Below are 53286 nucleotides of genomic sequence, written 5' to 3'. Positions count from 1 at the left end.
TCTGCGGCGGCGGCGCGCTCGCCACCCGCGCCTCGCCGCGCATTTGCGCCCGCGCCAGCGCGCCGGCAGCAGCGGCAGGCCCCGCCGCGCCGACGAACTGGCCGAGCCCGGCGCCATAGGAAAGCTGCCAGACATACCCGCCGGGATTGGTCAGCAGCCGCCGCAGCACCCGCTGCTCGGTCAGCGCCGCCGCCTCGGCCAGAGCAAGGTCGCCGCCATTGCCGAAGGCAAGGTCGCCGCCGAAGGTCAATGCGAGATCCGCCATCACACCACCGTCGAGGGCGTGCCGGTCGAACCGCCCTGCGGATCGGGATGGGTGTGCCCGTCATGGGCCCGCCGCAGCGTATCGAGACTGCCATGCGTCCCGCTCAGGTCCGAAATCTCTCCGCTCACCATCAGATCCCCCTCGATCGAAACCGTCCCGGCTTTCATCGCGATCGTCCCGTCATTGCGCAGCCGCAGGAACGATCCGCTCTGATGCACGAGCCACAACTCGCCCACCGCCGCCTGCGGCGCCGGATCGCGGTCCGACCACAGCCGGCCGAGGACCACCGCCTGTTCGGCGTCGCCCTCCTGCCCGAGCACCAGAACCTGGTCGCCCGGTGACAACGGCGCCGCCATGCCCCAGCCTGCGCCGACCCATCCGGCCAGCACCGGCAGCCAGCCCGAGAGCACGCCCTCCGGCTGCAACGTCACCCGCGCCGCGTAGGCGGCCGGATCGAAACTCGCGACCACGGCGAACCGCGCCTGCGCCGAAAGCCCGTCGAGCGCCGCCGCCCGGCCTTTCACCGCGTTCCAGAAATGCTCCATCATGCCGCCCGCATCGCCTCGAAATGCTGCAGGAACCCGATCCGCCCGCCGATCACCCGCTCCACGCTCCGCACCACATACGCGCCATCGAGCGCGGTCTGCGTGCCCTGGAGCAAAATCGGGGTTCCCGGCATCATCGACGTCTCGCCCGGCATGCTCGCCTGCAGCCGCACCGCCTGCGCGGCCAGCGCCGCCTGCGCCGCCGCCGCAACGCGCTCTGCCTCGCCCTGGGTCAGGTTCGGGCGGATCAGCGTCGTCCCGCCGGAACTGCCGGCGCTCGAACTGAACGCCGCCTTGCTCTTCGGGTTCCAGCTCCGCACCGTCACCTTCGGGCTTGCCAGCGCCACCGCGCGGTCGCAGCCCAGCGTCATCAGATCCCGCCCATAGGTCAGCAGCATCGGCGCGCCGGCCGGCGGCGCCGTGAAATTCAGCGTCGTCCCGGTCACCGAAAGGCTGAACCGCTCACGCACCGCGAGCGCGGCCAGCAGGTCCCACCGCGTCGCGTGCCGCGAATGCAGACCGAGCCCGGTCTGCGCATGCGCCAGCTCGTAATACTGGCCGATCCGCGTCCTCGTCGCGTCCACATTCGCGGCAAGCCCGGCCTCGCCGGCAAATCCCGTCGCCACCTCACTCGCCGTGAGGTTCGAGAAGGTCTGGTCCACCTCGGCATCGATCAGCCGCGCGGCGAGATCCCGCCCGCTCAGGATCGCGGCACCGAGATCGAACCGGATCGCGACATTGTCGACCTGGCCCACGACCAGCGCCGGCCCGGTCCCGATGCCCGCCGTCACCACCCCGCCCTGCAATCCCGCGAACCAGGCCGCGCCGCCCGGCACCGCGCCGATCGCGAATTCGAGGACGAAGCACGCCGCCTCGAACGCGCCCGGCTGGCGGATTTCCAGCCGCTCCAGCCCCGGCAGCGGCGCTCCGTCGAGCGTCGCGAACGGAGCGATCGCCCGCACCGTCACCGCCTCAGACACGCGGCACCCCGCCACCCGCATTCGGGTCCACCGGCGGCAGCACCAGCGTCACCAGCCCGACCAGCACAGGGTCGGACAGCCCGTTGAGCTGCGCGATGCGAATCCACTGCGTCGCATCGCCCAGATGCCGCGCGGCGATCTCGTAGAGATTGCCGCCCGCGACCGTGATCGTCGTCGTCCCGCTCATGCCGCCCCCAATGAAGCGTTGCCGGCGGCGCGGCCGAGATAGGCGGCGGCCCCGCCAAGCGCCGCGAGCGACAGGCTCGCCGTGCCCATCGCCTGCAGCGCCCGCGTCGCCGCCGAGGCGCCGGCGCTCGCGCCGAACGCGCCCTGCGCCGCCGCCAGCCCGTTCTCCGCCGCGCTCAGCGCGCCGCCCACAACCCCCTGCGCCGCGGCAATGCTCCCGGGCGCCGTCACCGTTACGGAGCCGAGCGAAAGTCCCGCCAGCCCGGCCAGGCCACCGGCGCTGACGAGATCGAGCCCCGCCTGCGCCAGCGCGTCCGGCACCGCCGTCACCAGGTTCTGCGCCTCGACCAGCTCGATCGAGAACGGAATCCACCAGGGTTTCTCGTAAACCGCGACGAAATCCGCGATCACCACCTCAAAGGCGAAGCCGCTCCAGGCCAGCGGCAGGGTCGCCCCCGCCGCCCGCGCCACATCGAGCAGTTGCGCCCGCGCCTCGGCATCGGGGCCGGAGAAAGTGCCCGCGAAACGGATGATCCCCGCCGCCGCGCCGAGCGTGTCGATCACGCGGCCGCCGCCCGGCAACTCATGCACCGCCAGCCGCTGGCAGCCGCCGAACTCGATCGCCTGCGGCACCTCGAAATCCCGGAAGGCAACGCCGCCCAGCGTCACCATGATCGCCGCCATCTTCCGCCTCCCGCTTTCAGAATCCCGGCTTGCGGCCCGGGAACACCGGCGACATGCGCGTGTCGTATCCGGTCACGCCCGAAGGCGGCCGCCGCGCCTCGTCGCCGAACAACCCGCCGAGCCAGCGGCCGAGATCCATCCGCTCCGGCGCCGCGAACCGCGTCTCCGGCCGCACCGCCGCCGCCGCCAGCCCCGTTGCCTCCGCACCGACCGCCCGCCCCGGCACGACCGGCGCCACCGGTCGCGCCGACGCTGCGGACGAAACATGAGCCCCATTCCAGGCATGCGGCCCGGAGCGACCTGACGCCACATGCGGGGCCACCACGCGGCGCGAAGCCGCCATCGCCGGAGCCCCGGCGCGCAGGGCGGTGTGGATCAGCGGCACGTCCCGCGCCACCACCCGCCTCGACCGTTCCATCGGGGTCCGCCGCGCCGGCAAATGCGCGCCCGCCAGCCGGATCTCCGGCCCGAAGCCGTGCGCCACGCGCCGCCCCGTCACAGCCGCAACCCGCAGGCTGGCGCGCGGCGACGGATGATGCCGCACGTGCCATGCGTGCCGCATCCGTTCCGTTGAAAGCCGCACGGCATGATGCCATCCACCCCGCAACATCACGGCCGCACCGTCCCGAGGACGACTTGTCGGAAACGCCCCAGGCGCCGCCTGCATGGCGGACGTCACCGCCCGCCGCATTCTCCGCGCCACCGAGCGCAGCCGGCGGGGCGCGATCCGCCCGAACCCGCCCCGCGCCAGCCCGGCGAACCGCGCCCCCGCACCGTCGCGCCATCTCACACCTGCACCCACGCCATCGCCTTCCAGTCGAATGTCAGCCCGTCCAGCTCCCCGCACGCGACGACGAACGCGATCCGCTCCGCCTCGCCGAGCGTGAAGGCCACCTCGAACGGCACCCCGCGCCCGACCAGGTAGAGACAGTCGATCAGCGCGGGGTGCCGGCTCAGTTTCCCGCGAGCGCCTTCACCGTATCGGCATCCTCCGGCTGCAACGCCGCCGCCGCCGCCTCGATGCCCGCCTCGCCGAGCCGCTCGACGGCGTTTTCCACCGCCGCCTCGCTCGCCGGAAACGGCAGCGGCACGCCATCGATCGCGCTGACCGACGCCGCCAGCGAGGCGACGCCGAGATACGCCTCGTTCATCGACAGCTCCGGCCCGAGCGCCTTGAACAGGCGCAGCCGGTCGAGCATCGTCAGCGGCCGCAACGCGAGCACCCGCCCGCGCGCGTCCTCCACCGCGCCGCCGCTCATACGCGCCTGCGCGTCGAGGCGAAGAAGTCGAGCTTCTGCGCCACCGGCATGTCGCCGCGATACACGCCCGCCGAGCTGAGCTTGAACACGACCCCATCGAACTGGTAGGTCGAGGTCGATCCGTCAGTTTCATTCACATATTGATAGAGCGTTCCCGGCGGGATCGCCTGCCCCGACAGATAGGCCTGCTCGATCTGCGCCATGAAATCGTCGGCCGCCGAGGTGCCGCGGTCGAGCAGGAAACTTCCCTGCCATCCCCTCGGCAGTTCGGCGCCGAGCTGCACCCCGTCGAGCCGGTCGACGCGCACGCTCTGCGTCACCTGGCTCACCTCGAATCCGGTCACATGGGCAAGATCGACCCGGCCGAACGGCCCCATGACGACGAGCTGGCAATCATTGCCAACGGTAAACGTGTTGTATGGCATCTGCTACCTCACACCGTGCCCTGGGGCAGGGTCTGCTGGCTGACCTGCACGGTCTGCCCGCCCTCGACATTGACGATGAACCGCTCGTTGATCGCCTGGTACTGCACCTGCACATCGGCCTGCACATAGCCAAGCCCGGTGCGCGAAGGCGGATTGTTCGAGGCATCGCACACCACCGCGAAGGGCAAAGCCCCGTTGGTGGTGCCGAGCATGCCCTGGCCGAGCATCGTGTTCAGGAAGGCCAGCAGCGTGCCGCGGATGCGGCGGAACAGCGTCTCGTTCACCAGCTGGCCGACATACTGCCCCATCCCCGCCGACAGGGTGGCGGCGATGTAGTTGGTCATGCGGGTGTAGTTGTCCCCGTTGGTCGCACTGTCGGACGAAGCGTTGAACCCGCCGCGCACGCCCCAGAACGCCCCGCCCGGCTGCGGATTGGCGATCACGTCGATCCCGGCCGACATCAGCGCCGACAGATCGGCCGACGAATAGGTGCTGGTGGTGCCGGATGCGGCGCGCCCCGATTTCTGGCTGCCGACGACGCCATAGAGCGGCTTGTTCAGCGAGCTCTGTTCCGGCGAGAGATTGGCGAGCCGCCCGGCCACGAAACCCTGCGGCGACACCAGCCGGGTCATCCCGTTCGCCTGGTCGTACCACCAGATCCAGTCGCCGAACATCACCTTGGCAGCATAGGAATCGATCCCCGCCGTCCGCTTCGCCGACACCGCATTGGCGATCGTGTCGCCCGGCGGCCCGGCCAGGATCATGTAGCAGCCTTCCTCGAGGCCGAAGGCGACGGTCGGGCTCCACTGCGTCGGATCGTCGAGATCGGCCAGCACCGCGATCCCGCAGCCCTGCCCGCGCAGCGCATACATCCCGCTCCGCGGCAGCGTGTCTTGGCCCACGAGCGAGGCGGCGGTCAGCCCGCCGGCGCCGTCGCTGCCCGGCGTGCCGGCCGCGAACGGATAGACCCCCGTCACCGGCGGGGTCGACAACGTGCCGGCACTCGCCACCACCAGCTCGGAGGCGCCGCGCAGCGGCCCCGTCCCGGCATTCACCGCATTCGCCGCCGCCTGCCAGAACGCGGCTCCGGTGCCGGCGATGTTGTCGAACACCTCCGGCGTGCGCCCCGGCAGCGCCACGGTCAGCCGCCAGCTGTTCGCCGCCGACCCGGCCGAAACCGTCACCGTGATCGCGTTGCCGAGCGATCCGGTATGGAGCGCCGTCAGCGTCAGCGCGCCGAGAATGGAAACCGAGGCCGCGGCATCGGTGCCGTCGCTCACCCGCACGCAGCGGAAATTCGACGCCCCCTGCTGCACCGCCACGGCCACCGCCGTGCCCATGTCGTATTGCCGCGCCATCACCGGCCCGAAGGATGCGGCATAGTCGCCCATCGAGCCGACGATCATCGGCTCGCCCACCGGCCCCCACGATGCCGAGCCGACCACGCCGAGCACATCGGTCGGCACGCCGTTGAGCAGCAGCGTCTGCGGCGGCACGATCTGCACATAGAGGTCGGGAACGATCAGCGCCGTCGTGTTCAGCGCGCCTGCCTGCGATATCGGCATGCCTCAGCCCTCCGCCACAACCCGCACGACCGACCCGGCCTGGGCGGACGCCAGCACGGCGTCGATCTTCGCCGCGTCGGTAATCGTGTCGCCCCGCCTGAAGCCCTCGAACGGCTTCACCACCACCAGTTTGATCTTCATCGTCTCTCCTTCAGCCGGTCATGCCGGCGATGAACGCGCCGCCCGCCGCGATCCCGCCGACCCCGAACAGCATGGCCGGCGTCGTCATCGCCTCGGTCGTCGGATATTCCGCGTCGTAAATGAGGTCCCGCCGGTACAGCCCGGCATCGATCGACCTGTCCGTGGTCTCGGTGCCCACAAAGCGCAGCCGCGCCGCCGCGCCATCGGCGAGGCCGATGAACTGCGGCGCCGCCAGCGCGGGGTCGATCACCGCCGTCGCCGCGTCCCGCGTCAGCGGGTCCGGGCACCACAGCGAAATCCGGAACGGCTGCACCTGGCGCTTGATCTCCCGCAGCGCGACACCCCCAGCCACGACGCGGGCGATCAGCCCGTGCGCCGCCGGCACGCTCAGCGTCGTCCCCGCGTAATTCACCAGCCACCCCGCCGCGCGCAGCAGAGCGGCGAGATTGCTCGCCACACTCGCCGGCGTGTCGCGCGCCTGCACCGCATAGGGAAAGATCGCGCCATCGACGGCGATGCCGGCGAGCTGCCCGGCCGCGCATTGCCCCGTGAACGTCGCCGCCATTCCCGCGACGCTGACCGACAGCGTCGCCGGCACCGGTGCCATCTCGATCCATTCGCGCGGATAGCGCGTCACGTTGCGCACACCGCCCGGCTCGGCGAACACGGTGGCGTGCATCACGCCCCGCGCGAGATCCGCCTCCAGCGCCGGCGCGTTCGGCATGCCGCGATAGACCCGGCACGTCACCATCCCGTCCGGCCCGGCGATCGCCGATGCCGCCGCCGTTCCCGCCGGATAGGAAGCCGTCGCGATCAGCGAGACGATCGCGTTCTCGACATCCTGCTGCCCCGCCATCAGACGATGCTCGCCGAAAGCGCGAGCCGCCAGATCCCGCCGAACAGCTCCGCCTGGTCGATCACGAACTGCCGCCCGCGCGCATCGCGCACCACATCCGCCACGTCCGGCGCCAGCCCCTCCACCGCCGCCACCGCGGCGATGTAGCCCGGCGCGCGCGTGTCGTCCGGCAGCCCGGCCTCGGCATGGGTCCCGCCCCGCGCCGGCAGCAGCGCCGCCGGAAATCCGGCCAGCACGCCGCGCGCCCCGGCGCCGAGAATCGCCCCATAGGGATTGATCCCCGGCACCGCCTGCGCCGCCGGCCGCCAGATCGACAGCGTCTCGTTGCAGCGCGCCCCCAGCACCGGCGCCGGCGGCTCGTTGTTCACCACGAGAAACGTCCCCGCCGGCCCTGCGACATAATCCCCGGCGCGCACATAGGCTTGGTCCAGCACGAGTTGCCGATAGGGCAGGCCGAGCGGCGCCGGCCCGCGCACCGAGCCCGAGACCGGCAACACCAGCACGCCCAGCCGCACCAGCCGGTTCGCCGCGACGATCGGGCACGCCCCGTCGCGCGGCCGGTAGGCGTCGCAGATCACGCCCGCCTTGCGCGCGGCCATGCCGCCGCCGAAGGCGATCCGGTCCGCCAGCCGCGTTCCATCCATGAAGACCTCAAACGATCAGGGTGATGCCATCCGAGGGGCCGAGCGCCGGCCCCGGCGGCAGGCCGAGAAACCCGCACAGTCGCCGCCGCCACTGGTCGAACAGGGCGGCACGGTCGCGCACCTCGTTGGCGTTGTGCTGCCAGCCGGCCGCCGCCTCGGTATCGAGATTGCCGCTCGCCTCCGGAATCGCGACCTCCAGCGCGGCGAGGGTGGCAAGGTAGTTCACCACCACCGCCACCTCTTCCGCCGCCAGGTTGTTCATCCGGTATTCAAGCGTGCCGTAGGCCTGGAAGAACCGCCAGGACTGGAATCCCGCCGCCCCGGCGCCATAGGCCGGATAGCCGCAGAACCGCCGCACATCGACCTTCTGCGCCTCGCTCAGCGTGCCGGGCGCGCTCGAAACACTGCCCGACATGTCAGTAGACCGAGCCGTCGCCGCGGGTGAAATAGACCGTGCCGGCGCCCGAGGCGAGCACGGCGCTCGCCTCGCTCACGAGCCGCCCGGAATCGATCAGCATGCGCCCGCCCGGCGGCACCGGCGTATCCGCCGCACTCGCCGGGCTCATCCCCGCGGTGCCCAGCCGCACGAACGCGACGGACGCCGCGGCGTTGTAGACGAGCAGGCTCGACCCGCCGCCGGAAAGCGCGGTCGAGGCCGCGCTGGTCGAGGCGGCGACGGACGCGGTGCCCGATGGCCTGAAGGGAAGCGAGGACCCGATTGACATGTTCGCCCCCTCCTCAGCCGATATGCTCGATCATCACCGCGCGCTTGAAGTTGGAATTGGTCGCGGTCGGGATGGTGTTCGGCGTCGTCGTGGTGTCGGACGGCGCGCAGAACCCGCCGATCCAGTACCAGGACTGGGCGATGATCTGCTGCAGCCGGTCGATCGGCTCGCGCGTGACCATGGCGACACCGTCGATGATGTGCACCAGCGCATCCTTCGGCGCGACGTCGTCCGCGCCGATGCCGGCGAAATCCGCCTCGATCAGCGCGCCCTTGCCGCAGACGATCGGCCGGCGGATGTACAGCCCCGCCAGTGTGGGATGCGACTGCACATAGGCCTCGGTCGTGGTGATGAAGCGCAGGCCGAGGAAGTCGTTGACCATGCCCTGGCGGAACACCGCGTTGCTCGACGTCGCGCCCTGGAACAGCTGCCGGAAATCCGGATCGGCGAAGAGCTGCCGGGCCGAGACCGGATCGAGATAGCAGTTGTAGACACCGTCGATTTCCGGCACCGCGTTCTGCCGCAGCGTCGCCACCGCATCGAGCAGGGCGGACATGGTCAGCGTGTCGGTCGCCTGCAGCGCGCTGGTCGTCCCGGCCCCCTGCGGCCGGACGATGGCACTCGCCGTCGCGGCGCGCACCGCATTGCCGGCGGTGCCGTCAGATACGCTGACGTCGTTGGAAAAGGTCAGGGTTCCCGAAATCCCGCCCGGCGCCGACGATGCGTTGTTGACATCCGGCGTCACGCCAATGAGCAGATACGTATTCGAACCAACCGTTACCGTCAGCGGATAGCTGGCCGAAACCGCCGTCTGCACGCCGTTGACGAAAACGGTGGTGAAACCGCGAATATCATCGACCTCGATGCTCGGCGCCGCGCTCGCCAGCGTGGCGCTCACGCGTGTGTTGCCGCCGAAATAGGGGGCGAACAGCGCGTTGCGCGCCAGCTCGTCAAGGCTGCGCGCCGCCTGCTCGCCATTGGTCGCGGCATTCTGCAGGAACTGCGAGGCGATGCCGACGCGGCTGGTCACCATGTTCAGGTCCTGCGTCGCCGCGTAGAAATTCAGCGTCACGGTATACTGCTCGACACCCCAGCCCTGCGGCGTCAGCCCGTTATCGAGATTGGTGTTGGTCGCGGCGGCCAGCGGCGTGGTGACCGAGGGCTTCAGCCCGGCGCGGGTCTTGGTCAGCGTCTCGCCGATGCCGACGGCGAAGCTCTCGCGATCCGCCACCATCCGGTAGCCGAGCCGCGAGCGCAGCGCCTGCTCGAATTCGCGCTCGAGGAAGCCCTGCTGGATGATCGGCTGCAGCGAGGCGGGAAAATTCGAAATACCCATGTCGTGTTCCTTCTGGATGACGCAATTCGCCGCACCCCGTCGCGCGGGGCACGGTTGTCTGACAACGCGTTAATTTGTTGAAAGCGGCCGGCGGCCGGCTCAGCCCCCGGCGCGCCGAAGCAGTTCGGCACGCGCCGCGCGCCACTCGGCCTCGCTCAGCTCGGTCGCATGGCGGGCGCGCGGCGGCTCCGCCCGCGGCACCGACGCCGTGGATGACGATGACGGCGCGCCGAACAGCCAGGGCTTGTCCCGCTTCAGCTGCGCCATCAGCGCCGCCGCGTCCGGCGCCGTGCCGTCCTCGGCCGGCGTCATCGCCGCCGGGTCGATCAGTCTCAGCCCGTCAAGATCGATCATGCCGGCCCTGACCGCCTCGATCCTGAGTTCGGCCCGCCGCAGCCGCTCGGCGTGTTCGCGCCGCAGCGCCTCCATCGCCTGCTCGGCCGCCATCGCCCTGGCCTGCCAGTCCTCAGGCGCCGCCTGCGGCTCGTCCGGCAGCCCCTCGTGCTCCGCGAATTCGTCGCTCATGCCCCGTTCCGTTCCAGTTGGTCCCCCTCATCGGCGATGCGCGCGAGTTCCGCCGCCGCATCCCCGATCACATGACTGGCGGCGAGACTCTTCACCGCCGTCTCGCGCGAGAGCTGGCCCGCATTGACCAGCGTCGCGATCGCCTGCGCCTCCTTCAGCCGGTCATCGGCCGAGGCGGCATACCAGCGCGGCCAGCGCAGGCTCAGCCGCAGGTCGGGATCGACCCGCGGCACCGTCCGGCCCATCACCTTCACGTCGAACCGCGCCGCCGCCCGCAGCGCCATCCGCAGCAGCGGCAGCAACCCGCCCTCGCCATAGGCAATCCGCAGATTGTCGGCGAGCCAGATCAACCCCTGGTTCATCAGCTCCAGCGCCCGGCCCGATTGCGGCGCCGCCAGCCGGTCGGCGCTGGCGCGGTTGCCATGCACGCTCTCCAGCGCGAACTCGCGCAGCGTCCGCACGTAGTCGATCACCGCGGCCGAGGCGGTGCCGCCAATCTCCAGCAGCTTGGCATCGCCCTTTTCCGAGACGATCAGCGCATTCCCCGCGCCCTTGACCATCTCGCGGTCGGTCGTCGCCGGCTCCTTGATCAACAGCGTCGGATCGGAGGCATATTTCAGCCCGCGCCCCACCTGCGACAGCTGGTAATCGATCTCGATCGATGTCTCGATCGCCGCGCGAAAGGTACAGGCGCCATCGGCGCCCTCGCCGCCCGGCAGGTTGCGGATCCACACGATCGGCACGAAGCCGAGGTCATGCCGCACGCTCCGCGCCCGATCCGGCGCGGCGGGCAGCCCTTCGCCCACCGGCACCGGCTCGAACCAGGTCTCCGCCTGCGCATCCCAGCGCCGCTGGAACCAGTAGGTCTGGCCGGGATCGATCCCCTGATAGCCCTGGCCGATCAGTTCCGCGCCCCGCACCTTGTAGAGCTCGGTCACCTGCTCCAGCGTGTCCGGCGCATCCTCCCGCCAGCGCGGCGTCAGGTATTGCGTCTCCATCACCGAACAGAAGAACCGCCCCTTCAGCACCCGGAGCAGGATCGCCACCGAGCCGACCGATCCGCGCAGCGCCGCGTCGATCATCACCTCGTTGAGCCGGCATTCGCCGAGGAGGTCGGCCAGCAGCGTCTCGATCTCCGGCTCCGCGCATTCGACGGCGGGGAAATGCCCCGCGCTGAACAGCAGCGAAACCGAATCCTCCACCACGATCCGGCACAGCCCGTAGCGCACCGAAGGCCGCCGCGCCCGCAGCGGCACATATTCGCCCGCCCCGTTGCGCTCCTCCTGGAACGCATAGGGCAGCGCGTCATAGATCGTCCCGTCCAGCACCCGGCGATAGATCTCCAGCCGCCGCGCCCGTGGCGCGAGGTGCGGATCGGCCGGGATCGTCTGGCAGATCGTGTCGAACATGAATTCAGCGCCCCATCAGAGAAAAATTCACCATCCGCGCCGCCACCGGCGCCTGGCCGAGCGTCGCCTCGGCGCGCGCCAGCGCGTCGACCTGGTCGTCCTTCTCGCCATCGGGAAAGGCCCGCAGCTCGGCGAGAAACGCGTCGGTCCAGCCGGCGCGCACCACGCGCGTCCCGCCGGCGCCGATCCGCGCCGCGGCCGGCATCGCCCGCGTCTGTTTCGATCCCGATTCCGGACTGGCGATCACCGTGAACCCGTCCAGCACCCGCCGCAGATGCGCGACCTGCGCGACGCCGGCCTGTCCCGGGTCCTGCGGCAGCGCGATCGCGGTGCCCCGCCCGTCCGCCTCGGCGGTCGCCCGCAGCAAGGCCTCGACCGCCGCCGGCCCCGCCCGCACCCGCACCACGTCGAGCACGACATGCGTGCCATCGGCGGTCAGCCCGAGCTTCAACCCCACGGTCCAGTCCGGATTCCGCCCGGCCGATGCCGCCGTCGCCGCCAGGTCCCAGGCGCGCACGGTGCGCACCACCGCCGGCGGCGCGTCGACGAAGCCGAGCCTGTCGAGTTCGAACAGCGTCCCGCCATCGCGCATCGGCCGCTGCTGGTAGAGCGCGGCGAACACGCGCTCGCCCACCGTCGCCCGCCGCCGGGCGATCGCCCGCGCATCCTCCCATTCCGGCCAGAGCGCCTCGCCCGGCGCCCGTCCGAGCGGGTCGTCCGCCTCGGCGAGTGCCGGCAGCCGCAGCACCGTCCAGCCGCTCTCCCGGGCCATCAGCCGCCCGGCGAGATCGTCCTCATGCCAGCGCGTCATCACCAGCACGACGCGCCCGCCCGGCTTCAGCCGCGAGAGCAGTTCGGCGCGATACCAGTCATGCAGCGCGTCCCGCGCCGCCCGGCTGTCCGCCTCGGCCCAGGATTTCACCGGATCGTCGATCAGGATCAGATCCGCCCGCCGTCCGGTGATCGGCCCGCGCACCCCGGCGGCGAAATACTGGCCACCCCCCTGCAACGAAAACCGCCCCGCCGCCCGGTTGCCGGCGTCGAGAAGCAGGCCGAAATCCTCGCCCGCCTCGGCGATCAGCGCGCGCAACCGGCGGCCGAAATATTCGGCGAGCGAGGCCGTATGGCTCGCCGCGATCACCTCGCCCGCCGGATGGCGGGTGAACCAGAACGCCGGAAACAGCACCGAGGCATAGGTCGATTTCGCCGCCCCCGGCGGCATCTGCACCATCAGCCGGTCGACCTGGCCGGCCGCCACGCGCTCCAGCGCGTCGATCATCGCGAGCTGGTGCCGCGCCGGCCGCAAGCCCTGCGCCTCCAGCACCGCGGCGGCGAACCGGCGGAAATCGCGGGGCCGAACCGCCCCCCCTCTGGCTCCGTCGCAGCACATCATGCACCGCGCCGCGCACAGAACCTCATCATGACCGGAGGGATAGCCCAAAACGGGGCGGGTGGGAAAGCAGAAAAAACGCTATGTTAGATTTTTTCTTTCCCCCGAAGGCTCCACCCTCGGCTCAGGGGAAGCCGAACGCGACACCCATCTCGCCGCGCGCGGCGAAAGTGCTGCTCGTCGGCTCATAGAATCCGTTGGACGGTTTCGATCCGGCATAGTTGAAATGCCGCATCTCCAGCCCGGCGAAGACGTGCCAGACATTGTCGAGCCGCCAGTCGGCGCCGAGCCGCACGGCCTCCTCGCCGCTGGTGCCGAAGCTGCCGGAGAATCCGAGCGCCGGCGCCGAAACGCCGCCGCCCACCACTGCCAGTCCCTCCGCCGAGGCGGAGAGGACGAGCCGCCCCGTCGCCGCATAATCGAGCTTCGCGCCGAACCCGGCCAGCGCCGCGTGATAGAAACTGCCATAGCCGCCGCTACCGCCGATATTGCGCGACCAGCTCTGATAGCCGGCGGCAATGAAGGGCAGCACGCTGACCGCGTGGCTCAGCGGCACGGCAACGCCGAGCTGGACCTCGACATGGTTGAACCGCGCCGCTTCGGACTGGTCGTATGGCACGAGCCCCTGCGACGTTCCCTGCAGGTAGCCCTGATATCCCAGCGCGCCGCCCGAGAAATCGTAGACCACGCCGGTATAGACGTCCGGCAGGCCCAAGGCCGGGCCGAGCCGCGAGGCGCCGAGGCTGAACCCCGGCAGCACGCCGCTCTCCTGGTCGGAGGTGTTGTCGAACCCTTCGTGATAGCTGTACCCCGTCGCCGTGATGCCGAGCGAAACCCGGGTCTCGGCCGCGGCAATCGCCGGGTTCACGCCCTGCGCCCGCGCGCACGGCGCGAGCCGCGCCAGCGCGAGAGCCAGTCCGAGCGCACAAAGGATATTCCTCGTCACAGCCGCCATTCCAGATCAATCTTGCGTAACACAATTTATCGCAAGAAAACCTGAACGTCTGCTTAACTTTGAGATGCCGGCGCGAATTCCACACATGTCACCCATCCGCCACGCCATGGCCGCGCGGGTCAGTGAAGCTGGAACATATGCGGGCTGCGCATCTCCCCTGGCGTGATCAGCGCGGCCGTGCCCACCCGCACCGAATGCAGCTTGCCCTCGATCTGCCGGCTCCAGAAATCGAGGAACCGGTACAGCACCGGGTAGCGCGGCGCGATATCGAGGTCCTGCCACACGAAACTCTGCAGAACGCCCGGATGGTCGGGCAGATGGTAGAGAATCTCGGCGGTCGTCAGCCGGTATCCCTCGAGCTGTCGGCTCAGTGTCATGATCTGTCTCCGTCGCACTGTCATCGGCGGGCCGTGCGAGTCCGCTCCTCCTGACCATGACGATGCCATGACACCCCCGGGGGTTGGCAAGAAAAATCTTTCTTATCAACACTTTAGCACTCACCTCGGGCAATTGCTGCCGGACTTGACATCGGTTGCCCACAACACTATCCCTTTGGCACTCTCCCGGTGAGAGTGCTAGCAAGCATCCGGTGCCTATCGAGAGGGCCGGCGCTGCTGAGCCCGTCACTGTTGCAACAGACTTCTGAAGTCAGGAGCGAGCCACATGAAATTCCGTCCCCTGCACGACCGCGTGGTCGTTCGCCGGCTGAACGCCGAGGAGAAGACCGCCGGCGGCATCATCATCCCCGACACCGCCAAGGAAAAGCCGATGGAAGGCGAGGTCATCGCCGTTGGCCCGGGTGCCCGCAACGAGGCCGGCGCCGTCGTCGCGCTCGACGTCAAGGCCGGCGACCGCATCCTGTTCGGCAAGTGGTCGGGCACCGAGGTCAAGATCGACGGCGAAGAGCTGCTGATCATGAAGGAATCCGACATCATGGGCATCATCGAGGGTACGGCTTCGAAGAAGAAGGCCGCCTGATCACCCCCGGTTTCCCCTCCGATATCGCATAAAGGAAGTTACACATGGCTGCTAAAGACGTCCGCTTCTCGGCCGACGCCCGCGAACGCCTCATCCGCGGTGTCGACCTGCTCGCCAACGCGGTGAAGGTCACCCTCGGCCCCAAGGGCCGCAACGTCGTCATCGAGAAGAGCTTCGGTTCGCCCCGCATCACCAAAGACGGTGTGACGGTCGCGAAGGAAATCGAACTCGCCGACAAGTTCGAGAACATGGGCGCGCAGATGGTGCGCGAAGTGGCCTCGAAGACCAACGACCTCGCCGGTGACGGCACCACCACCGCGACCGTCCTTGCCCAGGCGATCGTCCGCGAGGGTGCGAAGGCGGTTGCCGCCGGCATGAACCCGATGGACCTGAAGCGCGGCATCGACAAGGCGGTGAACGCCATCGTCGACGAGCTGAAGAAGCGCACCAAGAAGATCACGACCCCGAGCGAGACCGCCCAGGTCGGCACCATCTCCGCCAACGGCGAGGCCGAGATCGGCAAGATGATCTCCGAGGCGATGCAGAAGGTCGGCAACGAGGGCGTCATCACGGTCGAGGAAGCCAAGGGCATCCAGACCGAGCTCGACGTCGTCGAGGGCATGCAGTTCGACCGCGGCTACGTCTCGCCCTACTTCATCACCAACCCGGAGAAGATGGTCGCGGATCTCGACAATCCGTACATCCTGATCCACGAGAAGAAGCTCTCCGGCCTGCAGCCGATGCTGCCGCTGCTCGAAAGCATCGTCCAGTCCGGCAAGCCGCTGCTGATCATCGCCGAGGACGTCGAGGGCGAGGCGCTGGCCACCCTGGTCGTCAACAAGCTGCGTGGCGGCCTCAAGATCGCCGCCGTCAAGGCGCCCGGCTTCGGTGACCGCCGCAAGGCCATGCTGGAAGACATCGCGATCCTCACCGGCGGCCAGGTCATCAGCGAAGATCTCGGCATCAAGCTCGAGACCGTGACGCTGAACATGCTCGGCCGCGCGAAGAAGGTGCTGATCGAGAAGGAAAACACCACGATCGTCGAAGGTGCCGGCAAGAAGGCCGACATCACCGGCCGCTGCAACCAGATCCGCGCGCAGATCGAGGAGACCACCTCGGACTACGACCGCGAGAAGCTGCAGGAGCGCCTGGCGAAGCTGGCCGGCGGCGTTGCCGTCATCCGCGTCGGCGGCGCCTCGGAGACCGAGGTGAAGGAGCGCAAGGACCGCGTGGACGACGCGCTGCACGCGACCCGCGCCGCCGTCGAGGAAGGCATCGTCCCGGGTGGCGGCGTGGCCCTCGCCCGCGCCTCGCTCGCGATCAACAAGCTCAAGGCCGATAACGACGACCAGCGCTTCGGCATCGACATCATCCGCAAGGCGGTGCTCGCGCCGATGCGCCAGATCGCCGAGAACGCCGGCGAAGACGGCGCCGTGATCTCCGGCAAGGTGCTCGACAACGACGACTACAGCTTCGGCTTCGATGCCCAGTCCGGCGAGTTCAAGGACATGGTCAAGGCCGGCATCATCGACCCGACCAAGGTCGTCCGCACCGCGCTGCAGGACGCCGCCTCGGTCGCCGGTCTGCTCATCACGACCGAAGCGATGGTCGCCGAGCGTCCGGAAAAGAAGGCCCCCGCCGGTGGCGACGCCGGAATGGGCGGCATGGGCGGCATGGGCGGCATGGATTTCTGATCCGCCGCTCCAGGCTCAGGCCCGGATACCGGAAAGCCGTGGGGGCAACCCCACGGCTTTTCTCTTGAGCCCCGCCTTTTTGCGCCGCGCCGCCGTTCAGCCCCGCCGCCGCTCCAGCCCGAACGCCCAGGCCGCCACCGCCAGCCCCGCCAGCGCGAGCGCAGCGCCCAGCAGCGGCAGGCTCCGATAGCCGATCCCGGCGCCCAGCGCCGCCCCGCCCAGCCACGCCCCGCCGGCATTGCCGAGATTGAACGCCCCCTGGTTGATCGTCGAGGCAAGGTTCGGCGCATCCCGCGCATGGTCGATCACCCGCGTCTGCAACGGCGAGACCAGGGTGAACACCGCCATCCCCCAGCCCGCCATCACCAGCACGGCCACCAGGCCGAACGGCAGCGCCGCCCGCAGCGCCACCAGCAGCACGGCGATCGCCGACAGCGTCGCGACGATCGTGCGCGCCGCATGCCGGTCCGCGAGCCGCCCGCCGAGCAGCCCGCCCGCCGTCAGCCCGGCGCCGAACACCAGCAGCGCCACGCTGACCCAGTGCGGCGACAGCCCGCCCACCCGTTCGAGCATCGGCGCGATATAGGTGAACACGCTGAACAGGCTCGCCGAGCTCAGCACCGCCATCAGCATGGCGAGCAGCACCTGCGACCGTCCGAGAATCCGCACCTCGTTGAGCAGCCTGGCCGATCCCGCCCGCAGGTCGCGCGGCAGCAGCAGCGCGATCGCCGCCATCGCGACAAGGCCGATCGCCGCCACCACCCAGAAGGTCGCCCGCCATCCCGCCGCCTGGCCGAGGATGGTGCCCGCCGGCACGCCGAGCACATTGGCGAGCGTGAGGCCGAGAAACACCAGCGCCACCGCCCGCGCCCGCTTCTCCCGCGGCGCCAGCTCCGCCGCGACGACCGAGCCGATCCCGAAGAACGCCCCGTGCGACAGCGAGGTGACCACCCGCGCCGCCAGCATCGTGTCATAGCCCGGCGCCAGCGCGCAGAGCGCGTTGCCCAGCACGAACACGCCCATCAGCCCGAGCAGCGCCGCCCTGCGCGGCCACCGCCCGACCAGCACCGCGAGGAACGGCGAGCCGAAGCTCACCCCCAGCGCATAGGCGCTGACCAGAAATCCCGCGCGCGGGATCGAGACCGAGAAATCGCGCGCGAGATCGGGCACCAGCCCGACGATGACGAACTCGCTCGTGCCGATGGCGAAGCTCGCGACGATGAGCGCGAGCAGGGGAAGTTTCATGCCGGAATTCCGCGAAAAGAGAACGGCAATGAACACGCCGCCGGCGCCGGCGGCAACGCCCGCCGGCGGAACTCAGCCCCGTGTCTGCGGATTGTCGAAGCGCGGCGAGCGCATCCGGTGGATCGCCGCCTTCAGCGCATCGGCGAAATCCCGCCGCTCCGCATCCCCCAGCGCCATGCCGACGATCTGCCGCGCCTCCCGGTTCGCCACCGAGACGATCGGATTGGTCCCCGCCTGTTCCTCGACATCGACGCGCAGCCACCCCGCCTCCAGCCGCACCTCGCTCCTGCGCCCGCCCGGCGTGGTGCGGGTGATGGTCAGCGCCTCGTCGGTCAGCACGATCACCTCGGACGCCTTCGCCCCGCGCATGTTCATCCCGTAGAGCGTGACGGCGAGGATGAGATCGGCCCCGTTGAACCCAATCACCGGCATCGCGCCCAGCCGCCACATCAGGCTGGTCACCAGCAACGAGCCGGTCGCCATCACCCCGAACACGACGAACATGCCGCGCCGGCTCATGCTCCGGTGCGGCGTCAGCACCGCCTGGAAAATCGGCCGTCCCTGTCCGGCCATACCCAACGCTTCCGCCATGACGTTATCTTCGCATCGAATGCGCATTCCGCAAGCATGGATGCTTGCCAAAATCCCCCCCGCCCCGCACAAATCGCGGATGCCGACCGCCACCGAACCGCCCCCCAAGCGCCGCCCCACCGTCCCGCAGGCCCGCGTGCGCAGGATGAAAACGGCGGATATCCGCCCCTTCCTCGAAGCCATCTCGGCCGGCAACCCCGAGCCGCGCACCGAGCTCCACTACGCCGACCCGTTCTCGCTGCTCGTCGCCGTCGTCCTTTCCGCGCAGACGACGGACGCCGCGGTGAACAAGGCGACCCCCGGCCTGTTCGCCGCCGCCCCCACCCCGGCGGCGATGGCGGCCCTCGGCGCCGAGGGCATCGGCCCGCATATCCGCTCGATCGGCCTCTGGCAGTCCAAGGCGAGGAACGTCGCCGCCCTCGCCGAGCTCCTCGTCGAGCGGCATGGCGGCGCGGTCCCCGCCGAGCGCGAGGCGCTCGAGGCCCTGCCCGGCGTCGGCCGCAAGACCGCGAATGTCGTGCTCAACGAAATCTTCGGCCAGCCCACCATGGCGGTGGACACCCACATCTTCCGCCTCGCCAACCGCACCGGCCTCGCCCCCGGCAAGACCGTGCGCGAGGTGGAGGACGGCCTGGTCAGGCGCATCCCGCCCGACCTGCTGCGCCGCGCCCATCACTGGCTGATCCTGCACGGGCGCTATGTCTGCAAGGCCCGCCAGCCCGAATGCTGGCGCTGCCCCGGCGCGCAATGGTGCGTCTTCACCCCCAAACCCGCGGCACCCGCGAGGGGCCGCCGGGCATGAGCGCGTCCTCCGGCTTCCGCCTCGCGAAGACCCTCGGCCTCGCCGCCGTCGTCGCCTCGGCCGTCACCCAGGAATACGGCGCCGGAATCAACTTCGTCGTCCCCCAGAGCCTCGGCGTCTATCCCGGCATCGGCGCGCTGGTGCCGCTGGCGATGTTCGCGACAGGCCTCGTCATCTTCCTGAAGGTCTTCCTCTACGCCCGGTTCTCCCGCGCCATGCCGCGCGCCGGCTCGTCCTATGTCTGGACGGTGCGCGCCCTCAACCTGCCGCTCGGCTTCATCCTGCATTTCGTCTGGTGGGCCAGCATCACCGCGGCGATGGGCTTCATCGCCTTCGCCTTCGGCAATTTCCTCGGCAACGCGATGGTCAATGCCGGCTTCGCCGCCGGCCACCTGCTGCTCTCGAAGCCCGGCCATCTCGTCCTCGGCCTCGCCGCACTCTGGATCATCTACGGCATCCATGTCGCCGGCATCCGCGATTACGGCCGCCTCGTCGTCATCCTGCTCGCGCTCGTCGTGGTCACCGCCCTCGCCGTCGGCGTCATCGGCTTCGCCGCCGACCCCGCCGCCCTGCTGCACACCGCCGCGGCGCGCACCGGCATCGCCTTCGCCCGCCCCGCCGCCGCCCCGCCCTTCGACGCGCACGCCTTCCTCGCCGTCTGCACCCTGTTCATCTTCGCCTATGGCGGGCTGTCCGGCGCGCCCGCCCTGTCGGGCGAGACCGAACACGCCGAAACCGTGATGCCGCGCGGCATCGTCATCGCCTGGCTCACCTCGGTCGTGCTGTTCTCGCTGGTCGCCGCGGCGCTGCTGCACGCCGTGCCCTGGTGGGCGGCGCTGGACCTCATCCGCCACAAGCACGCCTCCCTCGTCACCGCCCCCGGCATCATCGGCCTCGCCGCCCCGCGCCCGCTCGCCGCGGCGCTCGACCTCGTGATCGCGCTCATCGTCGGCAAGACGCTCGCGCCGCAGATGGTCGTCACCTCGCGCATGCTCTTCGCCTGGGCCGAGGACGGGCTGATCCCCGCCCGCTTCGCCGAAACCTCGCGCCGCCGCGCCCCGGTCGCCGCCCTCACCCTCACCGTCGTGCTCGCCTCGCTCTTCCTCGTGCAGGCGACCTATATCGGCTGGGCCTTCGGCATCGTCGCCCGCTCGGTCACCATCCTGCTGGTCTGGCTCGCCGTCGCCTGCGCCGCGCTCAACCTGCGCTACAACCCGCGCCATGCCAGCCATGGCTGGTCCGAGCCCTTCCGCCGCGGCGTCATGGTCGTGCCCGTCGCCCTGCTCTCCATCGTCGTCACCATCGCGCTGATCCGCTCGGTGCTGGTGCTGCCCCACGCGCCCTTCTACGTCCAGCCGCTGTTCCAGGGCGCGGTGATGGCGCTGATCGGCACGGCGCTCTATCTCCGCGCCCGCCGCGTCGCCCCCGGCCTCGCCGCCGTCACCGCAACGCTCCCCCTCGAATAGCGCCCCCTTCCGCGCCGCGCCGCGACGCCATATACGAACCGCATGGCAGCGGCCCGACCCTTTCTGAAAATGCACGGCGCCGGGAACGATTTCGTCGTTCTCGATGCCCGCGCGCACCCGCTTGACCTCGCCCCCGCCGCCGCCGCCCGCATCGCCGACCGTCACCGCGGCGTCGGCTGCGACCAGATCATCCTGATCGAGCCGGACGACGGCGCCGCCGCCTTCATGCGCATCCTCAACGCCGATGGCTCGGAATCCGGCGCCTGCGGCAACGCCACGCGCTGCGTCGCCGCCCTGCTCGCCGGCGAAACCGGCGCCCGCCGCCTCGCCATCCGCACCAATGCCGGCCTGCTGCCCGCCGAAATCAAGGGCCCCACCCTGGTCGAGGTCGACATGGGCGCGCCGAAACTCGGCTGGGAAGACATTCCCCTGGCCGAACCGGCGGACACGCTCTCGCTCCGCCTCGCCCTCGGCCCGGTGCAGAACCCCGCCGCCTGCTCGATGGGCAACCCCCACGCCACCTTCTTCGTCGACGACCTGACCCACCTGCAGATCGAGACGATCGGCCCCAAGCTCGAACACGCCCGCCTCTTCCCCGAGCGCGCCAATATCGGCTTCGCCCGGATCGACGCGCCGGACCGCATCCGCCTGCGCGTCTGGGAACGCGGCGCCGGCCTCACCCTCGCCTGCGGTTCCGGCGCCTGCGCCGCCCTGGTCAACGCCCATCGCCGCGGCCTCGCCGCCCGCCGCGCCGAGATCGAGATGGACGGCGGCACCCTCACCCTCACCTGGCGCGACGACGGCCACGTGCTGATGGAAGGCCCCGTCGCCCTGGTCTTCGAGGGCGAGCTGGACGCGGCCATGCTCGCGCCATGAGCCTCGACATCCTCACCTTCGGCTGCCGCCTCAACGCCTTCGAGAGCGAGGTGATGCGCGGCCATGCCGAGGCCGCCGGGCTCGGCGACGCCGTCATCGTCAACACCTGCGCCGTCACCGCCGAGGCCGAGCGCCAGGCCCGCCAGGCCATACGCCGCGCCCACCGCGCCGACCCCGGCGCGAAAATCATCGTCACCGGCTGCGCCGCCCAGATCGACCCGGCCGCCTGGTCGAGCATCGAGGGTGTCGCCCGCGTCCTCGGCAACGCCGAGAAGCTCACGCCCGAGGCCTGGCGGTCGGAAGCGCCGGTCCTCGTCGCCGACATCATGCAGCTCCGCCAGACCGCCGCCCACCTGATCGAGGGCTTCGGCACCCGCGCGCGCGCCTTCATCGAGGTGCAGCAGGGCTGCGATCACCGCTGCACCTTCTGCATCATCCCCTATGGCCGCGGCCCCTCGCGCTCGATCCCGCTCGGCGCCGTGGTCGAGCAGGTCCGCACCCTCGTCGCCAATGGCTACAACGAGGTGGTGCTCACCGGCGTCGACCTCACCTCCTACGGCGCCGACCTGCCCGGCGCGCCGAAACTCGGCCAGCTCTGCCGCCGCCTGCTCGCCGCCGTGCCGGACCTGCCGCGCCTGCGCCTCTCCTCGATCGACCCCGCCGAGATCGACGACGATCTCTGGCGCCTGCTCGAATCCGAGCCCCGGCTGATGCCGCATCTGCATCTCTCGGTGCAGGCCGGATCCGACCTCATCCTCAAGCGCATGAAGCGCCGCCATCTCCGCCACCACGTCATCGAGGCCGCCGTCCGCGCCCGCGCGCTCCGCCCCGACATCGCCCTCGGCGCCGACCTCATCGCCGGTTTCCCCACCGAAACCGAGGCGCATTTCGCCGAAACCCTCGCGCTGGTCGACGACGCCGGGCTCGACTATCTCCACGTCTTCCCCTTCTCCGCCCGCAAGGGCACGCCCGCCGCGCGCATCCCCGCTTTGCCGATGGCCGAACGCCGCGCCCGCGCCGCCCGCCTGCGCGAGGCCGGCGCCCGCCGCGCCGAAGCCCGCTTCCGCGCCATGACCGGCACCACCGTCACCGCCCTGGCCGAGACCGAAACCGCCGGCCACACCGAAACCTTCGCGCCGATCCGCTTTTCCGCACCCGTCACCCCGGGCGCGCTCGTCACGGCGAGGATCACCGGCGCGGATGCCACCGGCGTGACCGCAGGAGCAGAATGATGGCGCTCGGCTTTCTCTCGCGCCTCAAATCCGGCCTCACCCGCAGCACCCAGAAGCTCGCCGCCGGCATCACCGACACCTTCACCAAGCGCAAGCTCGACGACGCGGCGCTGGAAGAGCTCGAAGACCTGCTCATCACCGCCGATCTCGGCCCCGCCGCCGCCGCCCGCGTCATCCGCGCCTTCCGCCGCACCCGCTTCGGCCAGGACGTTTCCGCTCCCGAAATCCGCGCGTCGCTGGCCGAGGAGGTGGCGAAAATCCTCGCCCCCGTCGCGCAGCCGCTCGCGATCGACCGGAGCAAAAACCCGTTCGTGATCCTGATGGTCGGCGTCAACGGCACCGGCAAGACCACCACGATCGGCAAGCTCGCCCAGTCCTATGCCGAGGCCGGCGCCAGACCCCTGCTCGTCGCCGGCGACACGTTCCGCGCCGCCGCGGTCGAACAGCTCCAGGTCTGGGGCGAGCGGACCGGCGCGCCGGTGATGACCGGCCCCGCCAACGCCGACCCCGCCGGCCTCGCCTTCGACGCCATCGCCCGCGCCCGGCGCGACGGGCACGACATCGTGCTGATCGACACCGCCGGCCGCCTGCACAACAAGGCCGCGCTGATGGAGGAGCTGCGCAAGATCATCCGCGTCATCCGCAAGCAGGATGAAACCGCCCCCCACGCCGTGCTGCTGACGCTCGACGCCACCACCGGCCAGAACGCCATCGCCCAGGTCGCCACCTTCAAGGAGATGGTCGATCTCACCGGGCTGATCGTCACCAAGCTCGACGGCTCGGCCCGCGCCGGCGTCGTCGTCGCCCTGGCCGAAACCGCCGCCCTGCCGATCCATGCCGTGGGCGTCGGCGAACAGGCGGCCGATCTCCGCCCGTTCGACGCCACCGAATTCGCCCGCGCGCTGACCGGCGCCGATGCCGACCGCCCCGCCTGAAATCTTGCGCCGTCCCGGATCATCCGGAAACCCGACGATCCGCGCATTGCTGAATGTCAGCGGCGATTTGCAGACACCAAAAGGCGACCTGCCGTAGCGTGACGGCTCGCGCCGCCCCGCCTTACCAGTCCCGCCTCACCAGCTGCGCCTCACCAGTCGCGCCGATACCAGTGATGCCAGTGGTGATACGGCCGGTATCCGCCGTCATATCCCGCGCCGCGCCCATGCAACGGCGCATTGTCCGGCCGCGATCCGATGAAGCGCCGATAAGCAGAAATCCAGTCCCGCGCGATCATCCGCCGCGCCTCGTCCAGCCCCAGCCGATGCGCGCAGACCAGCCGCGCCATCCGCGCCTCCAGCCGGTCCTTCGCATAGGAGCCCCACTGCCCCCGCCCGAGATGCGGCTCCGGCCAGAGATTCGCCGGGCTGGTTGGCGAGCCGCCGAGCGCGAGCGGGATCAGGTGATCCTCCTCGTATTTCCAGGGCTGCGCATCGGCATAGCCATAGCGCCGGATCTGCGCCTTCTTCAGCGGCTCGGTATAGGACACCGGCGGCCGCACCGTCCGCGTCCAGCCGCGCCGGCAGATCGTGGCACCGATCGTCGCCTCGCGCACCGCGGGGTTGATCGCCCCCGGCGTCAGCGCCGGATCGGGCAGCGCCGAAGCCCCCCGCGCCGCCGCCACCCCGCCGGCCAGCATCCAGGCCGCCGCGACCAGACCGATCCATCTCCTGTTCGAAATCATCTCTGGAACATAACGTGAACATGTAAACATCAGGTTAACGCCGCCAGCCCCGCGCGCAATTTCGTCATCGCCCGCTCCAGCTTTTCCGGGCTCTGGGCGAAGCAGATCCGCAAATGCCCCTCGCCCGCCGCGCCGAACGCGATCCCCGGCGCCACCGCCACCTTGTGCGCGATGGCGAGGTGCCGCGCCAGTTCCAGGCTGTCCGCCACCCCCTCGATCCGCGCGAAGGCATAGAGCCCGGCCGGCGCCGCGCTGTAGCGCACGCGGTTGAGCCCGGCGAGCCCGGCGCCGACGATCGCCCGCCCCTCGGCGCAGAACGCCCGGAACCCGGCGACATAGTCCTCGCACTCCAGCGCCGCCCGCGCCGCCTCCTGCGCGAAGGGCGCCACGCCGGAATGCGTCGCCTCGATCAGCTCGCCCACCGCGTCCCGCTCGCCCTCCGGCAGCACCAGCCAGCCGACGCGGAATCCCGTCATCGCCCAGGTCTTCGACACCGAATTGGCGACGATCACCCGATCCTCCGGCCCCGCATGGTCCAGCGCCGAGGGCGCCGCCGCCCGCCCGTCGAAACTCAGCCGCGAATACACCTCGTCCGACAGCAGCCACACGCCCCGCCGCCGGCAGATCTCCAGGATGGCGACGATCTCCGCGTCGCTCGCCATCCACCCGGTCGGGTTGTTCGGCGAATTGAGGCAGAACACCCGCGCGCCGTCGAGGGCCGCGTCCAGCCGGTCGAGATCGAGGCGGAATCCGCCCGCCCCGTCCTCGTCCAGCGGCAGCCGCACCACCTCGGCCCGCCGCGCCAGCGCCGCCCCGGCGAGGTTCGGCCATTCCGGCTCGTGGATCACCACCTTGTCGCCCTGCCGCAAGATCGCGGTGAAGGCGACGCCGATCGCCGCCATGCCCGAGGCGGTCACCGCGATCCGCGTCTCCGCCACCGGTTTCGCGTGCACCCGGCTCAGATAATCCGCCAGCGCGAGGCGGAGCGACAGCCGCCCCCGGCTGTCCACGTAATGCGTGTCCCCGGCCTCGACGGCGCGGATCAGCGCCGCCCGCGCCGCGTCCGGCGGCGCCCGGTCGGACTCGCCGAACGCCAGGTTGTCCACCGCCGGGTCGGCAAAGGCCAGCCGCCCGATATCGCCGATCTTCGATCGCGGAATCCGAATGATATCCATTGACCACCCTGAAAGGCGGCGTCAGCCCGCGCGCACCACGCCGCGTTCGGTCGCCACCGCATGAAGGCGCGCATCCTGCGGTCCCACCGGCACCTCGTCCACCTCCTGCGATGCATAGGCGCACCCCAGCCGGAACGCATCGGGCAGGCCGGCCAGCGTGCGGTCGTAATACCCCGCGCCATAGCCAAGCCGGTTGCCCCGCCGGTCGAAGGCCAGCAGCGGCACCAGCACGAAATCGGGCACGATCTCCTCGCCCTCGGGGTGCGAGGTGCCGAACCGCCCCGGCACCAGCGCCGCGCCGCGCCGCCAGCGCCGGAAGGTGAGCGGCAGGCCGCGCCTCGGCGTCACCGGCAGGCCGATCGCATGCCCCCGCGCCTCCAGCTCGGCCAGCAGCGGCCGGATGTCGATTTCCGCCCCGATCGGCCAGAACCCCGAAACCACCGCGCCGGCGGGCGGCGGGCACTGCTCCAGCACCACGGCGGCCAGGCGCGCGCCGAGTGCCGGGTCGAGCCCGTCGCGCCGGTCGAGGGCGGCCTGCCGCGCCGCCGCCTTGCGGGCGATGAGATCGAGCTCGGTCATGCTGTCGGGGAGAGGAGCAAAAGTGCGAAGCCGCCCTGGCCGTTGGCGTTGACATCCTCCCAGAGCCTGCGTGAGCAGGTGGGCGCCGGAAATACCGGAACCACGGTTCCGACAGAGCCAGCTCCCTGGGAGATACTTACTGGCCCCGGGGATGTGCTTGCCTGACGCACCGGGCAGCCTCGCCCCCGCAACTTAGGACTCCGCGAGGTCCGCCGCAATCTCCTCCGCGCGCGCGGCGACGCGCCGCAGCCTTGCGACATGCTCGGGGGAAACGCCGGTGGGCTTCGCCACCCGCAACGCCTCGTGGGTGGCCCGCAGGTCGTGCAGCTCGTCGGCCAGCAGAAGTGCCGCCAGCACCAGCAGCCGCGCCTCGCCGGTCTGCTCGCCGATCGCCTTGATGCTGCTCACCCGGCGGTCGATCTCGGCGGCCATCGCCTGCAAGTGCCGCTCCTGCCCGTCCTCGCAGCTCACCGAATAGGAGAAGCCGTTGATGCGGATGTTCACGTTCGCCATGTCAGCCCTGCTCCACCCGGTCGGCCTCGTCGAGCGCCGCCCGCAGTTGCTCGATCATCCGGTCGAGCGCCGCGGCGACCTCGGCCCGCCCGTCGCTTCCGCCCGGCGGGGCCGGCCGCGCCGCATGGGCGGCGATGCGCGCCAGCGCCGCTTCGAGCCGCTCGATCGCCTGAATTTCGGTTTCCTGCTCCGCCATGCGATGCTTATCGCGGATTTTGCGTTACAATGAAAGCCGCTTAACCCGCAGCCGCGCTGGAAACCCGAGCCGACCGATGATCACCGCCTTCAACCACGCCCTGGCTCCCTGGATCGCCGCCTATGGCAGCCTGGCGGTGGCCGCGCTGATCATGCTGGAAAGCCTCGGCCTGCCGCTGCCCGGCGAAACCGCCCTGGTCTCCGCGGCGATCTATGCCGGCACCACCCACCGGATCGACATTTCGGTCCTCATCCTCGCCGCCGCGGCGGGTGCCATCGTCGGCGGCGCCGCCGGCTACTGGATCGGCCGCAACGCCGGCTACCCGGTGCTGCTCCGCCATGGCCGCCATATCGGCCTGACCGAGCGCCGGCTGCGCGCCGGCCACTGGCTGTTCGAGAACCATGGCGGCAAGATCGTCGTCTTCGGCCGTTTCTTCGCGGTGATGCGCGCCCTCGCCGCGCTGCTCGCCGGCGTCACGGTGATGGAGTGGCGCCGCTTCATCGCCTTCCAGACCCTCGCCTGCCTCATCTGGGCCGGCATCTATGGCGGCGTCGCCTACATCTTCGGCAAGCAGATCAACCGCTTCGCCGGCCCGCTCGGCGCCGCCGCGGCGGTCGTCATCGTCGCCGTCGGCGTGGCGATGGTGGTCCTCGCCCGCCGCCACGGCGAGCGGCTCGAACGCGCCGCCGCCGCCCGCGCCACCCTCCCCGACCAGCTTCCGCACAAGAGATGACCGCAACATTGCTGATCGCCGGGCTCGGCTATACCGGCCGCGCCGTCGCCACCGCCGCCCGCGATGCGGGCTTCGCCGTCCTCGCCACCGCGCGCGACCCGGCGGGCAGATCCGCGCCCGAGGGTGTGGCGCTCGTCCCCTTCGCCGAGGCCGCCGCCGCGCTGCCGGACGCGACCCATCTGCTGGTCACCGCCGCCCCCGGCGAGGCCGGCGATCCGCTCCTCGCCCTCTGCGCCGATGCCATCGCCGCCGCCCCGGCGCTGCGCTGGATCGGCTATTTCTCCACCACCGGCGTCTATGGCGACCGCCAGGGCGGCAGCGTCGACGAAACCACGCCGCCCGCCCCCGGCTCGCCGCGCACCCTCCGGCGCGTCGAGGCGGAGCAGAACTGGGCGGCGATGGCGAACGACCACCGCGCCGTCGACATCATCCGCCTCGCCGGCATCTACGGCCCCGGCCGCTCCGCCATCGACGACCTGCGCGCCGGCACCGCCCGCCGGATCGACCGGCCGGGGCAAAAATTCAGCCGCATCCATGTGGACGACATCGCCGGCGGCACGCTCGCGTCCATCGCCACGGCCACCGGCGGCGTGCGCATCCTCAACTTCGCCGATGACGAACCCGCCCCGAGCGCCGATGTCATCGCCCATGCCGCATCCCTGCTCGGCATCGCCCCGCCGCCGCTGATCCCCTTCGACGAGGCGCGGCGCGGAATGTCGCCGATGGCGCTGTCCTTCTGGTCGGAAAACCGCATCGTGCGGAGCGAGGGCACCAGGGCGGCGCTGCGCCGCCCTTGGCGTTTTCCCTCCTACCGCGAGGGGCTCGAAGCCATCCTCGCGGCGGAAACCGGGGCCTGACGGCCTCCAAAGCCGCTCCGGCCCTCACCGGGCCGGAGCCGGAGCAAAACTACTTCGCGGCGCGGGCGAGGCTCTGGCTGATCGCCGCCTCGGCGGATTCGCGGCCTTCCCAGCCGGTCACCTTCACCCACTTGCCCTTCTCCAGGTCCTTGTAATGGGTGAAGAAATGCTCGATCGCGTCGCGCGTGATCGCCGGCAGCTGGTCGACCTCGGTCACGCCGGAGAATTGCGGGTGGATCTTGTCATGCGGCACGCAGACGATCTTCTCGTCCTGCCCCGCCTCGTCTTCCATCCGCAGCACGCCGATCGGCCGCGCCCGGATCACCGCCCCCGGCACCACCGCCGCCGGCACCAGCACCAGCGCGTCCGCCGGGTCGCCATCGTCGGCGAGGGTGTTGGGAATGAACCCGTAGGCCGCCGGATAGGCCATCGGGGTGAACAGGAAGCGGTCCACCATCACCGCCCCGCTCTCCTTGTCGACCTCGTATTTCACCGCCGAGCCCTGCGGAATCTCGATCACCACATGAATGTCGGACGGCGGCGCCTTGCCGGCCGGGATCTTGGAAACGTCCATGGCGGAACCTCCTGAATGATGTCGCGCGCCTTCTAGCGGCATGGGCGGATATTGCCAATCGCCGCGCCCCGGCCCCATACAGGCGGCGTGCGCCGGTAGCTCAACGGTTAGAGCGGACCGCTCATAACGGTTTGGTTGCGGGTTCGAGTCCTGCCCGGCGCACCAATGAAATCAATATTTTATATGGATTTTAGAACCGGTTTCGGACCTATCTCGATTTTCGGGGCAACATACCGCGTGCTTCCACGCCGCAAAATTTTACGAAAATGTCAGGCTACCGCTGTCGCCTGCGTCCCGGTTCGCACAGCATCGCCAGTTCGTGGCGGACGCCCACCAGCGCGCCGGCACTTGGCCAAAATGCTGTGTCGCTAGCCTCCCTTGCGATTGTTCGGCTGGCTTTTTGAATGTCTCGTTCGAGAATAAACGCCCCAAGAATTGTCAGGATTTTTTACATCATTTTGAAAAATTAATGCTTATCGTCCTGATAAGATTAAATTTTTTATTTTGGCATCATTTTTGCTGCACTTAGTTTGGATGGTGATATTCCCAACGAATTGAGCCTCCAGGATGCCTTAGCCGGCATAATCCGGCACATACAGGGGGAATTCATGAGACCACATTATCTAAGATCGGCCATTTTCGGCGCCGCTGCGCTCAGTGCCGTCAGCCTCGCCGGAACAGGCGCGGCGCAGGCCGACGTCGTGAGCTGGGTCTTCTACAACCATAGTGGCAAAAACAGTGTCATCACTGGCGGCCCAGGTGGGACCATAATCGATGGCACATCAGGCACCCAGTCTGTCACCTTCAGCAGCACGCCTGCCCTAAATCCGGCACAGACTGTTACACTGACGCCGTTTGGTCCCACGAATTCAAAGTCGGGACCAACACTGCATCTGTATCAAAAGAACGGCCAGTATCCGACGACCACCGGACTTCAGCCCGGTGAGCAGGGTATCGGCCTGACTAACGATCCAACGGGTCAGGGCGAGATCAGTGCTAACGTGATCAATAGCTTCGTGCAGGTCGATATTTCCCGCCTTTCAAGCCCACCCCTGAATTCGCTCAATCTCGGCTTCTCGATGGGCAGCTTGCCGGGTGGCGATCAATGGGCGGTCTATGGCACAAACACTTACGGGAATATGATCGGCGCAACACTTCTGAGTGCCGGCGGCACCTATACGGGCGCGTTAACCAACGTGATCGGCACGTGGGACTATCTCGATGTGGTTGCAACGAAGAACAACGTGTTGCTCTCGACCATAACGGCGACCGTTCCAGAGCCCGGCTCGCTCGTCCTCTTGGGCACCGGCCTTCTCGGCCTCGGCCTCGTCGCGCGCCGCAAGCGCCGGCGTGCCTGATTACAAAAAGGCCCCGGATGTCTCCGGGGCCAACTGCAACTGGAGTTCAAAGCGGACATTGAAAGGAAAGTCCGGCACTGGCTTTTAAGCGGCCCCGTGTAACGGAGGCTTTTCCTATTGTCTCAGTTTTGTGCGGCGGCCTCCCGCGCCAACCGCCGAACCGTGACCACCCTATAGCCCGCCCGCCAGCACATCACGTAGAACCGCGTCTTGGCGTAGAAGTGCCGCACCCACAACGCGGGCGAAGCCCGGCCAGTGGCGAGGTGCCGGGCCACGTAGAGCAGGCCTCGCGCAACGTCGCGTCCCTACCCGGCTTGCCGGCCCGGCGCACCAGCGGCCTCGATCCTCCCCTGGTCCGCCCACCCCGCAACGACCCTGCCCGCTCATTCGCCCGGGGCGACGCCCGCGGGCGCGGCGGGATTCCCGCAAGGGTAGAATGAAACCTTAAGAATATAAGCTTTTTGAATAGTTGATCTTTGATCCAACGAGATTATCGTTCGCTTTCAAAATAATTACCTGAAGGCAAAAAAGCAGCTGGTTTCATAATTCTGGGAGGGGCGCATGCTGCATCGGGCCGTCTTCGTGGCGGGCGCGGCGCTGGCCGCCATGCCGGGACTGCTGGGCGGCACGGGGCAGGCCTGCCATCCACCGCCCATGATCGTCGCCCGCCCCAACCGCCGCGAGATCGCGTTCCTGAAGGGAACGCAGCCGCTTCTGGACCTCGAATGGTGGGCGGTCGAGGCGCTGCGCTGCCGGTTCCGCACCGCGCGATGGCAGGCCGCCATCGAGGAACGCATCGCCCATGAATCCGCGGACGCGGCAAAACTCCTGTGGCCGGGCGACGGGAAGCGCCAGGAACAGGCGCTGTCGATCTTCACCGCCGCGCAGGCCGAGGCTCGCCGCGAGGCCGAATTCGCCTCGCGGCTTCAATGCGCCGCCCTCGTGTCCACCGGCAAGCTCGGGGAGCTCGATCACATCGCCAAGGCGGGCGGATGGTGAACCGCGCCCCGGCCGAAAAACGGCCCCGGATGAGGGCTCCGGGGCCGGTGCGCAAGGAGGTCCAAATGCATGCCTCGCATCATGGCCGATCTTCGTCGCTCGCGCGTAACGCCCACGTTTCATAATGTCTCGGCCGGGCCTCCGGCTCGCCGCCCGCCTGGCCGCGTCTTTCGATCTTGTGAACACGCTCACCGCAACGTGGGCGCTCCCGGCGCCCACCCCCGGTTGACCCTCTCCCGGCCCGCACGCACAAGGCGCTCGGCACGACACACGTGCTTATGCTCCCACTTTCCGTTGGCAGCCGGTTCTCCTCCAAAGCCCGGCTGCCACTTTTTTCCCGGCGGCCGCAAGTCATCGCGCATGACGTCCGTTCGCGATATTGCTTTTGATTAATAGTTTCATCCTATGGAGCAATTGATTTCTTCAGTATATTACGTTATCATAAAATGTATAAATAATTAACCTTAGTCAAAAAAGACGCCTCTCTTCGTATTATCTGGATGGGCACATGAGCGTTCGAGCGCTTCTCGTGGCGGGGGCATTCGCGCTTTCCTTACCGGGGCCGATGATCAAGCCAGCCTCCCGCCTGCCGCCGATTCCCGTCGTTTCGCATCGCCGCGAGACGACGTTCCTCACCGAGACCACCCCGCTCCTCGACATGGAGTGGTGGGCGGTCGTCGCTGTCCGCTGCCATCTCCGCTCCGTCCGCTGGCAATCTCTGGTTGAAGAGCAGATCGCCTATGACGCCGCCGATGCGGCCCGCACCCTCTGGCCCGAGGACAGCGGCCGGCAGGGCACCGAACTCTCCATGTTCACCGACACCCAGATCGTGACGCGCCTCAAGGCCGCCTCCGCGCCCGACACGCAATGCGCCGCCCTGATCACCACCAGCCGGCTGGACGAGCTCGACCGGATGGCCAAGGCCGCCGGGTGGTGATCCGCCCCGTCCGGGTCAGGGCCCGGCCTCGTCGTCGCGATCGGAGAGGCGCGCCTGCAGCCGCCGCCTGAAAATGAGCCAGTCGAGACACCAGACCGACAGGCCGGTGAACCCGAGCAGCAAGAATCCCAGCATCCAGGGGTGAAACAGGAGCGAATTCAGCCGGATGAAGATGTTTCCCATATCCATGTGCCGCTCGGATCAAGCGATCGCTTTCTTGCCATCGGGATACCGCCGAATCCCCCGCCTCGCCAAGGGGTCGCCTTCGTCCCGCCGCACCCGTTGTTGAACCGGCCGCCCGCCGGACCGATATCCGCTGGGCTCACGTGCAACCAGCTCGCGGAGGAGAGAACGATGACAGCACACCGGATACGCGGCGCCGCCGCGGCGATCGTGTTTGTCGCAACGCTTGGCGCCTGGCAGGCCGCCCAGGCGCAGCCGGTCAGCCAGCTCGAACAGGCGGCGCGGAACGGCAATGTCGCCGCAGCGACCTATCTCGGCTCGCTCTACGAAAACGGCCAGGGCGTCCCGCGGGACGATGCGATGGCCGCCCACTGGTTCGCCTTCGCGGCACGGCGCGGCGATCCCGTCGCCCAGAACAACCTCGCCATGATGTACCAGACCGGCCAGGGCGTCCCGCAGGACACGCGGCGCGCGATCGAGCTCTATCGCCAGGCCGCCGCGCAGGGCAACGAAACCGCGCGGCAGAACCTCGCCGCGCTGGAAGCCTATCTGCGGTCGCAGCCCCGCCCGCCGCAGAACCCCTGAACCCGCCTTTCGCATCCCTCGCACGCCCCCTCGCGGCGCCTTGCCGCGTCCGGGGGCGAAGCGCCCCGAATACCGCAACGACGCGACCGCCCGTGGCATAGCGCGCCCGGATCGCCGCAATGTTGCGGACTCTTGTCACGACGTTTCACGCCGCAAGCCGCCTTCGACCGAAGGCGATCACCCCTTTGAGCAGATGTCGAAATCCCGACGGCGGGATTACAAATTCGATACCGGCCATGCGTTCTCCCGGGGTGCCCGCGAAACCGATATGGCCATACGCGTATGGCGTCCGACTCCCACGGCGTCACACCCTGGGCAGTCCCCAAACGAAAGGCAGCAACGGCAATGGCGTCCCCGCGGTCGCGTCCTGGCAACTGGTTCGAGTGCGTGTGCGCCAAGAGCGTCGCGCTTTACGATCACCCGTTGCGCGCCGCGGCGGTGATCGTCATCGCCGCGCTGGCCGTCTCGGCACCCTTCCTCCTCTGAAGCATCATCGGACCCGGCCGGGTCCGCCGCCGCGCCCAGGCGGTCGGTGCCGGCAGGTGAGGGCGGTGCTGCCCATCCGGGCACCGGCTCCAAAGCAAGCGACCCCGGATCTCTCCGGGGCCGACGCGCGAGATGCCCCGCACCTTGTCCAGAGGTGCGAGACGACCTCCTGTTACGTGAGACGAACTGACCTGTCGATATTCGTTTTTACGTGATTTTGATCCCCTATACGGAAGGATATTCCAGCCCTTCCGGAGCGCCTCCCGGCTTGTATGCGCAACCTCCCGGCCCCGCTCACGCCGCCGCACCCCGCCCCGCCCGGTTCACCGCGAAATACAGCGCGCCGGACACCGCCAGCCCGACCAGCCAGCTGATATCGGCGCCGCCCAGCGCGCGGGCGATCGGCCCCTCGTAGAGCTCGGCATTCATGAACGGGATCTCGACGAGAATGCCGACGGCATAGATCGCCATGGTCGACCAGTTGATCCGCCGGTAGATGCCGGCGGGGTCATAGATCGCGCCGATATCGTAGCTTCCCTGCCGCACCAGGTAGAAATCCGTCAGGTTGATCGCCGTCCACGGCACGAAAACGTAGAGCAGCAGAAGCAGGAAATTGGTCATCCCGTCGACGAAGCTGCCGCTCGCGAGAACCGCGAGCGCCGTGCCGATCACCGCGATCGCGGCGCCGACGCCGATCCGCAGCGCGCTGCCCCGGGCCAGCACCGCCCGCGCCAGCGTCGTGTCGCCGCCGGCGGTCAGGATCGTGCCGGTGGACATCGCGGCGCCGTACAGGTTCAGCACATTGGCGCCGACGATCCCGAGCATGATGACCACGAGCATCAGCCAGCGCAGCCCCGGCCCGAGCAGCCCGGCGAAGAACAGCGTGGTGTCGGCGTTCGCCGCCTTGTTCGCCACCAGCCCGGCCAGCAGCCCGAGGCTCATCATCCAGATCGAGGCCAGCACCGAGCCGAGATAGGTATGCGCCGAACTGCGCAGGAACGAGGTATCGGCCGGCAGGTAGCGCGAATAGTCGGCGACATAGGGCGCGTAGGTGATCTGCCAGGTCGCGAAGATCGAGATCCCCAGCACCACCATCGCCGGCGAGGCCGCCTTCGCCGGCGCCGCCGGCATCGCGTGGTAGCGCGAGAGCAGCGCGATGGTGACGGCGCCGAACACGAGCAGGAACACCAGCGCGACATAGCGCTCGTAGCGGTGGATCTGGTCGTAGCCGAACGCCAGCAGCACGAAGGCCAGCGCGTCGACGATCACCACCCCCGCCGCCTTCGACACGCCGAACAGCGCCGCCGCCGCCTCGCCGCCGAGGATCGCGCTGAGGGTGAAGAACCCGACATAGAGCACGATCACCAGCGCCACCGGCAGGTTCGCCCCGGCCACGCCGAACTGCGCGCGCGACTGGATCATCTGCGGAATGCCGAGCTTCGGCCCCTGTGCGGCGTGATAGGCCATGAACAGCCCGCCGACGACATTGCCGAGCACGATCGCCAGCAGCCCCGAGCCGAGGCCGAGCCCCAGCGCGGTCGCCACCAGCCCGGTCGCCACCGTGGTCATCTGCATGTTCGCCGAGAACCACAGCGTGAACAGCGCGGCCGGCCGGCCATGCCGCTCTGATTCGGGTATCGGGTCGATGGCGCGGCGCTCGATGGCGCCCGGAACGGTCTCGCTGGTCACGTCTTGCTCCCCCTTGCGATGTTCTTGTGGTCGCCGCCAGCAAACAATTGTCTATACAATTTGTCCAGCCCTGTTTCGCGCCATGGGACCGCTCCCACGCCGCCGCGCGGCACTTTTCCACTGGCGCGGCGCGCCGAATCCGCGCCATATGGGCCCGCCCACCGGTTGCCCGGCGGCCCGCCCGCCCTGGAGACGCGATGACCCGACCCGCCGGCGCGCGCCGCGCCACCATGCCCGCCGCCGGAGCCGCGCCGTGAGCGGACCGCCAGAGGACGAGCCGACCCTCGCGCCCGCGGAGATCATGGCCGCCACCGCCTCGATGCGCCGCCTCTTCTCCGCCCGCGCCGGCATCGCGGCGATGCTCCGCGCCGAGGCCGCCCTCGCCCGCGCGGGCGCCGCCGCCGGCCTCATCGCCGCCGAAGCCGCCACCGCCATCGAGACCGCCTGCGCCGGAGAAAAGCCCGATCCCGCCGCCCTCGCCGAAGCCGGCGCGCGGGCCGGCACCATCGTCATCCCCCTCGTCGCCTGGCTGCGCGCCGCGGTGCCGGCGCACGCCGCCGCCATCCATCGCGGCGGCACCACGCAGGACATCGTCGACACTGGCCTCATCCTCCAGCTCCGCGACGGGTTTCTCCTCCTCGAGGCCGATCTCGACGCGGCGGCGGCGGCGGCCGCCCGCCTCGCCCGCGCCCATGCCGCCACCCCGATGATCGCCCGCACCCTGCTGCAACCGGCGCTGCCGGCCACGTTCGGCCTCAAGGCCGCGCAATGGCTCGCCGCCCTCGACGATGCCCGCGCCGCCCTGCGCGATGCCGCGCGCCAGGCCCTCCGCCCGCAGCTCGGCGGCGCCGCCGGCACGCTGGATGGTTTCGGCACCCGGGCGGACGCGGCGGCCACCGCCTTCGCCGCCGCCCTCGGCCTCGATCCCGCGCCCCTGCCCTGGCACACCAGCCGCGCCCCGCTCGCCCGCCTCGCCGCCACCCTCGCCGCCGCCCTCGGCACCGCCGGCAAGATCGCGACCGACACCGCCCTGATGATGCAGGCCGAATGCGCCGAGGCCGCCGAACCCGCCGCCCCCGGCCGCGGCGGCTCCTCGGCGATGGCGCACAAGCGCAACCCCACCCTCGCCGTCGCCATCCGCGCCGCCGCGCTGCGCGCCCCGCCGCTCGCCGCCACCCTGCTCGCCGCCCTGCCGCAGGAGCACGAGCGCGCCGCCGGCGCCTGGCAGGCCGAGCAATCGGTCTGGCCCGAGCTCATGCGCCTCGCCTCCGGCGCGCTCGCCGCCCTCGCCGAGCTGCTCGCCGGCCTCACGGTCGACGAGGCCGCCATGGCCCGCAACCTCGCCCACGCCCCGGCCGCATCCCCCTCGCCCGCGATCCCGGCGCTGATCGAGGCGGCCCTCGCCGCCCACGCCCGCCAGGACCGCCGCCCTTGAGCGACGCGCCGAACGCCTGGCGCCGCGTCCCCCGCGCCCTGTTCGCCCGCCTCGGCCCCGGCCTCATCACCGGCGCCGCCGACGACGACCCGAGCGGCATCGCCACCTATTCCCAGGTCGGCGCCCAGTTCGGCTACACCCTCGGCTGGACGGTGGTGCTCGCCCTGCCCTTCATGGTCGCGGTGCAGGAGATCAGCGCGCGGATCGGCCGCATCACCGGCCGCGGCCTCGGCGCCGCGATGGAAGCCCACCTGCCCCGCCCGCTCGCCCTTGGCCTGATCCTGCTGCTCGCCATCGCCAATGTCTTCAATCTCGGCGCCGATCTCGGCGCGATGGCGCAGACCGCGCACATGCTCGCCGGCGGTCCCGAGCGGCTCTACACCGTGGCGATCGCGGTGTTCTGCGTCGTCGCCGAAATCCGCATCCCGTACCGCCGCTACGTCGCCGTGCTGAAATTCCTCACCACGGCGCTGCTCGCCTATGTCGCCCTGCTCTTCGTCCTGCGCCTGCCCGCGCGCGAGATCCTCGCCGGCGCGCTGATCCCCCGCCTCACGCTCGACCGCCCGGCCCTGCTCGCGCTCATCGCGGTCTTCGGCACCACGATCAGCCCCTATCTCTTCTTCTGGCAGGCGGCCGAGGAAGCCGAGGATGCCGGGCGCATCCCCACCGTCGGCCCGGCGGTGGCCGGCGAGCTCGCCCGCATCCGCTTCGACACCTGGACCGGCATGACCTATTCGAACGCCGTCTCGCTCTCGATCATCATCGGCACGGCGGCGACGCTGCACGTCCACGGCATTACCGACATCACCTCGGCGGCGGACGCGGCGAGCGCCCTCGCCCCCATCGCCGGCCGTTTCGCGCAGCTCGTCTTCGCCCTCGGCATCTTCGGCACCGGCCTGCTCGCCGTCCCCGTCCTCGCCGGCAGCACCGCCTACGCGATCGGCGAGGCCCTGCACTGGACGGTCGGCCTCTCCCGCCGCGCGCTCGAGGCCCGGGCCTTCTACGGCGTGCTCGCGGTGGCGACGCTCGCCGGCGTCGGCATCGTCTTCTCCCCGCTCACCCCGATCCGCGCGCTGTTCTGGGCGGCGGTGATCAACGGCGTCGCCGCCGCGCCGATCATCGCCGCGATGGTCGCCCTCGCCAGCCGCCCCGCGGTGATGGACGGCCACGTCCTGCCCCGCGCGCTGCGGGTCATGGGCTGGCTCACCGCCGCGCTGATGGGCGCCTGCACCCTGGCGATGCTGCTGGTCTGAGCCGGATCAGGAATTCCGCCGCTCGATCTCCACGCCGACGGACTGCATGTCCGGAAACACGTCGAGCTTCTCCACCCGCACGCGCACATGCGCGACCCGCGAGTCCTCGAGGCACAGCTCCGCCAGCCGCTCGGCCAGCGTCTCGACGAGCTGGACATGCCCGGCCGCGACCGCCGCCCGCGCGCCGAGCACGATCCGCTCGTAATCCACCACCCGGGCGAGATCGTCCCGCCCCACGCCGGGGCGCGACATCAGCGCCCCCTGCGGGCCGGCCTCCTCGCGCACCGCGAGATCGAGATTGATCCGCACCCGCTGCGTGCGGCCGAATTCATGGGCATGGACGCCGATATGGGCGTCCAGCACCATGTCCCGCACGAACATCCGCCGCAGCGCCGGCGCTGCGGTGGCGGGCGGAGCGGGAAAATGGCTTTCGTTCATCCCCCGCCCATGCGCCGCCCCGCCGGCGAACGCAAGAGACGATCCCGCGTCGCCGGCGACCGCGAACGGCTCAGCCGGCGTGCACGCGTCCGCGCAGCTCGCCGGGCTTGTGCATCACGGTATGGATCATGACATACCAGTGCCCGCCCATCAGCTCCTTCGCCTGCATCGGCGTGAGCACCGCCGAGCCCCTGATCGGCCCGGCCGCCATCGGATGCGGCGGCGCCTTCGTCAGCCACACCTGCACCGGCCCGTTCTGCCCGGGCTTGCTGATCGGCCCGTGGAAATGCGCCATGATCACCTTGCTGCTGAGGTGGCTGTAGGTCACGTCCCACGTCACCCGGCGGGTCACCGTGTTGAACGTGCCGTGCATCATGCCGCTGCCGTGGGACATCGTCCCCGCCACCGGGTGCAGCGTCGCGGAAAGCCGCACGGTCTTCGCCTGCGCGATCCCGATCCCGCCGGCCAGCCCGGCGGCGAGCATCATCGCGGTCACGCCTCGCCTGTTCACCTTCACATCCGTCTCCTTGATGTCGTCGCGGCGCGATGCAGCCCCTCGCGCCAGGGGGATGTCCCGGCCGGGCCGGCATCGCGCCGGGTCCCGGCCGTCAGTCCGCTCTGCCGCCCCCGAAGCCGCGGGCGGGTCTCAGGGCCGCGGCGTTACGATTTCGGGCTCCACAGCTCGCACCAGCCCTTCGGCGAGATGGCGCCGGCCACCGCCTTGCAGCGCCCGTCCTTGCCGGAACTGGAGGCCGGAATATACAGCGCGCAGCCGTCGCACTGGTGCCCGTCCTTCGGCTTGTCCTGATACTTCACCGCGGACTTGGCCATGCCGGCCGCCTCCGCCGTCTGGGTCGCCGCGATCCCGGCCACCGCGATCCCGGCGGAAATCCCCGCCGCCGTCTTCAGCAGCGCGCGCCGGCCGTTCGGTCTGGTCAATTCGGACATTGTTTCTTCTCCTGCCTGGCATGTCCCGTGGACAACACGGAACGAGAATGGGAACGAAGCCCGGATTGGCAAGCGCCATCCGGGCCCGTCCACTCTAGATTGCCAAACATGGCATGAATCCGGCACGCACGAGATCGTGATCCCGCGCCGCCGCCGCCCGTCAGGGCAGCAGCACGGTGCTGCCGGTGGTCCGCCGCGCCTCCAGCGCCTCGTGCGCCGCCGCCGCCTCGGCGAGCGGGAAGGTCTGGTTGACGCGGATCTTCACCGCCCCGGCCTCGACCACCCCGAACAGGTCGTTCGCCACCGCGACGAGGTCGGAGCGCTTCGCCGTATAGGTCGCCAGCGTCGGCCGGGTCAGGAACAGGCTGCCCTTGGCCGCGAGAATGCCGACATCGACCGGCGGCACCGGGCCCGAGGCATTGCCGTAGCTCACCATCAGGCCGAGCGGCGCGAGCGAATCAAGGCTCGGCCCGAACGTGTCCTTGCCCACCGAATCATAGACCACCGGCACCATCGCGCCATCGGTCAGCCGCTTCACCTCGGCGGCGAGATGCTCGTGCCCGACGATGACGTGATGCGCCCCGTGCGCGCGGGCGATATCCGCCTTCGCCTCGGTCGAGACGACGCCGATCACCGTGGCGCCGAGATGCCGCGCCCACTGGCAGAGAATGAGGCCGACGCCCCCGGCCGCGGCGTGCACGAGAATGGTCTCCCCCGCCTGCACCCGGTAGGTCCGCCGCAGCAGGTATTGCGCGGTCATGCCCTGGAGCATCATCGCCGCCCCGGTCTGGAAGTCGATCCCGGCCGGCAGCTTCACCAGCCGGTCGGCGGCGATCACCCGCTCGGTGGCATAGGCGCCGACCGGCCCGCCGGCATAGGCGACGCGGTCGCCCGCCGCCACCTCGGTCACCCCCTCGCCCACCGCGACGACGACGCCCGCCCCCTCCATGCCGATGGTCGCCGGCAGATGCGGCACCTTGTAGAGGCCGGTGCGGAAATACACGTCGATGTAGTTCAGCCCCACCGCCTCGTGACGCACCAGCGCCTCGCCGCGGCCGGGCTCGGGCGTGGGCACGTCCTCCCAGCGCAACACTTCGGGCCCGCCATGGGCATGAATACGGATGGCCTTTGTCGTCATCTCTGTTTCTCCCGGAATGTCAGGCGCGGCGGCGCGCGCCGTCACTGAAAGCGGCGCCTTCGAGGGCGAGCAGCCGGCGCTTCATCGCCAGTCCCCAGCCTTCCTCGCTGCTGCCGCAATACCCGCCCAGCCCGTCCGCCGCGCGCACGCGGTGGCAGGGGATCAGGATCGGTATCGGATTGGCGCGGTTGGCGCCGCCGACCGCGCGGGCGCTGCCGCCGACATCGCGCGCCACCTCGCCATAGGTCCGCGTCTCGCCGCGCGGGATCGTGCGCAGATACGCCCACACGCGGCGCTGATACTCGGTGCCCGCCGGCGCCAGCGCCAGATCCTCGGCCAGCGGGCCGCCGTCGAAATAGCGCGCGAGCGCATCCGCCGCGCGGCGCAGCAGCGGCGTCGCCTCGTCCGCCGCCCCGCCGTCGCCGCCGAAGTCGATCGACACGATCGCCCCCGCCCGCTCATGCAGGACGAAACCGCCGAAAACCGGATGCTGCATTGATAATGAGGGCACTGGACTTTCCTCGGTTCAGGCTAGAGCCTCGCTTCCGGAAGTCAAGCCGACGTGATCGCCCGCCGTCCGCGACCGCTTCAGGCGGACGTCGCCGTCCGCGATCAGGTCAGGCGGACGTCGCCGTCCGCCGGCGCCGCTCGTGCCAGGCGTCCATCAGCTTGAGCACCGCCGCCGCCGTCTCCTCGATCGAGCGGCGGGTGACGTTCACCGTCGGCCAGCCGCGCGCGCTACAGGTCCGCCGCGCCCAGAGCAGCTCCGCCTTCACCGCCTCCTCGTCGACATAGTCGCCGCTGTCCGGCCGGAACGCCCCCGCCGCCCCGCCGCCCTGGCCGAGCAGGGTGAGCCGGTGCCGGCGGATCTCGATCAGCGGCTCGGCGTCGATGAACAGGCCGACCACCGGGCAGGGCGGATCGTCCAGCACGCCCGGCAGCTCGATCCCCGGCACCATCGGCACGTTCGCCGCCTTGATGCCGCGATTGGCGAGGTAGAACGAGGTCGGCGTCTTCGACGAGCGCGAGACGCCGACCAGGATCACATCCGCCTCCGCCAGCCCGCGCAGCGCCTGGCCGTCATCGTGCGAGAGCACGAAATGCATCGCGTCGATCCGGCGGAAATAATCGGCATCCAGCACGTATTGCCGCCCCGGGGTCGGCCGCGTCGGCGTCCCCAGCTCCTCGGCCAGCAGGTCGAACACCGGGTCGAGCACGTGCAGGATGCGCAGGCCCAGCCGCTGGCAGGCCTCGTCCAGCTCGTGGCGCAGCGCCTGGTCGAGCAGGCTGCACAGCACCGGGCCGCGCTCCGCCTCGATCCCCTCCAGCACCCGGTGCAGCTGCAGCCGCGAGCGGATCAGGCTCCAGCGGTGCAGATGGATGTCCGAACCCTCGAACTGCACCGAGGCCGCCCGCGCCACCGCGTTCAGCGTGTCGCCGGTGGCGTCGGAAACCAGGTGGAGATTGAGCCGCTTGCCGTCCATGCATGGTCTCATAGCGTGGATAACTCGGGCCGCGAAACCGCCCGCGGTGGAAAGCGTGGATGAATTTCACACCGAGGCGAGCGGTGGATGAATTTCCCGGGCATCCCCCGCATATGTGGAAAAACCGGGGGTTTGATGCAGAATCAGCAGATTGCAGGCCGAGTTTTGCTGTGGAAAACTCTGTGCAGAAAAAACCGGATTGCGGGGTTCCCCAGAGTTCACAGCTAACACTACTCCCCCCGTCCTTTCCTATAAGACGAATTGAAGCTAGGCAGGTCGCATGACGGGACAACGCGCTGAAAAACCGGTTCTCAGGGTGCTCGGGGGAGAGGCGGTCTGGCCGCCGCCGGTCTGGCTGATGCGCCAGGCGGGCCGCTACCTGCCCGAGTATCGCAAGCTCAGGGAAAAGGCGGGCAACTTCATCGCCCTGTGCACCACCCCCCCGCTCGCGACGGAGGTGACGCTGCAACCCGTCCGCCGCTTCGGCATGGACGCGGCGATCCTGTTCAGCGACATCCTGATCCTGCCCTGGGCGCTGGGCCAGAAACTCCGCTTCGCCGAGGGCGAGGGCCCCCGCCTCGAACGGATCGACGGTCTCGCCGGCCTCGAGGCGCTCGATCCCGCCGCCCTGCGCCAGGGCACCGAGCCGGTGATGGAAACCGTCTCCCGCGTCCGCGCCGAACTGCCGCCGGAGACGACGCTGATCGGCTTCGCCGGCAGCCCCTTCACCGTCGCCTGCTACATGATCGACGGCCGCGGCGGCGATTTCCCGCTGACCCGCGAGGTCGCCTACGCCGATCCCGCCCTGCTCGCCGCGGTGATCGAAACCGTCACCACCGCGACGATCGACTACCTCTCCTGGCAGATCGAAGCCGGGGCCGACTGCGTGATGCTGTTCGATTCCTGGGCCGGGCTGCTGCCGCCCGATCTGTTCCGCGCCCATGTCATCCACCCCACGGCGCGCATCGTCGAACAGCTGCGCGTCCGCCATCCGGGCGTGAAGGTCATCGGCTTCCCGCGCCTCGGCGGGCTGATGACGCTGCCCTACATCGCCGATACCGGCGTCGACGCCGTCGGGATGGACACTTCGGTCGATCCCGTCGCCCTCGCCCGGCTCGCCCCACGCCGCGTCGCCTTCCAGGGCAATCTCGACCCGCTGCTGCTGCGCGCCGGCGGCATCTCGCTCGGCCAGGCGGTGGAGCGGATCGCCCGCGGGCTCGCAGGCCATCCGCATATCTTCAATCTCGGCCACGGCATCGTGCCGGACACCCCGCCCGAGCACGTCGCCGCGGTGATCGAACGCCTCCGCTCGCTGGAACCCGGCGAGCTTGAGGAATCCGCCCTCGCCGCCACCTGAGCGCCATGAACGATTCCGAACCCGTCCTGCCCGTCCGCACCGCCATCGTCCTGTTCAACCTCGGCGGTCCGGACGGTCCGGACTCGATCAAGCCCTTCCGCGTCAACCTCTTCTCGGACCCGGCGATCATCCGCGCCCCGGTCTTCGTCCGCTTCTGGCTGGCCCGGCTGATCGCCCGCTCCGCCCAGAAAAAGGCCGAGGAGGGCTATGCGCTGATGGGCGGCAAATCCCCCCTGCTCGACCTCACCCGCCAGCAGGCGGACGCGCTGGAATCCGCCCTGCCCGGCGCGAAATGCTTCATCGCGATGCGCTACTGGCACCCTTTCGCGCGCGACGTCGCCCGCGAGGTGAAGGCCTGGAACCCCGAGCGCATCCTTCTGCTCCCGCTCTACCCGCAATTTTCCACCACCACGACCGGCAGCTCGCTCGCGGACTGGCACGATTCCGCCGCCCGCGCCGGCCTCGTCGCGCCGACCACCACGCTCTGCTGCTGGTATGACGATCCCGCCTTCGCCGCCGCCACCGCCGAGCCGGTCATCCGCACCTACGAAACGGCCCGCGCCGAACTCGGGGCCGGCGCGAAAATCCGCCTGCTCTTCTCCGCCCACGGCCTGCCGGAATCCATCGTCAAGGCCGGCGACCCCTACCAGGAGGAGGTCGAGGCCTGCACCGAGGCGGTGATGGCGGCGATCGAGCGCCGCCTCGGCCACCGCCCGGACCATCAGGTCTGCTACCAGTCCCGCGCCACCCCGCAGAAATGGCTCGAACCCTCGACCGAGCAGGCGATCGAACAGGCCGCGCGCGACAATACCGCCGTCGTCGTCATCCCCATCGCCTTCGTCTCCGAGCATATCGAGACGCTGGTCGAGCTCGACGTCGAATACCGCGAGGTGGCCGACCACCTGAAACTGCCCGGCTATTACCGGGCCCCGGCGCAGAACGACGACCCCGCCTTCATCGCCGCCCTGGCCGGCATCGCCCGCCGCGCCGTCGCCCACGGCCCGGGCCTCTGCTCGCATCGCGGCGGGCGGGCCTGCGATGCCCGCAACCGGGATTGCCCCTGGGCCCGCTATCGGGCAGTCGTGGCTGCATGAAACGCACTTTCGGCCTCGTCATCTTCGACTGCGACGGCGTCCTGATCGACAGCGAGCGCGTCTCCGCCGCGGTCATCGCCGAATCGATGACCGAGCTCGGCCTGCCGGTCACGCCGGAAGCGGCGATGGCCCGCTTCGTCGGCGTCTCGCTGCGCGCCATGCGCCCGATGATCGAGGACGATCTCGGCCGTCCCCTGCCGCCTGACTGGAACGCGATGCTGGTCGCCCGCATCGTCGCCGCGATGGAGCGTCACGCCGAACCCATTCCCGGCGCGCGCGAGATCCTCGAGCATTTCGATGCCGTCGGCCAGCCCTGGCGCATCGCCTCCAACTCGGCCGATGTGGAGATGGACGCGAAATTCGGCCGCACCGGCTGGCTCGACCTCGTCGCCGGCCGCACCTTTTCCGCCCCGCGCCTGTTCCCCGAGGGCGGCCGCCCGAAACCCGCGCCGGACGTCTTCCTCGCCGCCGCGCGTTCGCTGCCCGCCGCCCCCGAAACCTGCCTCGTGATCGAGGACAGCGTCACCGGCATCGCCGGCGCCATCGCCGCCGGCATGACCTGCTACGGTTTTGCTCCGCACGGCAACGGCGAGCCTCTTCTCGCCGCCGGCGCCGAACGGGTCATAAGCGGCCACCACGAACTGCGCGACCTCGTCGCCCTCGCCGCCGCGATCGGAGCAAAAGCATGACCATCGCCGCCCTCGCGCCGTTCTACCGCTGGGAACTCGCCTTCCACGTGATGTCGGTCATCGCCTGGATGGCGGCGCTGTTCTACCTGCCGCGCCTCTATGTCTATCACTGCCAGCTCGCCCCCGGCTCGGCCGAATCCGCCCGCTTCAAGGTGATGGAACGCCGCCTGCTCAAGCAGATCGCCACCCCGGCGATGATCTCGTCCTGGACCTTCGGCATCCTGCTCATCCTCACCCCCGGCGCCATCTCCTGGTCGGCCGGCTGGTGGTGGACGAAATTCATCTCCGTCATCCTGATGAGCGGCTTCCACGGCGCGCTCTCCAAATGGCGGAAGAACTTCCTCAACGACGCCAACACGAAGCCCGAGCGTTTCTACCGCATCGCCAACGAAGTCCCGACCATCCTGATGATCGTGATCGTCATCATGGTCTTCGTGAAGCCCTGAGCCGGCGCAGGTTCCACATCACCGCCACATTCCGGTCATCGAAACACCGGTTTTCGCGCGTCATATCTCCCCGATCCGCAAGGATGGAGGAAGAGACATGAAACAATCCGCCCTCAGGGCCGTCGTTCTGGCCCTCGCGCTGACCGGTCTCGCCACCGCGCTCGCCGGCTGCGTCTACTACCCCTATGGCGGCCCCGGCTATTACGGCGGCGGCTACTATCACGGCGGCTGGCATCACGACGACGACGACCGCTGATGAACTGAGCCCGTCCCGGGCCTGATCATGGCAGGCATCCCGCCTGCCGCAAGGTGGCCGCCTTGCGGCCCGTCGTGTCCCTCATATACAACCGACCGGATGGCGCCCCAGGGCGCCGTCGGAACACGACAAAAGGGGGATAACGATGACCGAAAGCGCACCGCTCGACGAGGCAATCCGCACGGCCCTGCTTTCGGTCTCGACCGCGACGCTGACGACCGTCCTGCTCAAGAAGGGCCTGCGCAATGTCTGGCTGCGCGGCACGGCGCCGCTCGCCCCCGGCCAGGGCCGCAAGGTCGGCCGCGCCTTCACGCTGCGCTTCGTCCCCGCCCGCGAGGATCTCGCCACCCCCGCCTCCTGGGCCTCGCCCATCTCCACCCGCGCCGCGATCGAGGCGATGCCCGAAGGCTGCATCGCCGTCGCGGATGCGATGGGCATCACCGATGCCGGCATTTTCGGCGACATTCTCTGCGCCCGCATGGGCAAGCGCGGCGTCGCCGGCCTCGTCACCGACGGGGTGATGCGCGATCTCGCCGGCGTGCTCGGCACCGGCCTGCCGGTCTGGTGCCGCGGCGCCGCCGCCCCGCCCTCGGTCGCCGGCCTCACCTTCGTCGCCTGGCAGCAGCCCATCGCCTGCGGCGGCGTCGCCGTCTTCCCGAACGACGTGATCGTGGTCGATGACGACGGCGCCGTGGTCATCCCCCAGGCCCTGCTCGACGAGGTGGTGCCCGAGGCGATCGAGCAGGAGGCGCTGGAAGCCTGGATCATGACCGAGATCGACCGCGGCGTGCCGCTCCCCGGCCTCTACCCCGCCAACGCCGAAACCAAAGCCCGCTACGAAGCCTTCCGCGCCAGCCGGAAGGCCTGACCGTGTCGGGCTTGCGCAAGGGCCTGACCAGCTACGGCGATGCCGGCTTCTCGCTTTTTCTCCGCAAGGCCTTCATCAAGGCGATGGGCTATTCCGACGATGCGCTGGACCGCCCCATCATCGGCATCACCAACACCGGCAGCGACTACAACCCCTGCCACGGCAACAGCCCCGACCTGATCGAGGCCGCCAAGCGCGGCGTCATGCTCGCCGGCGGCCTGCCGATGGTCTTCCCCACCATCTCCATCGGCGAGAGCTTCGCGCACCCCACCTCGATGTTCCTGCGCAACCTGATGGCGATGGACACCGAGGAAATGATCCGCGCCCAGCCGATGGACGCCGTCATCGTCATCGGCGGCTGCGACAAGACGCTCCCCGCCCAGCTCATGGGCGCGATCAGCACCAACCTGCCCACCATCGTCGTCCCCACCGGCCCGATGGTCGTCGGCCACCACAAGGGCGAGGTGCTCGGCGCCTGCACCGATTGCCGCCGCCTCTGGGGAATGCACCGCGCCGGGCAGATCGACGCCGCCGAAATCGAGACCATCAGCGGCCGCCTCGCCCCCTCGGTCGGCACCTGCATGGTGATGGGTACCGCCAGCACCATGGCCTGCGTGATCGAGGCGCTCGGTTTCTCGCTCCCCATGAGTGCCACAATCCCCGCCGTCCATGCCGAGCGCCGCCGCATCGCCGAGGCCAGCGGCAAGCGCATCGTCGACCTGGCGAAAGCCGGCGCGCCCCGCCCGCGCGACCTCATCACGCCCTCCGCCTTGCGCAACGCCCTCACCGTCCTGCAAGCCATCGGCGGCTCGACCAACGGCATCATCCATCTCACCGCCATGGCCGGCCGCGCCGGAACAAGAATCGAACTCGAAACGGTGGACGAGATCGGCCGCAACGTCCCCGTCCTGGTCGACCTGAAACCCTCCGGCGATCACTACATGGAGCATTTCCACCATGCCGGCGGCGTCCCCCGCCTGCTGCGCGAACTTTCGCGCCATCTCGATCCTGCGTCCCCCACCGTCAGCGGCCGGACCATCGGCGAGATCGCCGAAGCCGCCGAGATCGTCCCCGGCCAGACCGTCATCCGCGGCGCGGACAAGCCGCTGAAATCCACCGGCGCCCTCGCCGTGCTGCGCGGCAATCTCTGCCCGCGCGGCGCCGTCATCAAGCAATCCGCCGCCTCGCCGCATCTGCTGAGCCACACCGGCCCTGCCCTCGTGTTTGAAAATGTCGAGGACATGGCGGCGAGAATCGATTCCGACGAGCTGGACGTCACACCCGAGACCGTCCTCGTCCTGCGCAATACCGGTCCCATCGGCGCGCCCGGCATGCCGGAGGCCGGCTACCTGCCCATCCCGCGCAAGCTCGCCCGCGCCGGCGTGAAGGACATGGTGCGGATCTCGGATGCGCGGATGAGCGGCACCGCCTTCGGCACCATCGTGCTGCACATCGCCCCGGAATCGGCGGCCGGCGGCCCGCTCGCCCTGGTCCGCACCGGCGATCCGATCCGGCTCGACGTCGCGGCGCGAACGCTCGACCTGCTGATCGACGATGCCGAATGGCAGCGCCGCGCCGCCGAACATGCCGCGACGCCAAGGCGCCCGCCGCCTGCGCGCGGCTACGCCCGCCTTTTCGAAACCACCGTGTTGCAGGCCGACGAAGGCTGCGATTTCGATTTCCTGCAGGGAGGCCCACAAGAATGAGCGACCGCCCGAAACTTCTGTTCCTCGGCAGCCTGATGCCGGTCATCGAGAACTCCCTCGAAGCCGGCTTCGAAATCCTCCGTGACGACGGCACCAATCTCGACGCGCTGATCGAGCGTCACGGCGCCGAAATCCGCGGCATCGTCACGCGCGGCCGCCGCCCGACCGACGCCGCGCTGATCGCCCGGCTGCCCGCCCTCGAACTGATCGCCAATTTCGGCGTCGGCTACGACACGGTCGATGCCGTGGCCGCCGCCAAACACGGCGTTATCGTCACCAACACGCCGGACGTGCTGAACGACGAGATGGGCGATTTCACCGTCGGCCTGCTGCTCGCCACCATCCGCACCCTGCCCGCGGCCGAGCGTTTCCTGCGCGCGGGAAAATGGCTGCACGACGCCTTCCCCCTCGGCAACAGCCTGCGCGGCCGGCGCATCGGCATCGCCGGCATGGGCCGCATCGGCCAGGTCATCGCCCGTCGCCTCTCCGGCTTCGACCTGTCGATTTCATATCACTCCCGCAACAAGGTTTCCCATCTCGACTATCCGCATTTTCCCTCGCTCGTCGAACTTGCCGCCAATGTCGACGTGCTCATCGTCGTGCTCCCCGGCGGCCCGGCGACGCGCCATGCGGTGAACGCCGAGGTGCTCGCGGCGCTTGGTCCTGACGGCGTCCTGATCAACGTCGCGCGCGGCACGGTCGTCGACGAAGCCGCGTTGATCGACGCACTCGGCAGCCGGAAAATCCTCGCCGCCGGCCTCGATGTTTTCGAGGACGAGCCACGCGTGCCGGCAGCCCTTCTCGCCTGCGACAACGCCGTGCTGGTCCCCCATGTCGGCACCGCCACGCATCACACGCGCGGCCTGATGGCGGATCTGCTGATCCGCAATGTCCGTGCGTGGTTCGGCGGCGAGGGGCCGATCACGCCTGTCGCCGAGACACCGGCGCCCGGGCGCCGCGCGCCACAAACAGATAGTTCGATATCAAAACAATGAAGCTCGATCATACCGCACGCGGCGTCTTTCCCATCGCCCCCACACCCTTCCTGCCCGACGGCGCGGTCGACACGAAGTCGATCGACACGATGTGCGATTTCTATTTTTCCGCCGGCGCCACCGGCCTGACCATTCTCGGCATCATGGGCGAGGCCCCCAAGCTCGACGCTGACGAGGCGTTAGCCATCTCCCGCCAGGTCATCGGGCGGTGCGAAATTCCCGTCATCGTCGGCGTCTCCGCCCCCGGTTTCGCCGCCATGCGCAACCTCGCCCGTGCGGTGATGGATGCGGGCGCCGCCGGCGTCATGATCGCCCCACCGCCCTCACTGCGCACCGACGACCAGATCGTGACGTATTACCACAACGCGATCGAGGCGATCGGCGGCGAAATCCCGTTCGTGATCCAGGACTACCCGCTCACCCTCTCGGTGATCATGACGCCCGCCGTCATCCGCCGCATCGTCATGGACCTGCCCTCCTGCGTCATGCTCAAGCACGAGGACTGGCCGGGGCTTGAAAAGATCTCCGCGCTGCGCGCCTTCCAGCGCGAGGGCAGCCTGCGCCCGCTTTCGATTCTCACAGGCAATGGCGGGCTCTTTCTCGATTTCGAAATGGAGCGCGGCGCCGACGGCGCGATGACCGGCTACTGCTTCCCCGACATGCTGGCCGATGTCGTCCGCCTCTCGAACGACGGCAAGCGCGACGAGGCGCACGACCTGTTCGACGCCCATCTCCCGCTGATCCGCTACGAACAGCAGCAGGGCGTCGGCCTCGCCACGCGGAAATACGTGCTGCAGAAGCGCGGCGCCATCGCGCACGATGCCCAGCGCGCCCCCGCCGGCAAGCTCACCGAAACCGCCCGCGCCGAAATCGATTTTCTGCTCCGCCGCCTCGCGAAGCACGATCCCCGCGCCCATTTCTGAAGGACACCGCAAGTGAAAAACCGTTTCGAAGGCAAGACGGCGGTCATCACCGGCGGCGCCGCCGGCATCGGCCTCGCCGCTGCCACGCGAATCATCGCCGAGGGCGGCAACGCGGTATTGTGGGATCGCAGCCGTGACGCGATCGTCGCCGCGGCCCGCGAACTCGGCCCCGCCTGCTCCGGCGAGGCGCTCGACGTCACCGATTTCGCCGCGCTCGAACACGCCGCCGCCGAGGCGGTGCGCGACCATGGCGCGATCGACATCCTCATCGCCGGCGCCGGCATCACCGGCCCCAACACCACCACCTGGGACTATCCGGTCGATGCCTGGCGGCAGGTGATCGAGGTCAACCTCACCGGCATCTTTCTCTCCTGCAAGGCGGTGGTGCCGCACATGCGCGCGCGCAACGCCGGGCGCATCGTGAACATCGCCTCCGTCGCCGGCAAGGAAGGCAACCCCAACGCCTCGGCCTACAGCGCGTCGAAGGCCGGCGTCATCGGCCTCACCAAGTCGCTCGGCAAGGAACTCGCCACCACGCCGATCACGGTGAACTGCATCACCCCCGCCGCCGTCCGCACCGCGATCTTCGAGCAGATGAGCCAGCAGCACATCGACTACATGCTCTCGAAAATCCCGATGAACCGCTTCGGCACGGTCGACGAAATCGCAGCCCTCATCTGCTTCCTCGCCTCCGACGAAGCCTCCTTCAGCACCGGCGCGGTGTTCGACATCTCCGGCGGCCGCGCCACCTACTGACGCGCCGTTATTTCACCGGCGGCGTCCAGCGCCGCAGCAGCAGCGCGTTCGTCACCACGCTCACGCTCGATGCCGCCATCGCCGCCCCCGCCACCATCGGGCTCAGGAACCCGATCGCGGCCAGCGGAATCCCGATCACGTTATAGGCGAAGGCCCAGAACAGCCCCTGGCGGATCTTGCGCATCGTCGCCCGCGCCACATCCAGCGCCGCCGCCACCAGCGCCGGGTCGCCGCGCATCAGCGTGATCCCCGCGGTGTGCATCGCGACATCCGATCCGCTCGCCATCGCCATGCCGATGTCCGCCGCGGCGAGCGAGGGCGCGTCGTTCACCCCGTCGCCGACCATGGCGACCACGCGGCCCTCCCGCCGCAGCGCCGCCACCGTCGCGGCCTTGCCCTCCGGCAACTGCCCGGCGATCACCTCGTCGATGCCGACGGCCCTCGCCGCCGCCGCCGCACTGCCCGCATTGTCGCCGGTCAGCAGCACCACGCGCCGCCCCTGTGCCCGCAGCGCCGCCACCGCCTCGCGCGCGCCACGCTTCGGCGCATCCCCGAACGCGACCAGCCCGAGCACCCGCCCCTCGCCGATCACCCAGGACACGCTGCGCCCCTCTTCCTCCAGCGCCGTCGCCCGCTCCGCCAGCGCCCCCGGCGCAGCGCCCTGCTCCTCCAGCAACCGCGAACTGCCGATCAGGATTCCGATCCCCCCGACGGTTCCGCTCACGCCCCGCCCGGGCAGCGCCGTCACCCCGCTCGCCGGCCGCGCCGCGACCCCGTCCGCCGCCGCCCGCGCGCACACCGCGCGCGCCAGCGGATGCTCGCTGCCCGCCTGCACCCCTGCCATCACCGCGAGCAGTTCCGCCTCCGAAACCCCCTCGGCCGGCGCCACCGCCACGACCGAGGGTTTCCCCTCCGTCAGCGTCCCCGTCTTGTCGAACACCACGGTATCGACCCGCTCCGCCGCCTCCAGCGCCTCGGCGTCCTTCACCAGGATGCCGTGCCGCGCCGCGACACCGGTTCCCGCCATCACCGCGGTCGGCGTCGCCAGGCCCAGCGCGCAGGGGCAGGCGATCACCAGCACCGCCACCGCGTTCAGGATCGCCGCCGAAACCGTCGCCCCCGCCAGCAGCCATCCCGCCAGCGTCACCGCCGCCACCGCCACCACCGCCGGCACGAACACCGCGGCCACCCGGTCCACCAGCCGTTGGATCGGCGCCTTCTCCGCCTGCGCGGTCTCGACCAGGCGGATGATCTTCGCGAGCGTGGTTTCCGCCCCCACCGCCTCGGTGCGGACGAGCAGAACCCCCTCGCCGTTGATCGCCCCGCCCGGCACGCGCCCGCCCGCCGCCTTCGGCACCGGCAGGCTTTCCCCCGTCAGCATCGAGAGATCGACGGCGGACTCCCCCGCCTCGATCGTCCCGTCCACCGGAATCCGCCCGCCCGGCCGCACCACCACGAGGTCGCCCGTCCGCACCTGGCCGATCGGCACCTCCCGCTCGGCGCCATCCGCCCCGCGCACCAGCGCCGTGGTCGGCCGCAGCGCCTCCAGCGCCTTCAGCGCCGCCCCGGTCTGCCGCCGCGCCCGCGCCTCCAGCCACTTGCCGAACAGGATCAGCGTCGTCACCGTCGCCGCCGAATCGAAATACAGCGGCGGCGCGCCCCGCCCCGTCACCCAGGCCTCGGCCAGCAGCACCGCGCTCAGCCCGTAGGCGGCGCTGGTGCCGAGGGCGACCAGCAGGTCCATGTTCCCCGAGAACGCCCGCGCCGCCGCCCATCCCGCCCGATAGAACCGCGCGCCCAGCCAGAACTGCACCGGTGTGGCCAGCAGCAGCTCGGCCCATCCCGGCAACATGAAGCGCGATCCCGCCATGTGCAGCGCCATGGCGCCGACCAGTGGCACGGTCAGCGCGGCGGCGACGGTCACGTGCCGCAGCTCCCGCTGGCCTTCCGCCGCCCGCCGCGCCTCCTCGCCGGCGGCCGCCTCCGGCGCGTCCGCCACCGCGCGCGCCTCGTATCCCGCCTTGCCGATCGCCGCGATCACCGCCGCCGCGTCGAACCCGTGGCCGGAGATCCGCGCCCGCTCGTTGGCGAGGTTGACCGACGCCGCCGCCACCCCCGGCACCTTCCGCGCCGCCCGCTCCACCCGCGCCACGCACGAGGCGCAGGTCATCCCGCCGACCGAAA

At 69.9% G+C, this 53286-nt stretch carries 62 protein-coding genes, 1 tRNA gene and 1 other RNA gene (2 of these 64 cut by a window edge); 26 read left to right on the top strand and 38 right to left on the bottom strand.

The genetic code is table 11. The features are described 5' to 3' along the window. The 20 genes from ACMV_RS14130 to ACMV_RS14040 form a co-directional block, all read right to left on the bottom strand. Positions 1 to 265: the 5' portion of a hypothetical protein gene (locus ACMV_RS14130; protein ID WP_012040115.1), read on the bottom strand. 104 nt of this gene lie to the left of the window's left edge; the window shows 265 of its 369 coding nt (coding positions 1–265); the start codon lies at positions 263 to 265; its stop codon lies beyond the left edge, outside the window. Next, positions 265 to 813: a phage baseplate assembly protein V gene (locus ACMV_RS14125; protein WP_007422924.1), complete on the bottom strand. Its 549-nt coding sequence runs from the start codon at positions 811 to 813 to the stop codon at positions 265 to 267. The genes ACMV_RS14130 and ACMV_RS14125 overlap by 1 nt, the downstream gene beginning before the upstream one ends. Next, positions 810 to 1790: a hypothetical protein gene (locus ACMV_RS14120; RefSeq protein WP_231844430.1), complete on the bottom strand. Its 981-nt coding sequence runs from the start codon at positions 1788 to 1790 to the stop codon at positions 810 to 812. The genes ACMV_RS14125 and ACMV_RS14120 overlap by 4 nt, the downstream gene beginning before the upstream one ends. Next, entirely contained in the window at positions 1783 to 1977 is a 195-nt protein-coding gene (locus ACMV_RS14115) for a hypothetical protein (RefSeq protein ID WP_007422926.1), read from the bottom strand. The genes ACMV_RS14120 and ACMV_RS14115 overlap by 8 nt, the downstream gene beginning before the upstream one ends. Continuing rightward, positions 1974 to 2660, bottom strand: a complete 687-nt coding sequence (locus ACMV_RS14110) for a hypothetical protein (RefSeq protein WP_013640862.1) — start codon at positions 2658 to 2660, stop codon at positions 1974 to 1976. Before ACMV_RS14110 ends, ACMV_RS14115 begins: the two co-directional genes overlap by 4 nt. Before the next feature lie 16 nt (positions 2661 to 2676). Then, the gene (locus tag ACMV_RS14105; protein ID WP_231844429.1) at positions 2677 to 3462 is read right to left on the bottom strand and encodes a hypothetical protein; all 786 of its coding nucleotides are present in this window, start codon (positions 3460 to 3462) and stop codon (positions 2677 to 2679) included. A 151-nt stretch (positions 3463 to 3613) separates the two neighbouring features. Continuing rightward, positions 3614 to 3919 (bottom strand): hypothetical protein, encoded by a 306-nt coding sequence (locus ACMV_RS14100; RefSeq protein WP_007421566.1) that lies wholly within the window; start codon positions 3917 to 3919, stop codon positions 3614 to 3616. Beyond that, positions 3916 to 4344 carry a hypothetical protein gene (locus ACMV_RS14095; RefSeq protein WP_007421565.1) on the bottom strand — a complete coding sequence of 143 codons (429 nt, stop codon included), beginning with the start codon at positions 4342 to 4344 and terminating at the stop codon, positions 3916 to 3918. Before ACMV_RS14095 ends, ACMV_RS14100 begins: the two co-directional genes overlap by 4 nt. A gap of 8 nt (positions 4345 to 4352) precedes the next feature. After that, on the bottom strand, positions 4353 to 5909 hold the full coding sequence (locus ACMV_RS14090; RefSeq protein WP_007421564.1) for a tail protein: 1557 nt from the start codon (positions 5907 to 5909) through the stop codon (positions 4353 to 4355). Between the two features lie 3 nt (positions 5910 to 5912). Next, complete coding sequence (locus ACMV_RS21240; protein WP_013640860.1) at positions 5913 to 6050, bottom strand: hypothetical protein; 138 nt, start codon at positions 6048 to 6050, stop codon at positions 5913 to 5915. A 10-nt stretch (positions 6051 to 6060) separates the two neighbouring features. Continuing rightward, positions 6061 to 6906, bottom strand: a complete 846-nt coding sequence (locus tag ACMV_RS14085) for a hypothetical protein (protein ID WP_013640859.1) — start codon at positions 6904 to 6906, stop codon at positions 6061 to 6063. Then, positions 6906 to 7550, bottom strand: a complete 645-nt coding sequence (locus ACMV_RS14080; protein WP_013640858.1) for a hypothetical protein — start codon at positions 7548 to 7550, stop codon at positions 6906 to 6908. Before ACMV_RS14080 ends, ACMV_RS14085 begins: the two co-directional genes overlap by 1 nt. A 7-nt stretch (positions 7551 to 7557) precedes the next feature. Beyond that, positions 7558 to 7965: a hypothetical protein gene (locus ACMV_RS14075; protein WP_012040108.1), complete on the bottom strand. Its 408-nt coding sequence runs from the start codon at positions 7963 to 7965 to the stop codon at positions 7558 to 7560. Between the two features lies 1 nt (position 7966). Further along, positions 7967 to 8275 (bottom strand): hypothetical protein, encoded by a 309-nt coding sequence (locus tag ACMV_RS14070; RefSeq protein WP_007423130.1) that lies wholly within the window; start codon positions 8273 to 8275, stop codon positions 7967 to 7969. 13 nt (positions 8276 to 8288) lie between these two features. Further along, positions 8289 to 9611 carry a DUF4043 family protein gene (locus tag ACMV_RS14065; RefSeq protein ID WP_007423131.1) on the bottom strand — a complete coding sequence of 441 codons (1323 nt, stop codon included), beginning with the start codon at positions 9609 to 9611 and terminating at the stop codon, positions 8289 to 8291. 99 nt (positions 9612 to 9710) lie between these two features. Then, the gene (locus tag ACMV_RS14060) at positions 9711 to 10136 is read right to left on the bottom strand and encodes a hypothetical protein (protein ID WP_007423132.1); all 426 of its coding nucleotides are present in this window, start codon (positions 10134 to 10136) and stop codon (positions 9711 to 9713) included. Further along, entirely contained in the window at positions 10133 to 11545 is a 1413-nt protein-coding gene (locus tag ACMV_RS14055) for a phage portal protein (protein WP_013640857.1), read from the bottom strand. The genes ACMV_RS14060 and ACMV_RS14055 overlap by 4 nt, the downstream gene beginning before the upstream one ends. A 4-nt stretch (positions 11546 to 11549) precedes the next feature. Next, positions 11550 to 12938, bottom strand: coding sequence for a phage terminase large subunit (terL, locus tag ACMV_RS14050; RefSeq protein ID WP_231295283.1), 1389 nt, complete (start codon positions 12936 to 12938; stop codon positions 11550 to 11552). 121 nt (positions 12939 to 13059) lie between these two features. Continuing rightward, positions 13060 to 13890 carry a hypothetical protein gene (locus tag ACMV_RS14045; RefSeq protein WP_007423237.1) on the bottom strand — a complete coding sequence of 277 codons (831 nt, stop codon included), beginning with the start codon at positions 13888 to 13890 and terminating at the stop codon, positions 13060 to 13062. A gap of 119 nt (positions 13891 to 14009) precedes the next feature. Next, on the bottom strand, positions 14010 to 14267 hold the full coding sequence (locus tag ACMV_RS14040) for an usg protein (protein WP_373856265.1): 258 nt from the start codon (positions 14265 to 14267) through the stop codon (positions 14010 to 14012). A 286-nt stretch (positions 14268 to 14553) separates the two neighbouring features. On the opposite strand from ACMV_RS14040, the gene groES reads away from it, so the two are divergent. Both groES and groL read left to right on the top strand, forming a co-directional pair. After that, on the top strand, positions 14554 to 14868 hold the full coding sequence (gene groES, locus ACMV_RS14035) for a co-chaperone GroES (RefSeq protein WP_007423235.1): 315 nt from the start codon (positions 14554 to 14556) through the stop codon (positions 14866 to 14868). A gap of 44 nt (positions 14869 to 14912) precedes the next feature. After that, positions 14913 to 16562: a chaperonin GroEL gene (gene groL / locus ACMV_RS14030; RefSeq protein WP_007423234.1), complete on the top strand. Its 1650-nt coding sequence runs from the start codon at positions 14913 to 14915 to the stop codon at positions 16560 to 16562. 96 nt (positions 16563 to 16658) lie between these two features. On the opposite strand, the gene ACMV_RS14025 is transcribed toward groL, so the two are convergent. Then, a complete protein-coding gene (locus ACMV_RS14025) occupies positions 16659 to 17807 on the bottom strand; it encodes an MFS transporter (RefSeq protein ID WP_013640855.1) in 1149 nt (382 codons plus the stop codon). Between the two features lie 72 nt (positions 17808 to 17879). After that, positions 17880 to 18398, bottom strand: coding sequence for a DUF2244 domain-containing protein (locus tag ACMV_RS14020; RefSeq protein WP_231295282.1), 519 nt, complete (start codon positions 18396 to 18398; stop codon positions 17880 to 17882). A gap of 145 nt (positions 18399 to 18543) precedes the next feature. Here ACMV_RS14020 and nth point away from each other — a divergent pair, with 145 nt between their 5' ends. Genes nth through ftsY form a run of 5 tightly spaced genes read left to right on the top strand, consistent with a single transcriptional unit; the run spans position 18544 to position 23709 of the window. After that, on the top strand, positions 18544 to 19200 hold the full coding sequence (gene nth, locus ACMV_RS14015) for an endonuclease III (protein ID WP_007423313.1): 657 nt from the start codon (positions 18544 to 18546) through the stop codon (positions 19198 to 19200). Continuing rightward, positions 19197 to 20666 (top strand): APC family permease, encoded by a 1470-nt coding sequence (locus ACMV_RS14010; RefSeq protein ID WP_007423315.1) that lies wholly within the window; start codon positions 19197 to 19199, stop codon positions 20664 to 20666. The genes nth and ACMV_RS14010 overlap by 4 nt, the downstream gene beginning before the upstream one ends. Before the next feature lie 42 nt (positions 20667 to 20708). Further along, entirely contained in the window at positions 20709 to 21542 is an 834-nt protein-coding gene (gene dapF / locus ACMV_RS14005) for a diaminopimelate epimerase (RefSeq protein ID WP_013640854.1), read from the top strand. Next, a complete protein-coding gene (gene mtaB, locus ACMV_RS14000; RefSeq protein WP_013640853.1) occupies positions 21539 to 22774 on the top strand; it encodes a tRNA (N(6)-L-threonylcarbamoyladenosine(37)-C(2))-methylthiotransferase MtaB in 1236 nt (411 codons plus the stop codon). Before dapF ends, mtaB begins: the two co-directional genes overlap by 4 nt. After that, a complete protein-coding gene (ftsY, locus tag ACMV_RS13995; RefSeq protein WP_035187383.1) occupies positions 22774 to 23709 on the top strand; it encodes a signal recognition particle-docking protein FtsY in 936 nt (311 codons plus the stop codon). The genes mtaB and ftsY overlap by 1 nt, the downstream gene beginning before the upstream one ends. 149 nt (positions 23710 to 23858) lie before the next feature. Here the strand turns inward: ftsY and ACMV_RS13990 are convergent, their stop codons facing one another. The 6 genes from ACMV_RS13990 to ACMV_RS13970 form a co-directional block, all read right to left on the bottom strand. Further along, a complete protein-coding gene (locus ACMV_RS13990; protein WP_085947341.1) occupies positions 23859 to 24452 on the bottom strand; it encodes a hypothetical protein in 594 nt (197 codons plus the stop codon). A 29-nt stretch (positions 24453 to 24481) separates the two neighbouring features. Next, complete coding sequence (locus tag ACMV_RS13985) at positions 24482 to 25627, bottom strand: aminotransferase class I/II-fold pyridoxal phosphate-dependent enzyme (protein ID WP_012040097.1); 1146 nt, start codon at positions 25625 to 25627, stop codon at positions 24482 to 24484. A 21-nt stretch (positions 25628 to 25648) separates the two neighbouring features. Next, entirely contained in the window at positions 25649 to 26206 is a 558-nt protein-coding gene (locus tag ACMV_RS13980; RefSeq protein WP_007423532.1) for a 5-formyltetrahydrofolate cyclo-ligase, read from the bottom strand. A gap of 23 nt (positions 26207 to 26229) precedes the next feature. Continuing rightward, positions 26230 to 26389: non-coding RNA, 6S RNA (gene ssrS, locus ACMV_RS20015), on the bottom strand. A gap of 9 nt (positions 26390 to 26398) precedes the next feature. Continuing rightward, positions 26399 to 26719, bottom strand: a complete 321-nt coding sequence (zapA, locus tag ACMV_RS13975; protein ID WP_013640851.1) for a cell division protein ZapA — start codon at positions 26717 to 26719, stop codon at positions 26399 to 26401. 1 nt (position 26720) lies between these two features. Then, positions 26721 to 26915 (bottom strand): hypothetical protein, encoded by a 195-nt coding sequence (locus ACMV_RS13970; protein ID WP_013640850.1) that lies wholly within the window; start codon positions 26913 to 26915, stop codon positions 26721 to 26723. A 76-nt stretch (positions 26916 to 26991) separates the two neighbouring features. On the opposite strand from ACMV_RS13970, the gene ACMV_RS13965 reads away from it, so the two are divergent. Continuing rightward, positions 26992 to 27648, top strand: a complete 657-nt coding sequence (locus ACMV_RS13965) for a DedA family protein (RefSeq protein WP_012040095.1) — start codon at positions 26992 to 26994, stop codon at positions 27646 to 27648. Beyond that, a complete protein-coding gene (locus ACMV_RS13960) occupies positions 27645 to 28505 on the top strand; it encodes a Rossmann-fold NAD(P)-binding domain-containing protein (RefSeq protein WP_013640849.1) in 861 nt (286 codons plus the stop codon). Before ACMV_RS13965 ends, ACMV_RS13960 begins: the two co-directional genes overlap by 4 nt. A gap of 49 nt (positions 28506 to 28554) precedes the next feature. On the opposite strand, the gene ppa is transcribed toward ACMV_RS13960, so the two are convergent. Next, entirely contained in the window at positions 28555 to 29079 is a 525-nt protein-coding gene (gene ppa / locus ACMV_RS13955; RefSeq protein ID WP_007422764.1) for an inorganic diphosphatase, read from the bottom strand. An 89-nt stretch (positions 29080 to 29168) separates the two neighbouring features. On the opposite strand from ppa, the gene ACMV_RS13950 reads away from it, so the two are divergent. The 4 genes from ACMV_RS13950 (at position 29169) to ACMV_RS13935 (ending at position 32373) form a co-directional block, all read left to right on the top strand. After that, positions 29169 to 29244: transfer RNA gene (locus tag ACMV_RS13950), tRNA-Ile, on the top strand. Positions 29245 to 29687: 443 nt separating this feature from the next. Then, a complete protein-coding gene (locus tag ACMV_RS13945) occupies positions 29688 to 30437 on the top strand; it encodes a PEP-CTERM sorting domain-containing protein (RefSeq protein WP_013640848.1) in 750 nt (249 codons plus the stop codon). 561 nt (positions 30438 to 30998) lie between these two features. Next, on the top strand, positions 30999 to 31436 hold the full coding sequence (locus ACMV_RS13940) for a hypothetical protein (protein WP_013640847.1): 438 nt from the start codon (positions 30999 to 31001) through the stop codon (positions 31434 to 31436). Between the two features lie 508 nt (positions 31437 to 31944). Next, positions 31945 to 32373: a hypothetical protein gene (locus ACMV_RS13935; protein WP_012040092.1), complete on the top strand. Its 429-nt coding sequence runs from the start codon at positions 31945 to 31947 to the stop codon at positions 32371 to 32373. Positions 32374 to 32388: 15 nt separating this feature from the next. Here ACMV_RS13935 and ACMV_RS20905 read toward each other — a convergent pair whose 3' ends face one another. Next, on the bottom strand, positions 32389 to 32562 hold the full coding sequence (locus tag ACMV_RS20905; RefSeq protein ID WP_013640846.1) for a hypothetical protein: 174 nt from the start codon (positions 32560 to 32562) through the stop codon (positions 32389 to 32391). Between the two features lie 165 nt (positions 32563 to 32727). Between ACMV_RS20905 and ACMV_RS13930 the strand changes: the two genes are divergently transcribed. After that, positions 32728 to 33141, top strand: a complete 414-nt coding sequence (locus ACMV_RS13930; RefSeq protein ID WP_007422769.1) for a tetratricopeptide repeat protein — start codon at positions 32728 to 32730, stop codon at positions 33139 to 33141. 780 nt (positions 33142 to 33921) lie between these two features. Here the strand turns inward: ACMV_RS13930 and ACMV_RS13925 are convergent. Further along, the gene (locus tag ACMV_RS13925; protein WP_007422770.1) at positions 33922 to 35316 is read right to left on the bottom strand and encodes a purine-cytosine permease family protein; all 1395 of its coding nucleotides are present in this window, start codon (positions 35314 to 35316) and stop codon (positions 33922 to 33924) included. 253 nt (positions 35317 to 35569) lie between these two features. On the opposite strand from ACMV_RS13925, the gene ACMV_RS13920 reads away from it, so the two are divergent. Both ACMV_RS13920 and ACMV_RS13915 read left to right on the top strand, forming a co-directional pair. Next, positions 35570 to 36751, top strand: coding sequence for a lyase family protein (locus ACMV_RS13920; protein ID WP_231844428.1), 1182 nt, complete (start codon positions 35570 to 35572; stop codon positions 36749 to 36751). Beyond that, on the top strand, positions 36748 to 38004 hold the full coding sequence (locus ACMV_RS13915; RefSeq protein ID WP_012040090.1) for an NRAMP family divalent metal transporter: 1257 nt from the start codon (positions 36748 to 36750) through the stop codon (positions 38002 to 38004). Before ACMV_RS13920 ends, ACMV_RS13915 begins: the two co-directional genes overlap by 4 nt. A gap of 6 nt (positions 38005 to 38010) precedes the next feature. Here the strand turns inward: ACMV_RS13915 and ACMV_RS13910 are convergent, their stop codons facing one another. From ACMV_RS13910 to ACMV_RS13885, 6 genes are all read right to left on the bottom strand, one after another. Next, positions 38011 to 38442 carry a dihydroneopterin aldolase gene (locus ACMV_RS13910; RefSeq protein ID WP_007423524.1) on the bottom strand — a complete coding sequence of 144 codons (432 nt, stop codon included), beginning with the start codon at positions 38440 to 38442 and terminating at the stop codon, positions 38011 to 38013. A gap of 70 nt (positions 38443 to 38512) precedes the next feature. Continuing rightward, the gene (locus ACMV_RS13905) at positions 38513 to 38959 is read right to left on the bottom strand and encodes a CHRD domain-containing protein (protein WP_012040089.1); all 447 of its coding nucleotides are present in this window, start codon (positions 38957 to 38959) and stop codon (positions 38513 to 38515) included. A gap of 143 nt (positions 38960 to 39102) precedes the next feature. Next, on the bottom strand, positions 39103 to 39390 hold the full coding sequence (locus tag ACMV_RS13900; RefSeq protein ID WP_007423526.1) for a high-potential iron-sulfur protein: 288 nt from the start codon (positions 39388 to 39390) through the stop codon (positions 39103 to 39105). Positions 39391 to 39550: 160 nt separating this feature from the next. Beyond that, positions 39551 to 40528 carry a quinone oxidoreductase family protein gene (locus ACMV_RS13895; protein ID WP_007423527.1) on the bottom strand — a complete coding sequence of 326 codons (978 nt, stop codon included), beginning with the start codon at positions 40526 to 40528 and terminating at the stop codon, positions 39551 to 39553. 19 nt (positions 40529 to 40547) lie between these two features. Further along, the gene (locus ACMV_RS13890) at positions 40548 to 41039 is read right to left on the bottom strand and encodes a methylated-DNA--[protein]-cysteine S-methyltransferase (RefSeq protein ID WP_012040088.1); all 492 of its coding nucleotides are present in this window, start codon (positions 41037 to 41039) and stop codon (positions 40548 to 40550) included. A 106-nt stretch (positions 41040 to 41145) separates the two neighbouring features. Continuing rightward, positions 41146 to 42012 carry a pyruvate, water dikinase regulatory protein gene (locus ACMV_RS13885; protein WP_007422355.1) on the bottom strand — a complete coding sequence of 289 codons (867 nt, stop codon included), beginning with the start codon at positions 42010 to 42012 and terminating at the stop codon, positions 41146 to 41148. 280 nt (positions 42013 to 42292) lie between these two features. Between ACMV_RS13885 and hemE the strand changes: the two genes are divergently transcribed. The 10 genes from hemE to ACMV_RS13840 all read left to right on the top strand — a co-directional run bounded on the left by hemE (position 42293) and on the right by ACMV_RS13840 (position 51102). Beyond that, complete coding sequence (hemE, locus tag ACMV_RS13880) at positions 42293 to 43369, top strand: uroporphyrinogen decarboxylase (RefSeq protein ID WP_013640843.1); 1077 nt, start codon at positions 42293 to 42295, stop codon at positions 43367 to 43369. 5 nt (positions 43370 to 43374) lie between these two features. Beyond that, positions 43375 to 44463 carry a ferrochelatase gene (gene hemH, locus ACMV_RS13875; RefSeq protein WP_007422353.1) on the top strand — a complete coding sequence of 363 codons (1089 nt, stop codon included), beginning with the start codon at positions 43375 to 43377 and terminating at the stop codon, positions 44461 to 44463. Then, on the top strand, positions 44460 to 45152 hold the full coding sequence (locus ACMV_RS13870; protein WP_013640842.1) for an HAD family hydrolase: 693 nt from the start codon (positions 44460 to 44462) through the stop codon (positions 45150 to 45152). The genes hemH and ACMV_RS13870 overlap by 4 nt, the downstream gene beginning before the upstream one ends. Then, positions 45149 to 45598, top strand: coding sequence for a protoporphyrinogen oxidase HemJ (gene hemJ / locus ACMV_RS13865; protein ID WP_007422351.1), 450 nt, complete (start codon positions 45149 to 45151; stop codon positions 45596 to 45598). The genes ACMV_RS13870 and hemJ overlap by 4 nt, the downstream gene beginning before the upstream one ends. A 97-nt stretch (positions 45599 to 45695) precedes the next feature. Further along, positions 45696 to 45854: a hypothetical protein gene (locus ACMV_RS21235; RefSeq protein WP_013640841.1), complete on the top strand. Its 159-nt coding sequence runs from the start codon at positions 45696 to 45698 to the stop codon at positions 45852 to 45854. 145 nt (positions 45855 to 45999) lie between these two features. Beyond that, positions 46000 to 46722: a ribonuclease activity regulator RraA gene (locus ACMV_RS13860; protein ID WP_012040085.1), complete on the top strand. Its 723-nt coding sequence runs from the start codon at positions 46000 to 46002 to the stop codon at positions 46720 to 46722. Between the two features lie 2 nt (positions 46723 to 46724). Then, entirely contained in the window at positions 46725 to 48428 is a 1704-nt protein-coding gene (locus tag ACMV_RS13855; RefSeq protein ID WP_013640840.1) for an IlvD/Edd family dehydratase, read from the top strand. Next, the gene (locus ACMV_RS13850; RefSeq protein ID WP_013640839.1) at positions 48425 to 49423 is read left to right on the top strand and encodes a 2-hydroxyacid dehydrogenase; all 999 of its coding nucleotides are present in this window, start codon (positions 48425 to 48427) and stop codon (positions 49421 to 49423) included. The genes ACMV_RS13855 and ACMV_RS13850 overlap by 4 nt, the downstream gene beginning before the upstream one ends. Continuing rightward, positions 49420 to 50346 (top strand): dihydrodipicolinate synthase family protein, encoded by a 927-nt coding sequence (locus ACMV_RS13845; protein WP_013640838.1) that lies wholly within the window; start codon positions 49420 to 49422, stop codon positions 50344 to 50346. The genes ACMV_RS13850 and ACMV_RS13845 overlap by 4 nt, the downstream gene beginning before the upstream one ends. 12 nt (positions 50347 to 50358) lie before the next feature. Then, positions 50359 to 51102, top strand: a complete 744-nt coding sequence (locus ACMV_RS13840; protein WP_013640837.1) for an SDR family oxidoreductase — start codon at positions 50359 to 50361, stop codon at positions 51100 to 51102. Between the two features lie 7 nt (positions 51103 to 51109). Here ACMV_RS13840 and ACMV_RS13835 read toward each other — a convergent pair whose 3' ends face one another. Continuing rightward, on the bottom strand, positions 51110 to 53286 hold the 3' portion of the coding sequence (locus ACMV_RS13835) for a heavy metal translocating P-type ATPase (protein ID WP_013640836.1). It continues 61 nt past the right edge of the window; 2177 of the gene's 2238 nt are visible here — the last part of the coding sequence; its start codon lies off the right edge, out of view — the gene reads right to left on this strand; it ends in the stop codon at positions 51110 to 51112.

Source organism: Acidiphilium multivorum AIU301 (genome assembly GCF_000202835.1).
GTDB lineage: Bacteria > Pseudomonadota > Alphaproteobacteria > Acetobacterales > Acetobacteraceae > Acidiphilium > Acidiphilium multivorum.
Note: the sequence above shows the minus strand (reverse complement) of the source record. Positions and strands in the feature narration are given on the sequence as shown.

What these genes read in the sequence shown, in the direction of transcription:
- ACMV_RS13970 (WP_013640850.1), bottom strand. Translation starts at nt 26,915, where the DNA reads ATGGCGGAGCAGGAAACCGAAATTCAGGCGATCGAGCGGCTCGAAGCG.
- ACMV_RS14070 (WP_007423130.1), bottom strand. Translation starts at nt 8,275, where the DNA reads ATGTCAATCGGGTCCTCGCTTCCCTTCAGGCCATCGGGCACCGCGTCC.
- ACMV_RS14115 (WP_007422926.1), bottom strand. Translation starts at nt 1,977, where the DNA reads ATGAGCGGGACGACGACGATCACGGTCGCGGGCGGCAATCTCTACGAG.
- ACMV_RS13910 (WP_007423524.1), bottom strand. Translation starts at nt 38,442, where the DNA reads ATGAACGAAAGCCATTTTCCCGCTCCGCCCGCCACCGCAGCGCCGGCG.
- ACMV_RS14060 (WP_007423132.1), bottom strand. Translation starts at nt 10,136, where the DNA reads ATGAGCGACGAATTCGCGGAGCACGAGGGGCTGCCGGACGAGCCGCAG.
- hemH (WP_007422353.1), top strand. Translation starts at nt 43,375, where the DNA reads ATGAACGATTCCGAACCCGTCCTGCCCGTCCGCACCGCCATCGTCCTG.
- mtaB (WP_013640853.1), top strand. Translation starts at nt 21,539, where the DNA reads ATGAGCCTCGACATCCTCACCTTCGGCTGCCGCCTCAACGCCTTCGAG.
- groL (WP_007423234.1), top strand. Translation starts at nt 14,913, where the DNA reads ATGGCTGCTAAAGACGTCCGCTTCTCGGCCGACGCCCGCGAACGCCTC.
- ACMV_RS13860 (WP_012040085.1), top strand. Translation starts at nt 46,000, where the DNA reads ATGACCGAAAGCGCACCGCTCGACGAGGCAATCCGCACGGCCCTGCTT.
- ACMV_RS13965 (WP_012040095.1), top strand. Translation starts at nt 26,992, where the DNA reads ATGATCACCGCCTTCAACCACGCCCTGGCTCCCTGGATCGCCGCCTAT.
- ACMV_RS20905 (WP_013640846.1), bottom strand. Translation starts at nt 32,562, where the DNA reads ATGGATATGGGAAACATCTTCATCCGGCTGAATTCGCTCCTGTTTCAC.
- ACMV_RS13960 (WP_013640849.1), top strand. Translation starts at nt 27,645, where the DNA reads ATGACCGCAACATTGCTGATCGCCGGGCTCGGCTATACCGGCCGCGCC.
- ACMV_RS13895 (WP_007423527.1), bottom strand. Translation starts at nt 40,528, where the DNA reads ATGACGACAAAGGCCATCCGTATTCATGCCCATGGCGGGCCCGAAGTG.
- ACMV_RS13940 (WP_013640847.1), top strand. Translation starts at nt 30,999, where the DNA reads ATGCTGCATCGGGCCGTCTTCGTGGCGGGCGCGGCGCTGGCCGCCATG.
- ACMV_RS14095 (WP_007421565.1), bottom strand. Translation starts at nt 4,344, where the DNA reads ATGCCATACAACACGTTTACCGTTGGCAATGATTGCCAGCTCGTCGTC.
- ACMV_RS14010 (WP_007423315.1), top strand. Translation starts at nt 19,197, where the DNA reads ATGAGCGCGTCCTCCGGCTTCCGCCTCGCGAAGACCCTCGGCCTCGCC.
- zapA (WP_013640851.1), bottom strand. Translation starts at nt 26,719, where the DNA reads ATGGCGAACGTGAACATCCGCATCAACGGCTTCTCCTATTCGGTGAGC.
- dapF (WP_013640854.1), top strand. Translation starts at nt 20,709, where the DNA reads ATGGCAGCGGCCCGACCCTTTCTGAAAATGCACGGCGCCGGGAACGAT.
- ACMV_RS13885 (WP_007422355.1), bottom strand. Translation starts at nt 42,012, where the DNA reads ATGGACGGCAAGCGGCTCAATCTCCACCTGGTTTCCGACGCCACCGGC.
- ACMV_RS14040 (WP_373856265.1), bottom strand. Translation starts at nt 14,267, where the DNA reads ATGACACTGAGCCGACAGCTCGAGGGATACCGGCTGACGACCGCCGAG.
- terL (WP_231295283.1), bottom strand. Translation starts at nt 12,938, where the DNA reads ATGATGTGCTGCGACGGAGCCAGAGGGGGGGCGGTTCGGCCCCGCGAT.
- ACMV_RS13980 (WP_007423532.1), bottom strand. Translation starts at nt 26,206, where the DNA reads ATGACCGAGCTCGATCTCATCGCCCGCAAGGCGGCGGCGCGGCAGGCC.
- ACMV_RS14125 (WP_007422924.1), bottom strand. Translation starts at nt 813, where the DNA reads ATGATGGAGCATTTCTGGAACGCGGTGAAAGGCCGGGCGGCGGCGCTC.
- ACMV_RS14075 (WP_012040108.1), bottom strand. Translation starts at nt 7,965, where the DNA reads ATGTCGGGCAGTGTTTCGAGCGCGCCCGGCACGCTGAGCGAGGCGCAG.
- ACMV_RS13945 (WP_013640848.1), top strand. Translation starts at nt 29,688, where the DNA reads ATGAGACCACATTATCTAAGATCGGCCATTTTCGGCGCCGCTGCGCTC.
- ACMV_RS14080 (WP_013640858.1), bottom strand. Translation starts at nt 7,550, where the DNA reads ATGGATGGAACGCGGCTGGCGGACCGGATCGCCTTCGGCGGCGGCATG.
- ACMV_RS13870 (WP_013640842.1), top strand. Translation starts at nt 44,460, where the DNA reads ATGAAACGCACTTTCGGCCTCGTCATCTTCGACTGCGACGGCGTCCTG.
- ACMV_RS14110 (WP_013640862.1), bottom strand. Translation starts at nt 2,660, where the DNA reads ATGGCGGCGATCATGGTGACGCTGGGCGGCGTTGCCTTCCGGGATTTC.
- groES (WP_007423235.1), top strand. Translation starts at nt 14,554, where the DNA reads ATGAAATTCCGTCCCCTGCACGACCGCGTGGTCGTTCGCCGGCTGAAC.
- ACMV_RS13850 (WP_013640839.1), top strand. Translation starts at nt 48,425, where the DNA reads ATGAGCGACCGCCCGAAACTTCTGTTCCTCGGCAGCCTGATGCCGGTC.
- ACMV_RS13900 (WP_007423526.1), bottom strand. Translation starts at nt 39,390, where the DNA reads ATGTCCGAATTGACCAGACCGAACGGCCGGCGCGCGCTGCTGAAGACG.
- ACMV_RS14085 (WP_013640859.1), bottom strand. Translation starts at nt 6,906, where the DNA reads ATGGCGGGGCAGCAGGATGTCGAGAACGCGATCGTCTCGCTGATCGCG.
- ACMV_RS14025 (WP_013640855.1), bottom strand. Translation starts at nt 17,807, where the DNA reads ATGAAACTTCCCCTGCTCGCGCTCATCGTCGCGAGCTTCGCCATCGGC.
- ftsY (WP_035187383.1), top strand. Translation starts at nt 22,774, where the DNA reads ATGGCGCTCGGCTTTCTCTCGCGCCTCAAATCCGGCCTCACCCGCAGC.
- ACMV_RS14065 (WP_007423131.1), bottom strand. Translation starts at nt 9,611, where the DNA reads ATGGGTATTTCGAATTTTCCCGCCTCGCTGCAGCCGATCATCCAGCAG.
- nth (WP_007423313.1), top strand. Translation starts at nt 18,544, where the DNA reads ATGAAAACGGCGGATATCCGCCCCTTCCTCGAAGCCATCTCGGCCGGC.
- ACMV_RS14100 (WP_007421566.1), bottom strand. Translation starts at nt 3,919, where the DNA reads ATGAGCGGCGGCGCGGTGGAGGACGCGCGCGGGCGGGTGCTCGCGTTG.
- ACMV_RS14020 (WP_231295282.1), bottom strand. Translation starts at nt 18,398, where the DNA reads ATGGCGGAAGCGTTGGGTATGGCCGGACAGGGACGGCCGATTTTCCAG.
- ACMV_RS13990 (WP_085947341.1), bottom strand. Translation starts at nt 24,452, where the DNA reads ATGATTTCGAACAGGAGATGGATCGGTCTGGTCGCGGCGGCCTGGATG.
- hemJ (WP_007422351.1), top strand. Translation starts at nt 45,149, where the DNA reads ATGACCATCGCCGCCCTCGCGCCGTTCTACCGCTGGGAACTCGCCTTC.
- ppa (WP_007422764.1), bottom strand. Translation starts at nt 29,079, where the DNA reads ATGGACGTTTCCAAGATCCCGGCCGGCAAGGCGCCGCCGTCCGACATT.
- ACMV_RS13930 (WP_007422769.1), top strand. Translation starts at nt 32,728, where the DNA reads ATGACAGCACACCGGATACGCGGCGCCGCCGCGGCGATCGTGTTTGTC.
- ACMV_RS14045 (WP_007423237.1), bottom strand. Translation starts at nt 13,890, where the DNA reads ATGGCGGCTGTGACGAGGAATATCCTTTGTGCGCTCGGACTGGCTCTC.
- ACMV_RS13935 (WP_012040092.1), top strand. Translation starts at nt 31,945, where the DNA reads ATGAGCGTTCGAGCGCTTCTCGTGGCGGGGGCATTCGCGCTTTCCTTA.
- hemE (WP_013640843.1), top strand. Translation starts at nt 42,293, where the DNA reads ATGACGGGACAACGCGCTGAAAAACCGGTTCTCAGGGTGCTCGGGGGA.
- ACMV_RS21240 (WP_013640860.1), bottom strand. Translation starts at nt 6,050, where the DNA reads ATGAAGATCAAACTGGTGGTGGTGAAGCCGTTCGAGGGCTTCAGGCGG.
- ACMV_RS14055 (WP_013640857.1), bottom strand. Translation starts at nt 11,545, where the DNA reads ATGTTCGACACGATCTGCCAGACGATCCCGGCCGATCCGCACCTCGCG.
- ACMV_RS13845 (WP_013640838.1), top strand. Translation starts at nt 49,420, where the DNA reads ATGAAGCTCGATCATACCGCACGCGGCGTCTTTCCCATCGCCCCCACA.
- ACMV_RS13985 (WP_012040097.1), bottom strand. Translation starts at nt 25,627, where the DNA reads ATGGATATCATTCGGATTCCGCGATCGAAGATCGGCGATATCGGGCGG.
- ACMV_RS14090 (WP_007421564.1), bottom strand. Translation starts at nt 5,909, where the DNA reads ATGCCGATATCGCAGGCAGGCGCGCTGAACACGACGGCGCTGATCGTT.
- ACMV_RS21235 (WP_013640841.1), top strand. Translation starts at nt 45,696, where the DNA reads ATGAAACAATCCGCCCTCAGGGCCGTCGTTCTGGCCCTCGCGCTGACC.